General features: G+C 64.2%; 54 protein-coding genes, 7 tRNA genes and 1 pseudogene (1 of these 62 cut by a window edge). 46 read left to right on the top strand and 16 right to left on the bottom strand.

The features are described from left to right. On the bottom strand, positions 1–1,335 hold the 5' portion of the coding sequence (locus FHY09_RS07210; RefSeq protein ID WP_166925653.1) for a type IV secretory system conjugative DNA transfer family protein. The gene continues 324 nt to the left of window position 1, outside the view; only the first 1,335 of its 1,659 coding nucleotides appear in the window; its start codon is at positions 1,333–1,335; its stop codon lies off the left edge, out of view. Between the two features lie 121 nt (positions 1,336–1,456). Beyond that, a complete protein-coding gene (locus FHY09_RS07205; RefSeq protein ID WP_166925651.1) occupies positions 1,457–2,023 on the bottom strand; it encodes a hypothetical protein in 567 nt (188 codons plus the stop codon). A gap of 611 nt (positions 2,024–2,634) precedes the next feature. Between FHY09_RS07205 and FHY09_RS07200 the strand changes: the two genes are divergently transcribed. From FHY09_RS07200 to FHY09_RS07105, 20 genes are all read left to right on the top strand, one after another. Further along, positions 2,635–2,973, top strand: a complete 339-nt coding sequence (locus FHY09_RS07200; RefSeq protein ID WP_456362730.1) for a TcpQ domain-containing protein — start codon at positions 2,635–2,637, stop codon at positions 2,971–2,973. A gap of 15 nt (positions 2,974–2,988) precedes the next feature. Next, positions 2,989–4,011 carry a type IV secretion system protein gene (locus FHY09_RS07195; protein WP_208407660.1) on the top strand — a complete coding sequence of 341 codons (1,023 nt, stop codon included), beginning with the start codon at positions 2,989–2,991 and terminating at the stop codon, positions 4,009–4,011. Beyond that, positions 4,008–4,784, top strand: a complete 777-nt coding sequence (locus tag FHY09_RS07190; RefSeq protein WP_456362729.1) for a TrbG/VirB9 family P-type conjugative transfer protein — start codon at positions 4,008–4,010, stop codon at positions 4,782–4,784. Before FHY09_RS07195 ends, FHY09_RS07190 begins: the two co-directional genes overlap by 4 nt. Continuing rightward, positions 4,781–5,995, top strand: coding sequence for a TrbI/VirB10 family protein (locus FHY09_RS07185; protein WP_456362728.1), 1,215 nt, complete (start codon positions 4,781–4,783; stop codon positions 5,993–5,995). The genes FHY09_RS07190 and FHY09_RS07185 overlap by 4 nt, the downstream gene beginning before the upstream one ends. 14 nt (positions 5,996–6,009) lie before the next feature. After that, positions 6,010–7,047 carry a P-type DNA transfer ATPase VirB11 gene (virB11, locus tag FHY09_RS07180; protein WP_166925647.1) on the top strand — a complete coding sequence of 346 codons (1,038 nt, stop codon included), beginning with the start codon at positions 6,010–6,012 and terminating at the stop codon, positions 7,045–7,047. A 36-nt stretch (positions 7,048–7,083) separates the two neighbouring features. Continuing rightward, positions 7,084–7,992 carry a transglycosylase SLT domain-containing protein gene (locus FHY09_RS07175; RefSeq protein ID WP_166925645.1) on the top strand — a complete coding sequence of 303 codons (909 nt, stop codon included), beginning with the start codon at positions 7,084–7,086 and terminating at the stop codon, positions 7,990–7,992. A 77-nt stretch (positions 7,993–8,069) separates the two neighbouring features. Further along, a complete protein-coding gene (locus tag FHY09_RS07170; RefSeq protein WP_166925643.1) occupies positions 8,070–8,435 on the top strand; it encodes a TrbC/VirB2 family protein in 366 nt (121 codons plus the stop codon). Next, entirely contained in the window at positions 8,428–8,742 is a 315-nt protein-coding gene (locus FHY09_RS07165; RefSeq protein WP_166925641.1) for a VirB3 family type IV secretion system protein, read from the top strand. Before FHY09_RS07170 ends, FHY09_RS07165 begins: the two co-directional genes overlap by 8 nt. Before the next feature lie 4 nt (positions 8,743–8,746). Continuing rightward, a complete protein-coding gene (locus tag FHY09_RS07160; protein WP_166925639.1) occupies positions 8,747–11,200 on the top strand; it encodes a VirB4 family type IV secretion/conjugal transfer ATPase in 2,454 nt (817 codons plus the stop codon). Positions 11,201–11,249: 49 nt separating this feature from the next. Next, positions 11,250–12,002 carry a hypothetical protein gene (locus FHY09_RS07155; RefSeq protein ID WP_166925637.1) on the top strand — a complete coding sequence of 251 codons (753 nt, stop codon included), beginning with the start codon at positions 11,250–11,252 and terminating at the stop codon, positions 12,000–12,002. A gap of 17 nt (positions 12,003–12,019) precedes the next feature. After that, entirely contained in the window at positions 12,020–13,027 is a 1,008-nt protein-coding gene (locus FHY09_RS07150) for a type IV secretion system protein (protein ID WP_166925635.1), read from the top strand. A gap of 32 nt (positions 13,028–13,059) precedes the next feature. Further along, positions 13,060–13,548 carry a DUF4189 domain-containing protein gene (locus FHY09_RS07145; protein ID WP_456362727.1) on the top strand — a complete coding sequence of 163 codons (489 nt, stop codon included), beginning with the start codon at positions 13,060–13,062 and terminating at the stop codon, positions 13,546–13,548. 263 nt (positions 13,549–13,811) lie between these two features. Then, complete coding sequence (locus FHY09_RS07140) at positions 13,812–14,219, top strand: DUF4189 domain-containing protein (protein ID WP_456362759.1); 408 nt, start codon at positions 13,812–13,814, stop codon at positions 14,217–14,219. A 234-nt stretch (positions 14,220–14,453) separates the two neighbouring features. After that, positions 14,454–14,645, top strand: a complete 192-nt coding sequence (locus FHY09_RS07135) for a hypothetical protein (protein WP_166925629.1) — start codon at positions 14,454–14,456, stop codon at positions 14,643–14,645. Between the two features lie 3 nt (positions 14,646–14,648). Beyond that, positions 14,649–15,158, top strand: a complete 510-nt coding sequence (locus FHY09_RS07130) for a DUF4189 domain-containing protein (protein ID WP_166925627.1) — start codon at positions 14,649–14,651, stop codon at positions 15,156–15,158. A gap of 410 nt (positions 15,159–15,568) precedes the next feature. Next, positions 15,569–16,015, top strand: coding sequence for a DUF4189 domain-containing protein (locus FHY09_RS07125; RefSeq protein WP_166925625.1), 447 nt, complete (start codon positions 15,569–15,571; stop codon positions 16,013–16,015). Positions 16,016–16,531: 516 nt separating this feature from the next. After that, positions 16,532–16,822, top strand: a complete 291-nt coding sequence (locus FHY09_RS07120) for a DUF4189 domain-containing protein (protein ID WP_166926550.1) — start codon at positions 16,532–16,534, stop codon at positions 16,820–16,822. Positions 16,823–17,311: 489 nt separating this feature from the next. Continuing rightward, positions 17,312–17,758, top strand: a complete 447-nt coding sequence (locus tag FHY09_RS07115; protein WP_166925622.1) for a DUF4189 domain-containing protein — start codon at positions 17,312–17,314, stop codon at positions 17,756–17,758. 379 nt (positions 17,759–18,137) lie between these two features. Then, a complete protein-coding gene (locus FHY09_RS07110; protein WP_456362726.1) occupies positions 18,138–18,665 on the top strand; it encodes a type IV secretion system protein in 528 nt (175 codons plus the stop codon). A 3-nt stretch (positions 18,666–18,668) separates the two neighbouring features. Further along, the gene (locus tag FHY09_RS07105; protein ID WP_166925618.1) at positions 18,669–19,178 is read left to right on the top strand and encodes a DUF4189 domain-containing protein; all 510 of its coding nucleotides are present in this window, start codon (positions 18,669–18,671) and stop codon (positions 19,176–19,178) included. A gap of 127 nt (positions 19,179–19,305) precedes the next feature. Here FHY09_RS07105 and FHY09_RS07100 read toward each other — a convergent pair whose 3' ends face one another. The 4 genes from FHY09_RS07100 to FHY09_RS07085 form a co-directional block, all read right to left on the bottom strand. Beyond that, positions 19,306–19,467: a hypothetical protein gene (locus FHY09_RS07100; RefSeq protein WP_166925616.1), complete on the bottom strand. Its 162-nt coding sequence runs from the start codon at positions 19,465–19,467 to the stop codon at positions 19,306–19,308. An 882-nt stretch (positions 19,468–20,349) separates the two neighbouring features. Further along, a complete protein-coding gene (locus FHY09_RS07095; RefSeq protein WP_166925614.1) occupies positions 20,350–22,572 on the bottom strand; it encodes a peptidoglycan-binding protein in 2,223 nt (740 codons plus the stop codon). A 46-nt stretch (positions 22,573–22,618) separates the two neighbouring features. Continuing rightward, positions 22,619–23,494 carry a hypothetical protein gene (locus tag FHY09_RS16360; protein WP_208407658.1) on the bottom strand — a complete coding sequence of 292 codons (876 nt, stop codon included), beginning with the start codon at positions 23,492–23,494 and terminating at the stop codon, positions 22,619–22,621. Positions 23,495–23,844: 350 nt separating this feature from the next. After that, complete coding sequence (locus FHY09_RS07085; protein ID WP_166925612.1) at positions 23,845–24,687, bottom strand: hypothetical protein; 843 nt, start codon at positions 24,685–24,687, stop codon at positions 23,845–23,847. Positions 24,688–24,934: 247 nt separating this feature from the next. On the opposite strand from FHY09_RS07085, the gene FHY09_RS07080 reads away from it, so the two are divergent. From FHY09_RS07080 to FHY09_RS07035, 10 genes and pseudogenes are all read left to right on the top strand, one after another. Continuing rightward, the gene (locus tag FHY09_RS07080; protein WP_166925610.1) at positions 24,935–25,504 is read left to right on the top strand and encodes a hypothetical protein; all 570 of its coding nucleotides are present in this window, start codon (positions 24,935–24,937) and stop codon (positions 25,502–25,504) included. After that, positions 25,501–26,715 (top strand): lipase family protein, encoded by a 1,215-nt coding sequence (locus FHY09_RS07075; protein ID WP_166925607.1) that lies wholly within the window; start codon positions 25,501–25,503, stop codon positions 26,713–26,715. The genes FHY09_RS07080 and FHY09_RS07075 overlap by 4 nt, the downstream gene beginning before the upstream one ends. A 110-nt stretch (positions 26,716–26,825) precedes the next feature. Further along, the gene (locus FHY09_RS07070; RefSeq protein ID WP_166925605.1) at positions 26,826–27,566 is read left to right on the top strand and encodes a hypothetical protein; all 741 of its coding nucleotides are present in this window, start codon (positions 26,826–26,828) and stop codon (positions 27,564–27,566) included. Positions 27,567–27,665: 99 nt separating this feature from the next. Then, positions 27,666–28,841: a M23 family metallopeptidase gene (locus FHY09_RS07065; RefSeq protein WP_166925603.1), complete on the top strand. Its 1,176-nt coding sequence runs from the start codon at positions 27,666–27,668 to the stop codon at positions 28,839–28,841. 127 nt (positions 28,842–28,968) lie between these two features. Further along, the gene (locus FHY09_RS07060; protein ID WP_166925601.1) at positions 28,969–29,262 is read left to right on the top strand and encodes a hypothetical protein; all 294 of its coding nucleotides are present in this window, start codon (positions 28,969–28,971) and stop codon (positions 29,260–29,262) included. A 162-nt stretch (positions 29,263–29,424) separates the two neighbouring features. Further along, a complete protein-coding gene (locus tag FHY09_RS07055) occupies positions 29,425–30,525 on the top strand; it encodes a DNA adenine methylase (RefSeq protein ID WP_208407656.1) in 1,101 nt (366 codons plus the stop codon). Between the two features lie 159 nt (positions 30,526–30,684). Then, positions 30,685–31,083: pseudogene (gene mntR, locus FHY09_RS07050) on the top strand (manganese-binding transcriptional regulator MntR); the annotation flags it as partial. Next, positions 31,076–31,597: a tRNA adenosine(34) deaminase TadA gene (gene tadA, locus FHY09_RS07045; RefSeq protein ID WP_166925596.1), complete on the top strand. Its 522-nt coding sequence runs from the start codon at positions 31,076–31,078 to the stop codon at positions 31,595–31,597. The pseudogene mntR and the gene tadA, both read left to right, overlap by 8 nt. A gap of 75 nt (positions 31,598–31,672) precedes the next feature. Beyond that, positions 31,673–32,245, top strand: coding sequence for an oligoribonuclease (gene orn, locus FHY09_RS07040; RefSeq protein ID WP_166926546.1), 573 nt, complete (start codon positions 31,673–31,675; stop codon positions 32,243–32,245). A gap of 68 nt (positions 32,246–32,313) precedes the next feature. Next, complete coding sequence (locus tag FHY09_RS07035) at positions 32,314–33,165, top strand: EcsC family protein (protein ID WP_166925594.1); 852 nt, start codon at positions 32,314–32,316, stop codon at positions 33,163–33,165. Positions 33,166–33,255: 90 nt separating this feature from the next. On the opposite strand, the gene ppsA is transcribed toward FHY09_RS07035, so the two are convergent. Then, a complete protein-coding gene (gene ppsA / locus FHY09_RS07030; protein ID WP_166925593.1) occupies positions 33,256–35,634 on the bottom strand; it encodes a phosphoenolpyruvate synthase in 2,379 nt (792 codons plus the stop codon). A 145-nt stretch (positions 35,635–35,779) separates the two neighbouring features. Here ppsA and ppsR point away from each other — a divergent pair, with 145 nt between their 5' ends. The 13 genes from ppsR to FHY09_RS06965 all read left to right on the top strand — a co-directional run bounded on the left by ppsR (position 35,780) and on the right by FHY09_RS06965 (position 47,592). Further along, the gene (gene ppsR / locus FHY09_RS07025; protein ID WP_166925591.1) at positions 35,780–36,601 is read left to right on the top strand and encodes a posphoenolpyruvate synthetase regulatory kinase/phosphorylase PpsR; all 822 of its coding nucleotides are present in this window, start codon (positions 35,780–35,782) and stop codon (positions 36,599–36,601) included. 101 nt (positions 36,602–36,702) lie between these two features. Further along, the gene (locus tag FHY09_RS07020; protein WP_166925589.1) at positions 36,703–37,218 is read left to right on the top strand and encodes a DUF1249 domain-containing protein; all 516 of its coding nucleotides are present in this window, start codon (positions 36,703–36,705) and stop codon (positions 37,216–37,218) included. 71 nt (positions 37,219–37,289) lie between these two features. Further along, positions 37,290–37,778 carry an 8-oxo-dGTP diphosphatase gene (locus FHY09_RS07015; protein ID WP_166925587.1) on the top strand — a complete coding sequence of 163 codons (489 nt, stop codon included), beginning with the start codon at positions 37,290–37,292 and terminating at the stop codon, positions 37,776–37,778. Between the two features lie 273 nt (positions 37,779–38,051). Then, positions 38,052–38,666 (top strand): CDP-alcohol phosphatidyltransferase family protein, encoded by a 615-nt coding sequence (locus FHY09_RS07010; protein ID WP_166925585.1) that lies wholly within the window; start codon positions 38,052–38,054, stop codon positions 38,664–38,666. 16 nt (positions 38,667–38,682) lie between these two features. Then, positions 38,683–39,714 (top strand): class III poly(R)-hydroxyalkanoic acid synthase subunit PhaE, encoded by a 1,032-nt coding sequence (phaE, locus tag FHY09_RS07005; protein WP_166925583.1) that lies wholly within the window; start codon positions 38,683–38,685, stop codon positions 39,712–39,714. Continuing rightward, entirely contained in the window at positions 39,711–40,778 is a 1,068-nt protein-coding gene (gene phaC, locus FHY09_RS07000) for a class III poly(R)-hydroxyalkanoic acid synthase subunit PhaC (protein WP_166925581.1), read from the top strand. The genes phaE and phaC overlap by 4 nt, the downstream gene beginning before the upstream one ends. Next, a complete protein-coding gene (locus FHY09_RS06995; RefSeq protein ID WP_166925579.1) occupies positions 40,775–41,152 on the top strand; it encodes a YfeK family protein in 378 nt (125 codons plus the stop codon). The genes phaC and FHY09_RS06995 overlap by 4 nt, the downstream gene beginning before the upstream one ends. A 46-nt stretch (positions 41,153–41,198) precedes the next feature. After that, positions 41,199–41,402 (top strand): PspC domain-containing protein, encoded by a 204-nt coding sequence (locus tag FHY09_RS06990; protein ID WP_166925577.1) that lies wholly within the window; start codon positions 41,199–41,201, stop codon positions 41,400–41,402. Next, entirely contained in the window at positions 41,372–41,845 is a 474-nt protein-coding gene (locus tag FHY09_RS06985; RefSeq protein WP_166925575.1) for a hypothetical protein, read from the top strand. The genes FHY09_RS06990 and FHY09_RS06985 overlap by 31 nt, the downstream gene beginning before the upstream one ends. 208 nt (positions 41,846–42,053) lie before the next feature. Continuing rightward, on the top strand, positions 42,054–42,269 hold the full coding sequence (locus FHY09_RS06980) for a hypothetical protein (RefSeq protein WP_166925574.1): 216 nt from the start codon (positions 42,054–42,056) through the stop codon (positions 42,267–42,269). Positions 42,270–42,427: 158 nt separating this feature from the next. Next, positions 42,428–44,818 carry a Tex family protein gene (locus tag FHY09_RS06975; RefSeq protein ID WP_166925572.1) on the top strand — a complete coding sequence of 797 codons (2,391 nt, stop codon included), beginning with the start codon at positions 42,428–42,430 and terminating at the stop codon, positions 44,816–44,818. Between the two features lie 297 nt (positions 44,819–45,115). After that, on the top strand, positions 45,116–47,239 hold the full coding sequence (locus FHY09_RS06970; protein ID WP_456362758.1) for a PAS domain S-box protein: 2,124 nt from the start codon (positions 45,116–45,118) through the stop codon (positions 47,237–47,239). Between the two features lie 122 nt (positions 47,240–47,361). After that, on the top strand, positions 47,362–47,592 hold the full coding sequence (locus FHY09_RS06965; protein WP_166925567.1) for a hypothetical protein: 231 nt from the start codon (positions 47,362–47,364) through the stop codon (positions 47,590–47,592). A 53-nt stretch (positions 47,593–47,645) separates the two neighbouring features. Here FHY09_RS06965 and FHY09_RS06960 read toward each other — a convergent pair. The 8 genes from FHY09_RS06960 to FHY09_RS06925 all read right to left on the bottom strand — a co-directional run bounded on the left by FHY09_RS06960 (position 47,646) and on the right by FHY09_RS06925 (position 49,584). Continuing rightward, a tRNA-Leu gene (locus tag FHY09_RS06960) sits at positions 47,646–47,731 on the bottom strand. 66 nt (positions 47,732–47,797) lie between these two features. Then, on the bottom strand, positions 47,798–48,748 hold the full coding sequence (locus FHY09_RS06955) for an SOS response-associated peptidase family protein (protein WP_166925565.1): 951 nt from the start codon (positions 48,746–48,748) through the stop codon (positions 47,798–47,800). 60 nt (positions 48,749–48,808) lie between these two features. Next, a tRNA-Glu gene (locus FHY09_RS06950) sits at positions 48,809–48,884 on the bottom strand. A 48-nt stretch (positions 48,885–48,932) separates the two neighbouring features. Beyond that, positions 48,933–49,008, bottom strand: a tRNA-Ala gene (locus FHY09_RS06945). A gap of 45 nt (positions 49,009–49,053) precedes the next feature. Beyond that, positions 49,054–49,129 (bottom strand) — tRNA-Glu (locus tag FHY09_RS06940). A gap of 48 nt (positions 49,130–49,177) precedes the next feature. After that, positions 49,178–49,253 (bottom strand) — tRNA-Ala (locus FHY09_RS06935). Positions 49,254–49,380: 127 nt separating this feature from the next. After that, a tRNA-Glu gene (locus FHY09_RS06930) sits at positions 49,381–49,456 on the bottom strand. A gap of 52 nt (positions 49,457–49,508) precedes the next feature. After that, positions 49,509–49,584: transfer RNA gene (locus FHY09_RS06925), tRNA-Ala, on the bottom strand. A 653-nt stretch (positions 49,585–50,237) separates the two neighbouring features. Between FHY09_RS06925 and FHY09_RS06920 the strand changes: the two genes are divergently transcribed. Continuing rightward, positions 50,238–51,290 carry a helix-turn-helix domain-containing protein gene (locus tag FHY09_RS06920; RefSeq protein ID WP_166925563.1) on the top strand — a complete coding sequence of 351 codons (1,053 nt, stop codon included), beginning with the start codon at positions 50,238–50,240 and terminating at the stop codon, positions 51,288–51,290. A 209-nt stretch (positions 51,291–51,499) separates the two neighbouring features. Continuing rightward, positions 51,500–52,321, top strand: a complete 822-nt coding sequence (gene dsbG, locus FHY09_RS06915; RefSeq protein WP_166925561.1) for a thiol:disulfide interchange protein DsbG — start codon at positions 51,500–51,502, stop codon at positions 52,319–52,321. 29 nt (positions 52,322–52,350) lie between these two features. On the opposite strand, the gene FHY09_RS06910 is transcribed toward dsbG, so the two are convergent. Beyond that, positions 52,351–52,848 (bottom strand): hypothetical protein, encoded by a 498-nt coding sequence (locus tag FHY09_RS06910; RefSeq protein ID WP_166925559.1) that lies wholly within the window; start codon positions 52,846–52,848, stop codon positions 52,351–52,353. A gap of 330 nt (positions 52,849–53,178) precedes the next feature. Between FHY09_RS06910 and FHY09_RS06905 the strand changes: the two genes are divergently transcribed. Continuing rightward, entirely contained in the window at positions 53,179–55,968 is a 2,790-nt protein-coding gene (locus tag FHY09_RS06905; RefSeq protein WP_166925557.1) for a glycoside hydrolase family 3 protein, read from the top strand. Positions 55,969–56,083: the final 115 nt, after the last annotated feature.

Below are 56,083 nucleotides of genomic sequence, written 5' to 3'. Positions count from 1 at the left end.
GTTGGTGATGATCGTGCGGGAGAGCTCCTTGCCATAGACCGCATCGAGCTGGGCCATGGACTGGATGATCGGCAGCAGTCGCAGGTTGTAGCCGGCCATGTACGCGACCGCCTTGGAGATGATGTCCACCCGACCGATGGAGGTGAACTCGTCCATCAGAAGCAGGCACTGATGCTTGAGCGTTTTGTCGTTCTGCGGCAGTGTTTTCGTGTTGACATTGATGAGCTGGCTGAAGAACAGATTGACGATCAACCGGCTCTCGGCAAGCTTGTTCGGCTGGATGCCGACGTAGATCGTCATGCGCTTGCGGCGGACATCATCCAGGCGGAAGTCATCGGCGGACGTCGCCGCGTCCAGGACCGGGTTCAGCCAGGGGTTGAGGGGCTCGCGGAAGGAACCCATGATCGAGGCGAAGGTGACATCAGCCTGCGAGAGCAGGCCTGCGAATGCGGTCCGTGCCTGAGGGCTCAGGAAGCTGGCCTGCGAAAGCCCCTGCAGGTAGGGTTTGAGTTCGCCACCGTCGCCTGTCGCCAGGCGCAGCACCTTGCCGAGCGTCGGCGGGCCGCCTACTGGCATCCCGTCATCGGCCTGTTCGAACAGGTACAGCGTGAAGGCCAGGAACGCGTTGCGCGCCTGGCTGGTCCAGAACTTGTCCTTCTCATCGCCGTCCGGATACAGCATGGCGGCGATTGCCTGCAGGTCCGATACGCGGAACGCCGGGTCGGCCGACACGTATGTCAGCGGGTTCCAGCGGTGCGTACGCCGGTCCTCGGCAAAGGGGTTGAAGAGGAAGATCTCATGCCCGATCGACTGCCGCCAGCCCGAGGTGAGGTCGAAGTTCTCCTGCTTGATGTCCAGCACGACCGCTGATTCGCGGTAGTCCAGCAGATTGGGAATGACTACGCCGACACCCTTGCCCGAACGGGTAGGGGCGGCAAGGATCACGAACTGCTGGCCCGTCAGGCGCAGGAGTTTGCCATTCATCTGCCCCAGCACGATGCCGTCGTCCTTCTGCTTGAAGAACCCCTTGTTGGCCAGGTCGATCATGCCGGCGAACCGGGCCTGCCCATGCAGATTTCCGTGGCTGCGCAGCTTGACCAGCATCACCGTCAGAGCTGCCCACACCAGCAGCATGAGCCCGGCGGCAATGATGCCCGCCGCCTTGATGCGCCCTGCGTACGGGAGAACGCGCGGATGGTCGAGATGGCTTATGTACTGGTAATACGTCCCGAACTTGACTGCGCCCATGTCCAGGCCCAGGAACATCAGCGCCAGCATGCCGGCAAGATAGACGGCAGCAAGCGCCAGAAGCAGGCCCAGGGCAGCGGATATCATCAAACGTGTGGTGTTCAAAGCCATTCCTTCGACAGACGTGGACGGAGCCAGCCGGCGTGACGTTGCCCCGCCTGGACGCGGGGGAGGGACGCATGGGCGTGGTGGTCAAGCGGCAAGCAGCTTAAGGGGTCGCGGACGTATCCACCAGAATGTAATCCGCGTTCTTGGACCAGCGCGGCGCGCCATCCTCGAGTTTGATGCAGGGCGCGCCGTCGCACGCGGTAATGGTGACATGCTCCAGCGCCTCCATGACCTCCGCGCGCACCTGTGCACGCTCGGCGCGCTGCACGTTGGTCCAGGCCATGTAGCCCGTTGCACCGAGGATGGCCAAAGACGCCAGCGCAGTAGCGCCCAGAGCCTTCATCGCGAGCGTCTGGATGCGCCTGGCGGTCGCGGCGTGGCTTCGTTCCAACTGGTCGGCGAGCAACTGCAGCCGGTCTCCGCTCTGCGCGATGGCCTCAACAGCGCTGGGGACCTCCGCCGTCAACGCATCGCGTACGGCACCGCGCAGGGTCTGGGCAAGTTCCGCACGTCCCGCAGCAACCCCCTTTCCGACATCGGCCGCCGCCTGCTCGAGCGACGCCGACGCGGCGCGCTGGTCTGCGGCGGCACGTTCGCACTGCTGCGTCAGGTGCCCGGCCAGAAGCGCCGCGTTGGCGACGAACTCTTCCATCTTGGTCTGATCCATTTGTCCACCTCTTCTGGCGCCAAGTGCGCCTGCGCGTCGCATCTTGCCAGATCGGAACGGCGAGGCACACGTTGTGTAAACGTTTTCCGTCGAGGAAAATGGCGGCACTGGGCAGGGCGCGACCACGATCGACGGGTTCGGAGCAATGTGGCGAAAAGTGGGACAACAGTCACATCGTTTTCACACCATTCAGGTGAAGGGTTCGTTATGCTCCGCCCAACTGAAGTAGCGATTTCTGATAGCCGTAATCTTTCTACAGACCTCTTCACAGGACAGCAGGGATAAAAGGACTTTGTTATGGGGCGTTGTTCTAGAGCTGGAAGTTCTGGCTGCCGGTGGCAGTGCGGTGGCAGCAGCCGTCGTACGTCATGCCCGGCACTGCCGGGGACTGCGTTGAATTGATTCCTGGCGTCTTTTGCTTGCTCCCTGTGCGGAGTCTCGGGCAGCGTTCTGCTGCGGTCGTATTACTCGTTGATGGTGACTCTGTGAACTGCAGTAGGTCGAATATGCTGATGAAAAGAATGGCACTGTGTGTGGCCATCGCATGGTTGGCGGGCTGTTCCACACCCGGAGCACCCGAGCCCAAGGGGAAGTGGATGCCGGTCAACCGGATGTCCGAAGTGACGCACGCCATCCCGCTGAACCAGTCCTATGTTTTCCAGGCCGCGCCGGTGGACAGCACCCTCAAGGGTCTGGTCACGCGCTGGGCCAAGGACGCCGGACTGACCCTGGCCTACCTGCACCCGAACGATTACACCCTGTTCGCGCCGGTTGCGCGCATCCGCACCTACAGTGCGGTCGAGGCCGCGGCGGCGCTTTCGGCGGCCTACGCTGATCAGCACGTGGCAGTGGCGGTGGACGGTAACCGCCTGGTCGTCAGCGTCGCGGGCAGCCCGGCGCCTGCGGCAGCCCCGACTGCGGTGGCACCTGCCACCTCTCCTGCTCAGTAACGGAAGGCGCACAGAATGTTCGGCAAGAAGAACACCAATACGCCCGAAGTGGAAAAGGCGGTTGCACAGGGGGTGAGCTTCGAACTCACGCTGGCAGAGCGCGCTCGCCGCAGCGAGAAGCGCGCCTGGATGGTGGCGTGGACAGCGATCGCCATGTCCTTGTTGCTGGCGGGGGGGTACTTCCTTTTCCTTCCGCTCAAGGAAAAGGTGCCCTACCTGGTGGTGGCCGATCCGTACACCGGCACAGCGTCGGTCGCGCGGTTGACGGGCAACTTCGCCGAGCGCGATGTGACCGCCGAGGAGGCCATCAACAAGAGCAACGTGGCGCAGTTCATCCTGGCCCGTGAGTCGTATGACTCGGGTCTGGTCGGCCAGCGCAACTGGCGCACGACCTTGTCCATGGCCGGCCCTGGCGTTGCACCGGGCTACATGGAACTGCACGCGCAGAGCAACCCCGAACGCCCGTTCCTGGTGTATGGCCCCGGCAAGGCGCTGCACGTGCGCATCATGAGCATCGTGCTGATCGGCGGCGGCGAAGGGAAGCGTCCCACCGGGGCGACGGTCCGCTTCCAGCGAAGCATCTACGACAAAGGCACCGGACGGTCCCAGCCACTGGACAGCAAGATCGCCACGCTGGAGTTCGCCTACGATCCGAACCTGCGTCTGAGTGACCAGGATCGTCTGCTGAATCCGCTCGGGTTCCGCGTCAACAACTACCGGGTCGACAACGATTACGCGCCTGCGGTCCAATCCCCGGCAGCATTCGAACCCGCGCCCGCGCCGGTTCCGGCTGCGCCGCAACCGGGTGCAGCCAACGGTTATCCGGGCGCACCGGAAGGCTACCCGGCGTATCCGGACGAAGCTGCAGGCAACTATCCGGCCGCAGCACCGGCCACGGGCGCACCGGCCGCGGCGCCGGCCGGCTACCCGGCAGGCGCCCAGCCCGCCCCGGGTGTCGCACCGGCCACAACAGCCCCGCAGGCGGCTCCGGCCGCGCAGGGCGCCGCAAGGAATCAACAAGGAGGGGTGGCACGATGAGCAGCCTGATGCAGGTTTTCCTGCGCGGCGGCCTTGCGGTACTGGCACTGGTGGCGTTCGCGCTGCCCGCGTCGGCCAAGGTCATTGAAGAGTACGAGTACGGCAGCGACAAGATCTACACCGTGCGCACCGGTCTGGGCATCACCACCCAGATCGAGCTGAGCCCGCATGAGGAGATTCTCGATTACAGCAGCGGTTTTGGTGGGGGCTGGGAGATCAGCCGTCGCGAAAACGTCTTCTATCTGAAACCCAAGAATGTGGACGTGGATACGAACCTGCTGGTGCGTACGGCGGCCCATTCCTACATCTTCGAACTGAAGGTGGTGGCGACCAACTGGCGCGCGCTGGAGGATGCCAAGACATCCGGCGTGCAGTACAAGGTGCGTTTCGTCTACCCGGCCGACACCACGTTCGCCGTCAAGGACGCGACGGCAAAAGAGGTTGCCGCCTCCGAGCTGAGCACCGAGGTCGTGCCTGGGCGTGATTACTACTTCGACTACGACTACACCTACCAGAAGCGCAAGCCGACATGGCTGGTGCCTTCCAGCGTGTATGACGATCGACGCTTCACCTACATCCGGATGGGCGACCGCTTGCGCTTCCCCAGTGGAAACTTCCCGGCGATCTTCGCCCGTGACAGCAAGTCCGGCGAGGAGTTCATCGTCAACTCCACCGTGGAAGGAGACACCATCGTGGTGCATGGCACCTACGCCTACCTCGTCGTGCGGCACGGCGAAAACGCAATCGCGCTGCGCAGGAGACCGGAGCTGTGAACCAGATTCCTCCCAACGAACATGATGAAGAGTCCGCACGCGCGCAGCAGGCGCCGGCGCCCAATCCCTATACCCGGCGCGAACATGCGGTGGATCCGGAGCTTGACGGTGAGTCGCCGTATCTGCGCGCTGATGATGTGCAGCGGTTGAACCGCAAGGCGCTGGTTTTCCTTGGTGCGATCGTCGTGGCGCTCGTCGCACTGGCGATCTGGATCTTCTCCGGCGGCCTGTCCGGCAGGGAAGAACCTGTGCGCAGGGCGCAGACCAGCGAGGTCGTCATCCCGGCCGCGCCGCGCGACTTCCCTGAGCTGCCGCCCGAGCGTCCGACGGTGCAGGCCGCACCGCAGCAGATGGAAGAGCTGCCGCCGTTGCCGGTCATCGAAGACACACGTGCACCTGCCATGCCGATGTCGGGTGGCGGTGGACGCGAGCGCAACGTACTTTCCCTGATGGATCGCCGCATGCAGGACATCGGCGGCAGCCAGGCGCCGGCCGGCTATCCGGGCGAGGAAGAGCAGGGCGGCTATCCCGGCATGGCCGGCGTGCCCGGCATGCCGGGTGCTGCGCAGGCTCCTGCGGCCCCGGCCAGTCCGGCCGACGGCCCGACCAGCGCGCAGCCCCTCTACAAGCCCAATACGCTGCTGCTGCGTGGCACCTACATCCGCTGCGTGCTGCAGGCCCGGGTCATCTCCGACTTCCCTGGATATACCTCCTGCGTGGTCACCGAGCCGGTGTACTCGGTCGATGGCAAGCGTCTGCTGTTGCCACGGGGATCGAAGGTGCAGGGGTCGTATGGCAGCGGCGACATGATCGGTGATCGCGTGGCCATCGTCTGGGACCGCATCACCACGCCCACCGGCATGGATATCAACATGCGCAGCCCGGGCGTGGACATGCTCGGTTCGGCAGGCAATCCGGGTCACTACGACGCCCACTGGGGCCAGCGGATCGCCTCGTCGCTGTTGATCAGTGTGCTCAGCGATGCCTTCAAGTATGCGGCGGCGGAAAATGGCCCGCAGCAGTCGGCGATCGTCAACGGCGCCATCGTGCAGAACCCCTACGAGAGCGCTACGGCCCGCACGATGGAGCGTCTGGCGAACATGGCCATGGAGCGCAACATGTCCCGCCCGGCCACGGTGACCATCAACCAGGGCACGATCGTGAACGTCTATGTCGCGCGCGACGTCGATTTCTCGGCCGTGATCCGGTGAGCGGGGGCCTGGCCATGAATGCCGGAGCGGAGCTCGTCGCGCACGTCGACAATGGGTTCCTCGACTACCAGTACGAGATACTGGGAATCGGGGAGCACATGCGGTCCACGGACGTCACCGAAATCTGCATCAACCGGCCAGGCGAGCTGTACCTGGAAACACGCGCTGGCTGGCAGCGCGTGGACGTGCCGACGCTGACGTTTGAACGCGCAAGGCAGTTCTGCACATCGGTGGTGAACGAGAGCAACACCGGTCAGCGCATCACCGATGCCGACCCGATGGTCTCGCTCACCTTCCCGACCGGCCAGCGTGCCCAGTTCGTGATCCCGCCGGCCTGTGATTCGGGCCGTGTCTCGATCACGATCCGTCTGCCGGCGCGCTTCGGCAAATCCCTGGAGCAGTACGAGAACGATGGCTTCTTCTCGGAAATCCTCGAGCAGGCGCCGAGCATCAGCGACCACGACCGCGAGCTGTGCGAGCTGAGGGCGCAGCGTGACTACGCCGGGTTCTTCCGCAAGGCGGTGCAGTACCACAAGAACATCGTCGTCTCGGGTGCCACTGGCAGTGGCAAGACGACCTTCATGAAGTCGCTGGTGAACCATATCTCCGACCAGGAGCGTCTGGTGACCATCGAAGATGCGCGCGAGCTGTTTCTCACCCAGCCCAACGTGGTGCATCTTCTGTACTCCAAAGGTGGACAGAGCGCGAGCAACATCAGCGCCAAAACGTGCATGGAGGCGTGCCTGCGCATGAAGCCGGACCGCATCATCCTGGCCGAGCTGCGTGGCGATGAGTCGTTCTATTTCATCCGCAACTGCGCCTCCGGCCATCCAGGCTCCATCACCAGCTGTCATGCGGGTAGTACGGCGCAGACCTGGGATCAGCTCGCGCTGATGGTGAAGGCGTCTTCGGAGGGCTCGGGATTGGAGTTCGAGGTCATCAAACGGCTGCTCAAGCTGACCATCGACATCGTGGTCCACATCAAGGCGCATGCGGGACGCCGCTTCATCACGGGCATCGATTTCGATCCGACGCGGGCACTCGCACAATGATCACGCGCATCACTACCAGCGGGGGAGGGCGACGGCATGCTGCCAGGAATTGAAATGATGGCCTGCACCGACCTTGCAGTGCCCAACGAGGTGATGCGCCACGTCGTGCAGGTGGAATCCTCGTTCAACCCCTACGCCATCGGCGTGGTAGGGGGCCGCTTGGCGCGGCAGCCGAAGAACCTTGGTGAGGCGCTGTCGACGACCCGGATGCTTGAGCGTGAGGGCTTCAACTTTTCGCTGGGCATCGCGCAGGTCAACCGGTACAACCTGGCCAAGCAGGGCCTGGACACCTATGAAAAGGCGTTCGGCATCTGCCCCAATGTGCAGGCCGGCTCGCGGATTCTTGCCGAGTGCTACCAGCGCTCGGGGCAGGACTGGGGCAAGGCCTTCAGCTGTTACTACTCGGGCAACTTCACCACGGGCTTCCGGCATGGCTATGTCGACAAGGTGATCGCTTCCTGGCGGGGTGCCACCGTGGCGCAAGGGGTGAGCGCGATTCCGGTCATCCGCACCCAGGCGCCCCGGTCCGCAGGTCCGGTGCGCCAGGTACGTGTGCCCGTGGAGTCCACCTCCGGTCGCGTGCTGCGGCGGATCGAGGAGGCGGCCCTGGCCCGGACGGCGCTGGGGAGCGTGGCAGCGACCCCAGCACCGGTCTATCCCGGTTATCCCGCCAATGGCGCGCCACCGGTGCAGGGCAGTCTTTCGGTCCAGGACGGACAGTCAGGCTCCCCCGCATGGCCCGCTGGACCTGCCCGCGTAGGCGGCATGCAAGCGTCCGATGCGCCCGTGCTGCTGCAGCCGATGGGCGCTCCACCGATTTCACAGCCCGCCGCCGGTGGGGCCAGTAGCCTGCCCGAAAATGGCGCTGCCGCCCCCGCACTCCGGGCTCCGGCTCCCGCGCCCCGCAACGTGCCGCCCGAACGCGATGCCGCTCTTGTTTTCTAGGACCCCGATGTCATCCGGCCCACGGACGGCCATACCCCTGTTTCAACGCAATCCCCCAACCATACGGAGATACACCCATGAAGCATGAAGCAAAGCGTCGCCTGTCTTCCTTCGCCGGCAAGGCCATCGCCACCACCTCCGCCCTGCTGCTGCCGGTGGTTGCCATGGCGCAGGACACTGCGGCAACCGGCAAGGTGACCAGTTTCTTCAACAACATCAACGGCCTGCTCAACGCGGCGTCGCTGGCGGTGGTGACGATTGCGGTGATCTTCGCCGGCTACCAGATCGCTTTCGCACACAAGCGTTTCTCGGATGTCGCACCGGTCCTGATCGGCGGCTTCCTGATCGGCGCTGCGGCGCAGCTGGCCAAGATGCTGGTGCCGGGTGATTCGACCACCGAAACCGGCATGATCATCGTGGAAAGCCTGCTGCGGTATGCATAAGAACGTGTTGTTCCGCGGGTGCACGCGCCCGGCCATGTTCCTGGGAGTGCCGTACATTCCCTTTGCGATCGCGGCCGGCACGTGCATCCTGCTCACGTTCTACATCAACATGTTCTTCCTCGCCCTTCTGCCGATCGTGATCATGGTCATGCGGCAGATGGCGAGGCGGGACGAAATGGTGTTCCGCCTGCTGGGACTGCGCTGGCAGTTCCGCAGCAAGGTCCGCAACATCAAGCACCATAACGGCATGTGGGTGTTCACGCCCAACAGCTACCGAAAGACGCTAGAAGAAACCCTCCCGGACTGACCCCATGCTGTCGCCAGATACCTCGATTGCCGAATTCATCCCGTTGTCTTCGCACGTGTCCCCGCATGTCGTGAAGACGACCGGTGGCGACTTTCTCATTGTCTGGCGGCTCGATGGGCTGCCATTTGTCGGCCGGGAAGAGTGGGACCTGGAGCAGCACCACAAGACTTTCAACCGGATGCTGCAGACACTGCGCGCGCCGGATTTCGTGAACGTTGCCTTCTGGGTTCACGATATCCGGCGCCGTGGCCGGGTCGACATGCGCAGCAGCTTCGGCCAGACCTTCAACCAGGCCCTGTCCGATGATTATTTCGAGCGTTTGTCATCACAGAAAGTGATGCAGAACGAGCTGTACCTGACGATGATCTACCGGCCCATCGTGACCGGAAAGAAGTTCGTCGAGCGCTCCACCGACACCACGCGCCTGCAGTCGGAACAGGACCAGGCCGTTGCCAAGGTGATGGAGCTTGCCGGCAATGTGGAAGCGGTACTCAAGGACTACGCCCCGCGCCAGCTGGGGATGTATGAAGAAGCCAACGGCGTGGTGTTCTCGGAGACTCTTACGTTCTTCGGCTACCTGCTCAACCGTCTCGATGAGCCGGTGCCCGTGCTGCGCGCGCCCGTGTATGACTATCTTCCGGTCGCCCGGCACATGTTTTCGGCCCGGTCGGGCGACTTCGTCATCAATGCGCCTGGCGGCAAGAACCAGTACGGCGCGATCCTCAACATCAAGGAATTCACCGACGCCACCTACCCGGGCATCCTCAACGGCCTGAAGTATCTCGATTTCGAGTATGTGATCACCCACTCCTTCAGCCCCATGGGTCGGCAGGATGCGCTCAAGGTGCTGGAGCGGACCAAGGGCATGATGATTTCTTCCGGTGACAAGGCCGTAAGCCAGATCATCGAGATGGACCATGCGATGGACCAGGTGGCGTCCGGTAATTTCGTGCTCGGTGAGTACCACTTCATCATCGCGCTGTACGCCGACGAGCAGAAGCAGCTTTCGCAGAACATCGCGACCACCCGCGCAGAACTGTCCAATGCCGGCTTCGTGTCGGCCAAGGAAGACCTGGCGGTGTGCTCTTCGTTCTACTCGCAGCTCCCGGGCAACTGGAAGTACCGGACGCGTCTGGCGAACGTGAGCTCACTGAACTTCCTCGGGTTGTCACCGCTGCATAATTTCGCCACTGGCAAGCGCGACAACAATCCCTGGGGTGAAAGCGTAACGGTTCTGCAGACCACGAACGGCCAGCCGTATTACTTCAATTTCCATTACAGCCACCCGGCGGAGAATTCGTTTGGTGAAAAGGCCATCGGCAACACGATGGTGATCGGCAAGTCCGGTACGGGCAAGACCGCGCTCATCAACTTCCTGCTGAGCCAGGTGCAGAAGTACGACCCGTCACCGACCATCTTCTTCTTCGACAAGGACCGCGGCGCGGAAATTTTCGTGCGTGCCTGTGGCGGGAACTACCTCGCGCTGGACAACGGCCAGCCCACCGGCTTCAACCCGTTCCAGTGCCAGCGCACCGACGCGAACGTCCAGTTCCTGGGCAATCTGATCAAGGTGCTGGCGGGCAAGACCAGCTACACCGCACGCGAAGACGAGGACATTTTCCGTGCGGTGGAAAGCATGCTGGACATGCCAAAGCACCTGCGCACCATGACCAATTTCCAGAAAAGCCTGCCGAACATGGGCGACGATGGCCTGTATGCGCGCCTGCGCAAGTGGACCAACGGCAATACGCTCGGCTGGGTGTTCGACAATCCGGTGGACGTCATCGACCTGGAACGGGCCAACATCATCGGCTTCGATTACACCGACGTGCTGGAAAACGCGGAAGTGCGCGTGCCCGTGGTGAACTACCTGCTGCATCGTCTGGAAGAGCTGATCGACGGCCGGCCGCTGATCTACGTGATGGACGAATTCTGGAAGATCCTGGACGGCGGTGGAGCGCTGAAGGATTTCGCCAAGAACAAGCAGAAAACCATCCGTAAGCAGAATGGTCTCGGCATCTTTGCAACGCAGAGCCCGGAGGATGCGCTGGCGAGCGATATTTCGGCGGCGCTGATCGAGCAGACTGCTACCCTCATTCTGCTGCCCAATCCCAATGCCTCCCGTGATGACTACATCGAAGGGCTCAAGCTCACCGATGCGGAGTTCGAGGTCGTGGTGAATCTTGACGAGCGTTCACGCTCGTTCCTGGTCAAGCAGGGGCAGGCGTCGACGGTATGCCAGCTCAACCTGCGCGGCATGGACGACGTCCTGGCAGTCATCTCGGCCAGCACGGACAATATCGAAGTCATGGACAAGGTCCTGGACGAAGAGGCGCAGCGCCATGGCGTGGCGGCCAATGAGCTGACCCCGGAACAATGGCTGGAGGCCTTCTACGCCAACCGCAAGGGCACTGGCCGAAGCAAGCCTGCAGCAGCACGACAGACAGCCCTGCGATGACGTATCACGAGGCTGTTGATAACGAATCTGATCAAGTACGAGGTGGAACATGACAATCAAAGGACACCGTCGCAGCGCTGACCCGTCGAGCTTCCGTCGCGCGTGGACCCGTACCTTCGGCCAGCGCATTCCATTGCCGGCTGCGACCCGATGGATCGTCGCGCCCGTGGCTGTGGTGTCGCTGCTCGTTACCGGCGTCGCCATGGCGGCGTGGCAGGTGAATGATCGCACCACCCAGCGCGAGATCCGCGTTGTCCAGGACCGTCTGGGTTCGGGCAACGTCAACGAGCGTCTGAACGAGTTGAACAAGAAGCTGCGCGTCGCACCCCGGTCCGGCAGTACCACCGCGATGGTGGTCGAGCCCTCGGGCGATGAAAAGCTCGACGCGATGCAGCCCACCACGGTGAGTGTCGCGATCGATAAACAGTGCGCCGCAGGCACGTCGACAACGCTCGGACAGCAGCAGCTGGCATTGTGCCAGGAGCTCGTACGCACGGAACTTGCGCAGTACCGGTTCTCCATGCGCATGTTCGAGCGAGCGAAGGAAAACTATGATCGGCTCAAGCAGATCGAGGACAGGCGACGTGCGTTGGGCGCCAACGATTACGCCGATGTCCAATACAACACGAACGAGCTCATCGCACTGAACACGTTGATGGACAATGATCGTGACCGCTACCAGACGTACATGGCCGCGTACGAGGCCCGCAAGGCCTATATCCAGACCTCGCGCTCAGCGCTGACGCGTAATGCGCTCAAGGGCAACGGCAGCCTCAGCTTGCCGGGCCTGCCGGGCATCTAAGAACCAGGAGCAGTTCGATGGGCGGTTTCGATTTCAGCGGTTTCATTCAGTGGGCGTTCTTCTCCAAGATTTTCGACCTCGTCAACACCGAGGTGGAGAAGTTCCAGGCCGACCTGCTGCTGCGCATGATGCAGTGGGTCGGTGGCATGGCGCTCACGCTCGTCACGCTGTGGGTATTGATACAGGGCTTCATGATCATCACCGGCCGCAGCCGCGAGTCGCTGATGGGTCTGGTCGTGAGCTCGCTTCGTGCGTTCCTGGTTGTGATCGCCGCGACCACCATGTCGTTCGCGGGTACGAATCTCACCAAGCTGCTCACCGATGACCTTCCTGGCGCAATCCATAATGTTGTGACGGGTGACGATGAAGACGTCGAGGACTCGATCGACGATAACCTCAAGGCCATGGGGCTCATTTTCGCTCTGATGGACGCGTTGCCGGTGAGTGGCGACAACCAGAATGCTGACGATCAGCGCCAGATCGTCAATTTGACCGGCATCGGCATCGCGGGGCCCTCAGTCATTGGCGGCGCCATGCTGCTTCTTTACAAGCTCGCCTTGGTACTTTTTGTCGGCTTTGGTCCCCTGTTCATTCTCTGCCTGGTCTTCGACCAGACGAAAGAGCTGTTCAAGAGGTGGTTGCTCTACGGGGTCGGCACAATGTTCTCGATGGCCGTGCTCGCCTTCATGGTGTCACTGGCGACCAAACTTGTCGCGGTGACAGCGGCCGCAATGCTGGTGGCCTACGCGGCCTCCAGTGGGATGTCGGGAGGCCTCGGTTTCGGCGGCGGCCTCAATTCCGCGGCCATTCAGCAGGGCGGAATAGGATTGCTGATGTCGGTGCTGATGGTGATGACGCCGCCGATTGCCGCGATGTTCTTCAACGGGACACTTGGCCAGTTCGCAGCTAATTCGAGCTTCGGTAACCTGGGCAGGAATAGCACGGGTCAGATTTCGGATTACAAGCAGGATTATGTCAGGCCCAATAACGGGAGTGATGCGGGGCAGGAAGGTAGGAAAAAATAATTTCGATCTCATTAGGGTTACACTGCAATCAAATGGTCTGCCTCTGCATAGGTGGGCTGATCAAGGATATCCGAATGAAAAAAGCACTACCGCCGATTATCTTCCTCCTGCTCGTCGCATCCTCGCCGACGACTGCCTATGCGCAGTACCAACCAGGCAGTACGGGGTACAACACCGTCGTCGTGCCAGGTAATTCTCTCGGCAAGGAATCGCGGAGGGAGCCGGACAGCTGGGGCGCTTTTTCCCTCGGCGTTGGGGGCAAGTTTGGCTGGAGTGAAGGTGCGAGGACCGAGCGAGAAGCGCGCAGAATGGCGCAGGCTGACTGCGTTCGTAACGGAGGTACGCAGTGCGAGGTCGAGCAGACGTTCGTGAATGCATGCAGTGCTCTTGCTTGGGGTATAGACAACTGGGCGACCAGAGCCGCTCCGCCAAGGAAGCTGAGTCTTGAAGAAGTGGAAGCTGATGCGCTGGCGAGATGCGGACCTGATTGCACCATCATTCGCAGTAGCTGTCCGTTATAGCCCTGCAGCCGAATCCTTGGAAACTTCGTTGCTTTAGGGGGTTTTTGTTGCCATCTGCGCGTATTGCTGTCTACATTGCGGTCGCTGGCATCTGCGAACGCTATGCTTGCAGGGATCAAACAGTTCTGGGGCAATACGGTAGAGCGGTCTATGATGCAAGCCCGTCCTGGCGGCGAGGAGGTGGGCACAGATCTCCAAGTTTTTCGTGTTTTCAGGTGAGAGGGATTGAAGTGAGATCGTTCCGTGTCTTGGTCGCACTGTTCATGTTCTCATTCCCGCCGCTCGTGAGTGCGAGTCCCGCTGTTGCCGGCTCAGCCCCTACAGCGAGTACCACGGGTGAGCAGCAGGACTGGCTGGACGAGATGCTGGCGAAGCCCGGAGACCGGTGGGGTGCATTTGCCATGGGCATTGCATTCAAATATGGCTGGTCGAATGGACTGCCTAGCGAGCCTGAGGCGCGGCGTGCTGCCGAGGCCGATTGCGCAGAGAGTGGTGGCGAGGATTGCCGTGTCGAAAAGACCTTCCTGAATCAATGCGGTGCACTCGCGTTGGGAACCGAGAACTACGGCATGGAGTTGCGTCCAACAGGTTCGAGACGCCCAGAAGAGTTGCGTCGAGCGGCACTCAAGCTGTGTGGTGCAGGGTGCACGGTCGTGCGTGAAGGGTGTTGATGTCTGATCGCAGGACGTAAGGGGCAAGAAAGGTTTGAAGCCGTCCGGGGCCCTCACTCATTGGCGTCGCCACGCTGGTTTTTTACAAGCTCGCCTTGGTGCTTTTTGTCGGCTTCGGTCCACTGCTCGTTCTCTGCCTAGTCCTCGACTAGATGAAAAAGCTGTTCAAGAAGTGGTTGCTCTACGGGGTCAGCACAATGTTCTCGATGGCCGTAGGGCGGAATGGGATTGCTGATGTCAGTGCTGATGGTGATGACGCCGCCGATTGCCGCGATGTTCTTCAACGGGACACTTGGCCAGTTCGCAGCTAATTCGAGCTTCGGTAACTTGGGTAGGAATAGCACGGGTCAGATTGTGGATTACAAGCAGGATTATGTAAATCCCGAAACTGATCAAAAAATGACCGAAAATGGCAAGCGGAGATAGAGTGTGAAATTGCTTAACATACCCTTTAGTTCTTTTGACATAAGTGCTGAAGCTTCGGTGTTAAGAGCTATCAATGCCAAAATCGCATTGTCAATTTTGTTAGCTGTTGTCTCACCCAGCGCATTCGCGCAATATCAGCCAGGATCGACTGGATACAATACGGTGGTTGTGCCGGGCGCTGGCATCTCGCAGCGAGGGGATCGTCGAACGCCGAACCGCTGGGGTGCTCTGTCTCTTGGCTTGGGAGGAAAGTTTGGGTGGACCATCAACGCCGAGTCTGAGAGGCAAGCTAAAAAGCTGGCAAATCAAGATTGTGCACGTAGTGGCGGCAATGACTGTCGCGTAGAGACAACATTTGTCAATACCTGCGCTGCCTTGGCTTTAGGCGAGGAGGACTGGACGATCTACTACGATTCCCCCGAAAACGGACCACTGGAAACTGTGGAAGCCGAGGCCGTAAAGCGCTGCGGTTCCGGCTGTCAAATTGCCAGAAGCGGGTGCTCGATTTACTAACGCTACCGCCAAGCGCACAGCAAATAGCCTTGCCAGAGGATCCATGTATCCCTGGTGGCGCACATCGCTTCAATGGCGATAATGGAGCGGTGATTCTAGGATAATCCCGCTCGGGCCTTTCGGCGGGGCGCAATAGCATTGCTGATGTCAGCTTTTATACGAATGACGCTGACAGTTGCCCCGACGTTTCTCAACGGAACGTTGAATCCGTTCGCAGCCAATTGGAGCTTCGGTAACTTGGCTGTAAGCAGCACGGGTCAGGTTTCGGATTAAAGGCAGGATTGTGCGCGGCCTGATAATTCGAGCGAATCCAAGGTAAGCGGGCCCAATAATCAGTAGATTTCAAGTGTGAGCCGCGTCCCGAGTAGGGCGTTCAGTTTGGTGCAGGTTGCTTGGTTTGAGAGGTCATCATGAAGCGCATGTCAGCTATGTTTGTGGGATCTCTATTGATCTGTGCGTCATCCTTCGGCGCGTATGCTCAATATCAGCCAGGTAGTACGGGATACAACACGGTCGTCGTGCCCGGCAATTCTCTTGGAAAAAACGGCACTCGCTCAGTTAATCGCTGGGGAGCACTTTCTCGGGGGGCAGGGGGTAAGTTCGGCTGGAGCTCTGGAGCGGAAACGGAGAGTGAGGCTCGGGTTAGGGCGCAGGACGACTGCATCCGCAGCGGCGGTACTGAATGTAAGATCGAAGGGACGTTCGTTAATTCGTGCGGCGCGCTCGCTTGGAGTCCGGAAGCCTGGGCCTTAACTTATGCCCCTCCGGAAAAATCAAGTCAGTCGGAGCGGGAGGCTGATGCGCTCGAACGTTGCGGTGCCGGATGCAAAATTGTTCGTAGCGACTGCTCGCTCTGAGGGCTCACTCAGAAAAATCGTGGCTGGTAGAGGAGCTGTGCGGCCGCGAGATACGTACTTGTCGCATCGGTGTTGCTGTAGCAGGAGGCCTGCCTCTTGTCTGTAAGGCGCCGTACCAACCCGGTACGCCCGGATACAATTCCGTGATAATTCCTACGAGTTGCATCGCGAGCGAACGAAACGCCTGTAGTTGCTGGGGCGCATATTCCCAACCCCCCGGACATAAGTTTGGCTGGGTTCTTGGTGCGCCCTCAGACCGCGAGGCTACGCGGCTGGCGAGCGAGGAGTGTTTCCGAGCTGGCGGCCTCGGCTATGAAATAAAGGCGACCTTTAGGGGGTTGCATTGCTTCGAGGGCCAATCATGAACCGCATATCTGCTCTGTCGTTGGAATTTTTATTGATCTCATTTGGCGCTTTTAACGCGTCTGCCCAGTACCATCCTGGTAGTGCCGGATACAACACGGTTGTAGTTCCCGGGAACTCTCTTGGGAAGTTTGGTACTGGCTCTATGAATAGCTGGGGTGCTTTTTCGCAGGGATCAGGGGGACGGTTGGATGGACCACTGGAGCGAGGTCAGAGCGTGAAGCGCGGCGAGCTGCACTTGCCGATTGTGTCCGCAATGGTGGTGCCGAATGTGAAGTCGAAGGTACGTTTGTCAATTCCTGCGGTGCCGTCGCGTTCGGACCGGAAAACTGGTCTGCAAGTTATGCTCCGCCCCAGAGCATGACACTTCATAAACTAGAGGCCAAGGTGCTTGGAAGGTGTGGCGCCGAATGCAAAATTGTCCGAAGCGGTTGTTCCCTTTGAGTTCGCGGACGGTATTGACCGCGTTCTTGCCACGTACCATCGGACGTCTAATGCCCGTAGGGATCACATGCTTGATCAGGTAAAGAATTGTATCTACGCTCGCAGCGATACGTTTGACCTCTACGCCGTATTTATGTCCTCATAAGAGCTTATGGCGCCGCCAGGCGTCATGAGCTCTCCAGAGGCAGCTGGGTTAGTTCGCACTTGGTCCAGCGTTCGTATTTGGAGTAGGAACAGCGGGCTCCAGCTCTTGGATTCCAAGTGCAGCTACCTTGGCTTACAAAGGCTGCAATTTTTTCTGAGCTAAGCGTCGTGCGTGAATCCAACTTGGGTAGTCCCAATGAGAAAAATCGCGGCTTGTTGTGGGGCTGTGCGACCGTTAGATACATACCTTTCGGATAAGAGGCGTCAGGATTAGTTAGGTGTTTCTAAACGGCTCCGACGTTGGCTGGGTTATTTTTTATTTGGATATCGAATACAGGGATTTGTATGAGAATCGAGCGAGCCTTGGCAGTAGTGTCTATCGCAGTTCTCCTAATGCCACTTACTCTTCATGCTCAGTATCAGCCGGGTAGCACGGGATACAATACCGTGGTCGTACCTGGCAATGCCCTTGGCAAAGACGCGGCCCGTTCGCCGAACAGGTGGGGCGCCCTCTCGTTGGGTACAGGGGGAAAGTTCGGGTGGAGCATGGGAGCTAGGACGGAAGAGGAAGCCAAACGCATGGCACAGGATGATTGTGCGCGGAATGGGAGTCCCGATTGTTTGGTGGAACAGACGTTTGTGAACACATGCGGAGCACTCGCATGGGGTGTAGACAACTGGACTACGAGTTTTGCACCGCCTCGCAAGTCGAGTTTGCGGGAACTTGAACTGGAAGCGCTTTCGAGATGCGGCACTGAGTGCACCATTATTCGTAGTGGTTGTTCACTTTGAAGAGAATTAGCGCCTGGAACAGATGTAATTAGGCTCGACTGCTGCTGGCGGAGAATTCAACGCTACAGGGTCGTAGGAGTGTTAATGTTTCACTTCTTGAGTCAAAAGTTTCCTGGTGAGCGTGATTGGTCAACACTCTAATGTTGTTAATATTTTTACTTAATGACCGTTAGAGGGCGAGCCGTCAAGACGCGCGTCGCGCGCTTTCGGCTACCTCGTTGCCCCAATCACGGCGCACGGCATGGAGTTGCGCCGAGCAGGTTCAAGATGCTCAGAAGAGTTGGCGTCGAGCGGCACGCGAGCTGTGTGGCGCGGGGTGCAGGGTCGTGCATGAGGGCTTTTGATGTCTGATCGCAGGACGTAAAGGGCAAGAAAAGGCTTGAAGCCGTGCGGACCCTCAGTCATTGGCGGCGCCATGCTGCTTCTTTACAAGCTCGCCTTGGTACTTTTTGTCGGCTTTGGTCCACTGTTCATTCTCTGCCTGGTCTTCGACCAGACGAGAGAGCTGTTCAAGAGATGGTTGCTCTACGGGGTCGGTACAATGTTCTCGATGGCCGTGCTCGCCTTCATGGTGTCACTGGCGACCAAACTTGTCGCGGTGACAGCGGCCGCAACGCTGGTGGCCTACGCGGCCTCCAGTGGGATGTCGGGAGGCCTCGGTTTCGGCGGCGACCTCAATTCCGCGGCCATTCAGCAGGGCGGAATAGGGTTGCTGTCGTCAGTACTGATGGTGATGACGCCGCCGATTGCCGCGATGTTCTTCAACGGGACACTTGGCCAGTTCGCAGCTAATTCGAGCTTGGGTAACCTGGGCAGGAATAGCACGGGTCAGATTTTGGATTACAAGCAGGACTATGTAAATCCCGAAACTGATCAAAAAATGACCGAAAATGGCAAGCGGAGATAGAATGTGAAATTGCCTAACATACCCTTTAGTTCTTCTGGCATAAGGGCTGAAGCTTCGGTGTCAAGAGCTATCAATGCCAAAATCGCATTGTCAATTTTGTTAGCTGTTGTCTCACCCAACGCATTCGCGCAATATCAGCCAGGATCGACTGGATACAACACGGTGGTTGTGCCGGGCGCTGGCATCTCGCAGCGAGGGGATCGTCGAACGCCGAACCGCTGGGGTGCTCTGTCTCTTGGCTTGGGAGGAAAGTTTGGGTGGACCATCAACGCCGAGTCTGAGAGGCAAGCAAAAAAGCTGGCAAATCAAGATTGTGCGCGTAATGGCGGCAATGACTGTCGCGTAGAGAAAACATTTGTCAATACCTGCGCTGCCTTGGCTTTCGGCGAGGAGAACTGGACGATCTACTACAATTCGCCCGAAAGCGGTCCTTTGGAAAGTTTAGAAGCAGAGGCTGTCAGGCGCTGCGGTTCCGACTGCCAAGCTATCAGAAGCGGGTGCTCGATTTACTGACGCACCGCCAAGCACATAAGAAAATAGTCTTGCCAGCGGGCGCGCGTATCCCGGGCGGCGTATATTGCTGCAATGGCATAAGCTGCAATGGCATAAAATGGGAGCGTTGATTTCACGGTAATCCCACTCAGGCCTTTCCGCGTGACGTAATGGGATTGCTGATGTCAGTGTTGATGGTGCAGCTCAGTTCGGCCGTGATGATCGAGTGCAGCACGCCTCGGCGGCTTTGGGCGCCGCTGTCATCCATCGGGAGGAGCGGCATGGGCGCGGCCGTGTTGGAGCTGGCCATGATGACCCTCCACACTGCCCATGGCAGGGCAGAATATAGGAGCGGGTAATCAGGATGCCGAAGACGCAGTGCGTGCACTGCCACCGCTCAGAGAGCCAGGTGCATCCCTTCAGCGCGATCGCTGACTGGATTTCGTTCTACAGCCTACGGCGGCGTCACCGAGCGCCGACGATGATGACCAGCTGTGGTCTAGGCCGCTTCATTAACCGCATGGCGCGAGCAAGGAGCGGCGGGCCATCGCATGCATTACTGGGTGTGATGGTGCCCCGCAAACAATCCTTGCGCATGCGCTACGTACGCCAAGTCCTGATTCTTCTTGACCGCAATGGTGTCTCAGAAAGCGTTACGCACAGCAGCTGGATCGTAGGGTCTGCAGATGCCGTGGAACGTGGATGGAGCGCCCAAGGTTTGGATTTCGCCTCGCACCCGGTCAATTTCCAACCGGGGCGAACGCAACGGCGCCAACCTGTACTTTGCCGTAATCTTGTCCGCACTAAAGACAATATCAGTCATGCGAAAGCACTCGTCGGGTGACCTGAGCGCATCGACGGTGTCCGTCGGCACCGCTACCTCGCCCTTGGAGCCCATGATATGCACGTAGAAACAGCCGTTGTACCCGTGCCGCCGTCTATGGAAAGTGCACGGTCCCAAGTAAAAGAGGGGGCTTTTTAAAAAAGCGCTAAAAACCCCCCTTTTACCAACGGTCTGATTGTAATGACGACAGCTGAACGACTCGCGGGGCAAACGCGCCAAGTCACGCACAATATTTTCGCGGCCCCGCAATCACAGCTATCTTCATACCGTCATCAACGTACCACCAGTGACAATGAATCCGGCTCCTTTCAAGCACGATGTTGGGCTGCACGGAAAGCCATTTAGGTCTTAGCGCTCTGCGGCAACGCCAGCGCTGCGATCATTGGCCATGTCCTGCTGTGCAACCTGCGTCTGCGCACCCGCGCTGGCTTCGCTGAATGCCCGCCCCGTCGGTCCATTGGCAAGATCTGACATGGCCGAGCGCATGGCCGCCGAATCGCCGCTGCGCGCTGCCTCCAGCAGCGATGAGAGCAGGGTGCTGCCACCGGCCGGCTGCGTGACGTTTTGCTCGCCACGGCCGGAAGCCGGCGCGCTGCCCGAACGCTCAGCGTCCTGCGCACGATCAAGCGCTGCGCGTGACTTGGGGCCGACCTCACCGTCGACGCTCAGCCCGTTCTCCCGCTGGAAGGCTTTGACGGCCTCTTCAGTACGATGACCGAAGATTCCGTCTGCCGCCAAAGGCTTGCCGGCCTTGTCGGTATATCCCAGCTTGTTCAGATTTTCCTGCAAGGCCTGGACGTTGGTGCCTCGGCTGTTCTCACGCAGCGTCGGTCCAGCGTGTTCGTTTTCAGAGCGGCCCGCTCTGGCGTCCGTTCGCTCAGTGGTTGCTGCGCGCACACCGTCCTTCTCCTGGATCATGTCGCGTGCGGCTGCGAGGGGATCGGTGGCGAAGAGCTTCACACCACGCGCATTCTTCTGGTCCAGATAGCGATCCAGTGGCATGAGGTCGACGCCCTCGCCACCGCGGGACTGGCTGATCTTCAGCTCGCCATCGGTGGGATCACGCACGACCATGGTGATGTGGTCGATGCCTTTGAAGCGGCCAGCGTCCCATCCCTTGGCGCCATTGTCCTCGCCGATGATCATGCCTTCGCGCAGCGCCTCACGGTTCACCTGCGCACCCGAAAGCGCCACGCCCGAGCGCTCGGTCGCCTTCTCGATGATGCGCGCGGCGTGGTCCATGCCCGGGCTGAATTCCTGGCTCTTGGGGAATACGTCACGGCCCGCCTGCTCGTTCACTTCGGCCATGGTCTGATTGGTCAGGCGCACCACCCAGCCCGAGCAGTCGACGCGGCCGTTCTCAGGGCGCTTGTCGCCAAAACCGTACTTCACGTCGTCGAACTGACGTGTCAGTTCATACGCGCGGTTGAGCGTCACGCCCTCGCTGCCTGCAGCGGCGGAGGGCTGAGCCAGCGGGGCTGCGGATTGCGCCTTGGCGTCCTGGGCAGCGCCCGCCTGCTGCAGCGCTGCCGCGCTCGCACCGGCCGCAGCGCCGACAGACGCCGCTGCGCCGGCTGCGGCGAGGCCCGGCGCCACCGCTGCGCCTTGGGCGGGCATCGCCGCCGCATGCGGCTCGGGGGTGCGGAGCGCCTGCAACGTGTCGCGTCCGGCGATGCCGTCGACCTCCAGCCCACGGTCCTGCTGGAAACGCTCCACGGCGTGCCGCGTGTTGGGACCATAGCTGCCGTCGGTGCCCAAGGGCTGCCCATCGCGGCCGGTGTAGCCCAGTGCATTGAGCTGCTGTTGCAGCTGTGACACCGGCGCGCCCCGCTCATCCGGAGCCAGCACGCCGTCGGCCATCGGATCGCGTGGCGCGCGGGTCGGTGCAGCCGTCTGCGCGCCGGCGCTGATGGAGCCACTGGGCAGGCCGCGCGTGGCTTCGTCGGCGTATGCCTGGTACTTGTCCATGTGGTCGCCCATCTTGCCGTAGGCGGCCTGCAGCGTGATGCTCCCGTCGCCGTAAAGGGAAGGGTTGCCGGAGATGACTTTGGCGCTCAGTACGCTGTCGACCCGGGCATTGGGGTTGTCACGCAGCCCGCCGAGAAACTTGACAGCGTCACCCGACCCCAGGTTGTGCATGGCATACACATTGGCGTCCACGTCCTTGCCGCCATATTCCGCTGCTCGTTCGATGTTCTCACGGGTGAATTCGGCAAGCATCGAAGCCTGGAGCCGCGTGTCTTCGCGCAACGCCGGGGCATTGGCCTGTGCATCGGTGAGGTCGGCTGCGTTGCTGACGCCGTATTTCTCACCGTAGGTCCGGATCATCGTCGCCCAGGTCCCGTTGAGGAACTGACCGTAGCCATGCGCCGAAGAGATCGCCTTGGTGCCGTCGTACTGGGTGACGGTATTGAGCTCAGGCTTGGACGTGGAAACCGGGCGCGCATTGGGATTGAACCCCGACTCGAATCCGGCAATCTTCACCATCACGTCTACTTCGATGCCCGCGGCCTTGGCGGCGGCTTCCAGTTGTGGGCGGTTGGCGGCCCAACGAACATCTCTGATTGACATCTGCAGCTCCTTCTATGGATTTTTCAAACGGGCATCGAACGCTGGATCACTGCGCCCACGGATACGTCTTGGACCCAGGATCAAATGCGACTACGGTGCTGCCGACGTCCTTGCCGTCCCGCGTGCGGGTGGCCTTGAGCGGATAGAAGCCGGCAACAGGCGCTCCCTGCGGATCGATCTGCACGCGGACGGTTTCCTGGGGCGCGGACTCGACGGATTGAGGAATCCGCGAAACGTTGCGGAACGTCCCGTCCATCGGCACCTGCAGGTCATTCATCGCGACGGTGACGCCCTGCCAGGTACCGCCAGCAGTGGACTTCCAGCCGTAGAGGGCCGGACCCACCTGCACAAGTTCGGCGTTACGACAGCCGCAGTCTCCCGCCTGCCCTTGATCCATGGCCGGCGTGACCGCCAGAGGCTTCCAGCTGCCGTCGGCTGCGACCGTGGCAGCGAACAGTCCACGCAGGCCGGGATCGACCAGCGAATAGGCATCCGCTTCGGGGTCACTGTAGGTCTGGAAATACACCTGCGTACCCGAGGCGGTCGCTACGACCTTGGGTGCGTCGGGCTTCATGCAGTAGTCGACCTCGCCGTTGGCACCGTCCAGGCTGTGTGACCAGCAACCGTCCGCCGCCTTGAAAGACTGTTCACCGTAGGCTTTGGCCAGCATTTCTTTCACGATCTGCTCGGTCTTGGACGGGTCGAGCTCAGTGGCCGGCGCGGCAGGGTTCTGCGCCGCGTCGGCGACCGCGCCTGCGGCAGGCGGGGCGTCCGTGCTGGTGGGCTCCGGCGACACGGCGCCGGAGGCGGCCGGGGCGGAGTCAGCGCTGCATCCGGCCAAGGCGGCAAGCAGCCCGATGGCCAACAGGGAACGCGTAGCGTAGAGGGACAAGGAGGAACTCGCAGAATCGATCGCAGGCATTTGAAGATTTCTCGATTAGGGTCGGGATGCCGGTGTCCGCACAGATCGCGACGCAGTCAAGGCGGTGGCAAGCCAAGGCGTATCAGTATCGGCCCGCCATGGCGAGCGACCGGTGAAAGGCGTCAGAGCGTGAGGCAGGCGCCAGCCAAGCACGCTGCCGGGCGACGGCTCGCCGACCCGAGCGGAATGGCGCTTACGCCGGAAGGCACCGGAAAATGGCTGTGCGGCAGTTGCGCGGAAAGACAGGGGTAGTTTCGATGATGCATCGCTTTCTCCATGCGTGCAGCGTGGAAGCGCACTGCGCTTCCACGTCGAGGCCGATCCAGACCAAATCCTTTGGTCCGCTACCGTTAGATCGACCGGTAGGTGGTGTTATCCGAATCGTAGCGGTAGTCGTGCGGCTTGTCACCCCCCTCGGTTGAACCACCCTTCACCCGCACCAGTGGCATATCCGAACCTGCGTCGGGAACCAGTTCGAGCGTCTGCCCCGAAAGGGTGCCCAGATGGCGCCACTTGCGGTCTTCGGTACCCTGCAGTTCGCCGGGGTTGAACACGAGGACCTCGAACGCAGGGCTGCTCTGGCCGTCCTTGGTGACCACACTGGGCTGGGCGAGAATGAACTTGCCCGATGGCGAGTTCCACTGGACAGCCTTTCGTGAGCCATCAATGCTGTTGCCGCGCTCGGCGTGACCGAACTCGCCAATCCAGGATTCACTGCCCACCAGCGTCCAGGGATTCTCCGAACCCGATGCGCTTGCCGTATAGGTCGCGTGAGCCAGCGTGGCTTTACCGTTCGGATCCACGGCGCCGCTCTGCCGGGCGGCACCGTATTTGTTGGGAGTGGTCCAGGCAAAGCCGGTGTAGAACGTCTTTCCAGCGGCCTCGAAGGTCAGGCCGTGCCACCAGTTCACGTGGCTGCCGTTGCTGATCTCATAGCTCAGCTTGCCATTACCTTCCACGTCGGTGATCTGATGAAGCACGCGCTCCGGGGTAGGGGCGTTGGCGGTCGCTGCAGCTTCAGTGCTGGTGGAGTTTTCCATGGAATTCTGTTCGCTCGGTGCTGTGACAGTTGCGGGAGATGTGTCGGCGGTGGGCGCGGAGGCGTCGGCCTGCGGCTCCATGCCGCAGCCTGCCACGACCAGCGCAGTGAGCAGGGAAATACCGCTGAAGGGGGCACGGCTGTGCATCATCATGGCTCGTCCGGGTTGGAGTCGCGGAGTCTAACCGAGCCTTTGTAAAGGCGGTGAGGGCGCGGGCACGGAAGGTGGCGCGCGCATGCGGGCGAGGTAAGCTGTTTCCGACAAATCGGCGAAGGAGGTTCCCATGCAGTTGTTTCCGAGCACTCGATTCCCTCGCCGCTGGCCAGCGCGCCTGGCCGCCGTATGTGCGCTCATCCTTCCCATCGCCGCCTGCACTGGCCAGAACCGAGGTACTCGAACGATGAATGACGTCACCCCGCCTGAAACTGCTGGAACACCGCTGCGCAAACTCAATCCGGCCCCCCGCCACCCGCTCCGGGTGCGTATCCGTGTGGACGGGGCACCCGGCGATTTCTCTTCAGTGCGCGGCACGGTTCAGTACGATGTGGTCAATGCTGCGCAATGCGGCAAGCGCGATGCGCTTTCCGGCGCTGTTCCCTCGATCACAAGCAACGAGACGTTTGAACTGACGCGCCTGTCTGATACCGAGTTCACTGGTGTGGTATATGCCGATCGCATCCTGGACGAGGATTATTACGGGCGGGGAGTCTGCCGCTGGGAATTGACCGAAGCCCGCGTGGCACTGCGTGCAGGCGGCACTGAGCAGGACGCACGGTTCGTGGCAGGCATCAAGGGGAGCCAGTTGGCCGCCGGCGCAACGGCCGCCAAGTACTACTGGGGGGGATACTACCCACGCGCGAAACAGGATGGCTTCGCTGATTTCGGGCAGAAAGACCTTGAGCAGGTGCCCGCCGACAAGCGCGCCGAGTTTTTCCGGATCCTCATATCTGCCACGGGTGACGGCGCATGAATATCGGATCGCAGGAGTACGCTGGGCTTGCCAATGACGCCTATCGTGACCTGGCGGTTGGTCGGCGCCCTGCCGAGCAGGACGAGATCCACGTCATCGAGGGCGCGGAATATCGGATTGTCGAGCACGCGGACAATCCGCGGACCGGCTATCAGGGAACGATCTATCAACGCCTGGAAGGAGGCGATGTGGTGGTGGCCCACCGGGGCACCGAGGAGATCTGGAAGGACGCGGTGATTGCCGATGGCGCAATGGTTGTCGCGCGTACCAACCCCCAGGCGGAAGACGCGATTGCGTTGACCGGGCGTGCCATCGCCTTCGCGCATGCGCTCGAAGCCAAGCCGGGCCAGTCGACACCGGAGGTCACGGTCACCGGGCACTCGCTCGGTGGCGCGCTGGCGCAGGTGGCGGCACACCATTACGACCTTCGCGGGGAGACATTCAATGCCTACGGCTCGGCGAGTCTGAACAGGCGTATCCCGGAGGGGCCCAATGGCCGGGTCACCAATCACGTGATGGCCAATGATGCGGTGAGCGCGGCCAGTGGTCATTACGGTGAGACGATGCGCTATGCGACCGAGCGTGAGATCACGGTGCTGCATCAGTCCGGTTACTTCAACAACCGCGTTCTCGATGCGGTCACGCCGGATCTTGCCCTGGTGGCCGCCGGTCGTTCGCTGGGTTCGCACAGCATGCACAATTTCCTGCCCGTGGACGGGGAGGGCCGGCCTGATGTGTCAATCCTCCAGGACCCCTCAGCCCGTGCGCGCGCGGCAGACAACGTGCGGATGATCGATGATTACCGCGGGGACGTGGAATCACTGCGGCGGGCGGTAACCCTGGGCGTGCGGGGACCGGTGGGCTGGATACAGGATGGCGTGTCCGCAGTACGCGGGCCGGTGGAGGCGGGGGAGCCGGGCCGGGGCATGGCGCCGGCCCGTGAGGGCGGGAAAGGGGCAGAGGGGCTGTCCTCGGCAACCGGGCCGGGCCGTCCCTCCAACCATGTCGGCCAGCTGCTGGACGCAGCGCAGACCGGCTCGGGAAACGCCGTCCGCGCCGCGGTGCAGGACCTTCAGCTCTCAGAGGCCGGGCAGACATTCCAGCAGCGGGCGGAGGCGGCGAGCCTGCCCATGCAGCATGGCCCTGTGCCTGCGCTCGCACCGGACCCTGGCGCGCAGCAGCAGGACGCGCCACACACCTCGGGTCGATGAGCGCGGTGGGGCGCCGGGCAGGGCAGGCGTCCGGCCGCAACGCGCCCGCAACCCAGTGACGGCGTATCATGCGCTCCAGCCTGTGACGGATTATCCAAAAGGACCCTGGCATGACCGTTCCCCGGCCGCCGTCTCCAGACGCGGTGCTGTACATCGTTTACCAGCGCGACGGCGATGGGGCCCATTGTTATGAGGTGGACGATGGCGCCCTTGTGAGTTTCTGGATGGGGCACGCCTTCCGCCTCGCTGGCCAGGATTATTTTGTCGCGCTGACGTGCCGTACCGCTGCGCGATCCGGGCTGGAAGGGGACGGGCGGCTGATGCGTCCGGGCTGCGTGGCGATCGGGCAGGCGACCTTCATGGCGGCACGGGCTCCGGGCGCGAACAGCGACCCCGCGGCCGGACGCTGGCTGCAGCTGGAAACCGATGGCTATGTCGGCGAGTTCGGCTGCAATGATCAGCCCGACCCGCTGGACCCCCAGCGCCCGGTGTTGTCGCAGGCAACCACCGATGGCCGTCTTCTGCTGGCCGTACCGACCCGCAGCTTTTTCAACGGATCGGGTTATCTGCGCTACGCCTTGTTCTTGTTCGATCCGCTGAATGCCGATTCCCTGCCATTTCGTCGCTGGGGGTACCTCGGCAGCGTCCTGGCCGGGCTGGAGGAGGATCAGGGCGTTACGGCCGGGGCAGGATCGCTTGCCTTTGGCCCCGCTGGCGGCGAGGGGCTGCCTTCGCTGCTCATTCCCGCCGAACCCTCCCGCACCTGCGCCCCGACGGCGGCAGGTGGCCCACCCCCGCTGGATGGGCTAACCTATACCTTCGACGCGAAAGCCGGGCGGTATCTGCCCTGATCCACTTTTCGAGTTGACCGCCCTGTACATGACTCACGGATAGAGTCCGGTTGACGTTCTGTGGCCCGCCACAGTTTCACTTCATCTGAGGAGCCATCGATGGCTGTGTCCTACCGTGTTGCTGTCACGCAGGCGCTGGAAGCCGCGTCTTCAGAGCATGCGATCTCCACCGACGAACTGCTGCGCTACGCGCGTTTGCAGGAGCAGTCGCTGGCAAACGCATCGGATCTCCCTTCTTCATCCGGCGGGGTTGCCGCAGCTGATGCCGATCCGGTCGCGCTGGCGGCTGGACTGGCCAGCACCTATGCGCGGATCCAGTCGGAACTTGCTTCAAGGGAGGGACGCCTGCTCTTTGGCTCCGATCACCCCACGGCCCTGGATGTCCATGTGGCCCGGCAGCAGGGAATCGAGGGATATGCATCCCTGCAGGAGGCCGCACAGGGAGGTCGGTTTTCCCGCGCTGATACCCGCGCCAATCTACTGGCCAGCATCGCAGCCAACGATTACGCACGCGTCACGGGCGAGCCCTTCACTCTGCTCCACGCCCTGCAGGACGACCGCCTGACGCAGGCTGCCCTCAGCTACTGGGCCGCGGTGGACACGCTATCGGCGCGCGAGTCGCTCGCTGTCACCCAGAGCGTAGCGATCGACGCGCAGGGGGCAGGGCACGGTTCGTCAGGCACACGGGACGAGCCCCTGGTCTGGCCGACTCCGGGCAACTGGAATGCGGCGGCCAACGGACCCGATGGAGGCGTCGTGATCCACGGTGCAGTCGGTGACCCTGTCCTTGCCGTCGCTGCAGGGCGTGCCGCGGTCATGCCCAACAATGGCGCCGCTGGACACAGCGTGCGGGTCCACCACGACGATGGCGTGATCAGTGGCTACCGTCACCTGGATAGTCTGCCGGTGCAGCACGATTCGCGTGTCGCGGCGGGCGACAAGGTGGGCACCCTGGGACGCACTGGACGACTTCCCGCTGATGCCACGCCGCAGCTGCATCTGCAGATGTGGCGCGATGGACGCGCGTTGGATGCGCTCGAGGAGCTCCGTACCCGCGGTGCGGCCGTCGAGCGACCGGTTCCGGGGCTGGACGAGGACCGTTCCGAGTTCGTTGACCGCGTGTTCGCAGCCGCACGGACCGCCGACGACGGGGGCATCCAGCAGGCGATCAGTGCTTTCTCTGCGACGCCTGCTGCTCGACAATGGGAAGGAGCGGCGTCGTTGGAAACCACGCTTGTGGAAAGCACGCGGTCGGCAGCGGAACCACAGCGCTGAGCCCGGGCTCCAGGCGCGTGCCTAATCAATCACCAGCAGCACAGGACCCCGGTGAGCGGGGCTTTGAGGAGCAAGGAACTTCATGAAGACCAGAATCGGGATGGGATTGATCGCACTGGTGTCGAGCATGAGCGCTGCCGCCCAGTCGGATTATTACGAAGGCCTGCGGTACCGGAACAACGATCCGTTCGTTTTCTGCACGCAGGGCCAGCGCAACGCGAGCCGGTGCTGGATGCCCACGCCGCCCTATACCGGGTCGTACATGATCATGCCGTATTGCCATCCCAATCCGAAAGGAAAGCCTTGGAGCCAGGCGGATTACGATTCGCTCGCGCAGTATCTGCGCGTGTGCCCGGCAGGTGAGCAGCCTGGCAACTGGGAAGGCGCGGGGCGTCCGGAGAATTCCGGGGGACAGCACTGAGCCCTGTCTGCGTCCCCGGGTGGGGCTCACGGCACGGCGTCGTGGACAAGGCGTGTGGCGGACGATGCGCGGGGCATCTCTTTCATTGCGTATCGGCCTGACACGATGGTCGATGTCTTGATGCCCGTTGCCGAGGAAGCAAAGCCCGCGCGGATGACATCCGTGGACGACGCAGGCGAGGCGACCTTCCTGCGCAGCCAGCTCATCACCTACCTCGGCAACAAGCGGGCACTGCTGCCCTTCATCGAGGCGGGGCTGCTGCATGCCCGGCAGGCGCTTGGGCGTCCGAAGATCGATTTTCTGGACCTCTTCTCAGGCTCCGGTGTGGTTGCCCGGCTGGCCCGCAGGCACGCACGGCGGCTGCACTGCAACGATCTGGAGCGTTACAGCCAGGTGGTGAACACCTGCCATCAGGCGAATGCGGCGGAGGTGGATCACCGGGCCCTGGCGGCGGAGCTGCAACGGCTGCGCAGGTGCACCGCCGGCGAGCTGTCGCCCGGCTTCATCAGCGAGCTGTACGCCCCGCGCGACGATGCCGATATCCAACCTGGCGAGCGCGCGTTCTACACCCGGCGCAACGCGCTGTTCCTGGATACGTTCTGCACGGCCCTGGCGGATACCGCGCCCGCGTTGCGGCCGTTCCTGTTGTCGCCGGTGCTGGCGCAGGCGTCCATGTACGCCAATACCTCCGGTGTGTTCAAGGGCTTCTACAAGAACCGCGACGGGGTAGGGCAGTTCGGCGGCGACGCACGCAATGCGCTGAGCCGGATCCTGCGGGAGATCGAGGTGCAGGCGCCGGTGTTCAGCCGTCACGCCTGCGAGGTGCAGCTTCACCGCCGCGACGCCAATGAACTGGTCCGCGAGCTTGATCCGGTGGACGTGGCCTATTTCGATCCGCCCTACAACGAGCATCCTTACGGCTCGAACTACTTCATGTTGAACCTGCTGTGTGACTACCGGCGACCGGCCGAGGTGAGCCGGGTGTCGGGCATTCCGAAGGACTGGAACCGTTCGGATTACAACCGCGCGCGGGCGGCGGAAACCGCCCTGTTCGATGCCGTCGCCGCGGTCCGTGCCAGCTTTGTCCTGATCTCCTACAACTCCGAAGGATTCATCGGCCAGGCGCGTTTCCAGCAGGCCCTCGAAGGCATGGGCGCCCTGAGCGTGATGGACACGCGGTACAACGCCTTCCGCGGCAGCCGCAATCTGGCCGGGCGCGAGCGCCATGTCACCGAGTTCCTGTACCTGCTCGACAAGCGATGAACGCGCGGCGCGCCTCGCCTGCCAGTCCCTGCCCAGCAGGGCCGGGCCCGTCGCGCCGGGGTACAATGGGCCTTTGCTGAATCCGCCTGGCCTGGAGCCTGCATGCCGTCCGCGACCCGTTCGAAACCCGCACTGCCTGCACCGCAGCTGCACGTGGATGGGTTTGCCCAGGTGCGCGAGGCCCGCCGCTCCGAGCTGGTTGAAGATTACGTGGAGCTCATCGCGGACCTGATCATCGACGGTCGCGAGGCGCGCCAGGTCGACATCGCCAGCCGCCTGGGCGTGGCCCAGCCTACCGTCGCCAAGGCCCTCAAGCGCCTGGTCAAGGAAGGGTGGGCCGTGCAGCGGCCTTACCGTGGCGTGTTCCTGACGCCGGCCGGCGAGGCGCTCGCGCAGGAAGTCCGGGCGCGCCACCAGACGGTTGAGCGTTTCCTGCTCGCACTGGGGGTGGATGCGGATTCCGCGCGGCGCGATGCCGAGGGGATCGAGCACCACGTCAGCCCGGCCACGCTCGCCGCCTTCGAAGCCTTCCTGCGGACGCACCACGGTCATGGCTGAGGCGCTGCCGGTACACGATGCAGATGAGCGCTGGATGCGCCATGCGCTCGCGCTGGCCGGACGCGCGCAGCGTGAGTTCGACGAGATTCCTGTCGGTGCGGTGCTCGTCAGCGCGCAGGGGGAGGTCTTGGGTGAAGGGTGGAACCTCAACATCGCCGAGCACGATCCCAGTGCGCACGCAGAGATCGTGGCGATGCGCCATGCGGGCCGGGCGCTGGGCAACCATCGCCTGCTCGGCAGCACGCTTTACGTGACGCTCGAGCCGTGTGCGATGTGCGCGATGGCGCTTGTGCATGCACGGATAGCGCGGCTGGTATACGCCGCCACGGATCCGAAAACCGGTGCCTGCGGCAGCGTGTTCGATCTGGTCGGGGATGCGCGCCACAACCATCGCGTCACGGTCCAGGGCGGCGTGCTGGCCCGTGAAGCGAGCCTGGCCCTGACCAACTATTTCCGTGCCAAGCGCGGCCGCCCGCTGCTTGTGCTCGATGGACCGTCTGCACAGGAAGGCTGAGCGTCGCACGGTATGATGCAGGCCTCTTCTTCCACCGGCGCGCTGCCAAGGCGCGCCCTGCAGCGAGGCAATGCGATGGCGGACAGCGGCGTGAGCAACGAGCGGTTGATCTGGATCGATCTGGAAATGACCGGATTGGACACCGATAACGATTCGATCATCGAGATCGCCACGGTGGTGACCGACGCACAGCTCAACGTGCTGGCGGAGGGCCCGGAGCTGGCCATCCATCATCCGCTGCAGACGCTGGAAGCGATGGACGAGTGGAACCGTAACCAGCACCGTCGTTCCGGCCTGTGGCAGCGGGTGCTGGACAGCCAGGTCACGTTGGCGCAGGCGGAGGCACGCACGGTCGCCTTCCTGACCGGGTGGGTCGGTGCCGGCGCTTCGCCCATGTGCGGCAACTCCATCTGCCAGGACCGCCGTTTCCTGCACCGGCAGATGCCACGGCTGGAGAAGTACTTCCACTACCGCAACCTGGACGTCTCCACGATCAAGGAACTGGCCAAGCGCTGGGCACCGGCCGTCGCGGCGGGCGTGGGCAAGACCAGCAGCCATACGGCGTTGAGTGATGTGCACGATTCGATCAACGAGCTCAAGCATTACCGGCAGTACATGGGGCCGCTGGCAGGCCTGACGATGGTCTGAGCAATGCCCCGCACGGCCCGCGCCGCGCGTTGCACACCGTTTACGCAGGCGCCGTTATGATCGGCGCCATGAACGAACTCACCGCGTTGCCCCGTGATATCGCCCACCAGCCACAGGACTGGACCGACCTGCAGCGTGCGGTGGGACTGCTCGAGGCGCCCACTCTGACGGCGCGCATGGCCAACGTGGTGGGCGCGCCGCTCGAATTCGCCGTGAAAAAGCTGCCGTCCGGCCTGTCCCGGCGCATTCATGGCGCCGTCCATGCCGCGCTGACCAAGGCCGTGCAGGGCGCCTTGATGAGCATGGCCAATACGCCGGGAAAATCCGCATCCACGCGCTGGCACAAGCTGGCGGCCGCGACCAGTGGCGCGGTGGGAGGGGCATTCGGATTTTCGGCCCTGCTGGTCGAGTTGCCCCTGTCAACGACGATCATGATGCGTGCGGTGGCCGACGTGGCCCGCAGCGAGGGCTTCGACCTGGCAGATCCGGGCACGCGTAACGCCTGCCTGGAGGTGTTTGCCCTGGGCGGCAACGACGGTGGCGACGATGCCAGCGAAACCGGCTACTACCTGGCCCGCGGGTTCACTGCCGATGTCATGCGGCACCTCTCGGCGGAGCTGGCGGGCCGTGTGGTGACCGGCCGCAATCTCACGCTCGGCGTTGCCCCGAAAGAGGCCGGCAAACTTCTGGCCAAGCTGGTCGAGAAGGTCGCCGCGCGGTTCGGCGTGGTGGTCACTGAAAAATTCGCCGCGCAGGCGGTGCCGATCGTCGGTGCAGCGACCGGTGCGGCGCTCAATACGATGTTCACCGACTACTACCAGGACATGGCGCGCGGGCACTTCATCGTGCGTCGGCTGGAGATGAAGTATGGCGAGGACGTGGTGAAGGACGCCTACGATCGGATTGCCTCGACGCGGTGACGCCCCGTTCCATCGGTGCCTGGAACGAAAACGCCGGGCAGTGCCCGGCGTTTTTCTGCCAACCGCGGCCGGGCAGGGCCCGGCACACCCTCAGCCGGCGGCCTTGAGCTTGGCCAGGCGCAGCCAGGTATCCACCACCGTATCCGGATTCAGCGATACCGATTCGATGCCTTCCTGCATCAGCCATTCGGCCAGGTCCGGATGATCCGACGGGCCCTGTCCGCAGATGCCGACATACTTGCCCTTCGCGCGTGCCGACTTGATCGCCATCGACAGCAGCTTCTTGACCGCCGGGTTCCGCTCGTCGAACAGATGCGCCACGATCGATGAATCGCGATCCAGGCCCAGCGTCAGCTGGGTCAGGTCATTGGAGCCGATCGAGAAGCCATCGAAGATGTCCAGGAACTCATCGGCGAGCAGGGCATTGGACGGCACCTCGCACATCATGATGATCTTCAGGCCGTTCTCGCCCTGCTTGAGCCCATTCTGCTCGAGCACTTCCACGACCTTGCGGCCTTCGTCCAGCGTGCGCACGAACGGGATCATCACCCACAGGTTGTCCAGGCCCATTTCGTTGCGCACGCGCAGTACGGCCTTGCATTCCAGCGCGAAGGCTTCGGAGAAGCTCGGATCGACGTAACGGCTGGCGCCGCGGAAGCCGATCATCGGGTTCTCTTCATGCGGCTCGTACGCGGTACCGCCGATCAGGTTGGCGTACTCGTTGGACTTGAAGTCCGACAGGCGCACGATCACCGGGTTGGGCGCCACCGAGGCGGTCAGCGTCGCGATGCCCTCGGCCAGGCGGTCCACGTAGAAGCTCACGGGGTCCTTGTAGCCGGCGATCTTCTCGTCGATCTTCTTCTTCGTTGCCGCATCCTGGCGGTCGTACTCCAGCAATGCGTTCGGATGGATGCCGATGTGGCTGGCAATGATCATTTCCAGGCGTGCCAGGCCGATGCCGGCATTCGGCAGCTGGCCGAAATCGAAGGCACGCTCGGGATTGGCGACGTTCATCATGATCTTCAACGGCGCCGGGGGCATGTTGCCGAGGTCGGTGGTGGTGCGCTCGAACTCGAGGATGCCCTCGTAGATGAAACCGGTATCGCCCTCGGCACAGCTCACGGTGACCTGCTGGCCGTCCTGGATCAGCTGCGTGGCGTTGCCCGAACCGACCACGGCCGGCACGCCCAGCTCGCGCGCGATGATCGCTGCGTGGCAGGTGCGGCCGCCGCGGTTGGTCACGATGGCCGAGGCGCGCTTCATCACCGGCTCCCAATCGGGATCGGTCATGTCGGCGATCAGCACGTCACCGGGCTGCACGCGGTTCATGTCGTCGAGCGTCTTGACCACGCGCGCGGTACCGGCGCCGATCTTGGCGCCCACGGCGCGGCCCTCGGCCAGCACCTTGCCGTCCTTCTGGGACAGCGCGAAACGTTCGATCTGCGTGGCGTGGCTGCGCGACTTCACCGTCTCCGGACGTGCCTGCACGATGAACAGCTTGCCGCTCACGCCATCCTTCGCCCACTCGATATCCATCGGGCGGCCGTAATGCTTCTCGATGGTCAGCGCCTGGCGGGAGAGTTCCTGCACGTCCTCATCGCTGATGGAGAACGTGGTGCGCAGCGCCTCGGGCGTGTCTTCGATGCGCACGCGCTCGCCGGGCACGTCCGAATAGACCATGCGGATCGCCTTGCTGCCCAGCGAACGACGCAGGATGGCCGGCTTGCCCGCGTTCAACGTGGGCTTGTAGACATAGAACTCGTCCGGATTGACCGCACCCTGCACGACCATCTCGCCGAGGCCGAACGAGGAGGTCACGAAGACCACATCGCGGAAACCGGATTCGGTGTCCAGGGTGAACAGCACGCCCGACGCGCCGACACCCGAACGCACCATCAGCTGCACGCCGGCCGACAGGAACACGTCCTCGTGCTTGAAGCCATGGTGCACGCGGTAGGCGATCGCGCGGTCGTTGTACAGCGAGGCGAACACTTCCTTGACCTTGTGCACGACGTCGTCGGCACCGGTCACGTTGAGGAAGGTTTCCTGCTGGCCGGCGAAGGACGCATCGGGCAGGTCTTCGGCGGTGGCCGACGAACGCACCGCGACCGCCACCTCGCCACCGCCATTGTCTTCGCAGAGCTTGGCATAGGCGGTGCGGATGTCCTGGTCCAGCGCCGGATGCAGCGGGGCCTCGGTCACCCAGCTGCGGATTTCCTTGCCGGCGGCCGTCAGCGCGTTGACATCTTCCACATCCAGCGTGGCGAGCTTGTCGAAGATGCGCTTGGACAGATCGTTATGGGCGATGAAGTCCTTGAAGGCGTCGGATGTGGTCGCGTAACCGCCGGGGACGGAGACGCCCAGCCCGGCCAGGTTGCCGATCATTTCGCCGAGGGACGAATTTTTGCCGCCTACGCGTGCCAGATCGGCCAAGCGCAGTTCGTGCAACCAGAGGATGTTCTCGTTCAAGCGCGATGCTCCGTTTGGCCATCGCCCGGGCGGGCTGAAGATGGCCGCGTCCATGGGAAGAAGCCGCTATGATGCCGGTCGGACCGCTGTGCACACAAGCGTGTGACAGCAGGCGTTTTAAGCTTCGGACTGGGAAATTGCACTCATGACGACCATCCGGCCGGTGTTCTACGTATCCGATGGAACCGGTATCACCGCTGAAACCATTGGGCATAGCCTGCTCACCCAGTTCACCGGATTCAGCTTCATCACCGATCGGCTTTCGTTCATCGACGACCCCGAAAAAGCCGCCGAGGCCTGCGCCCGGATCCAGGCGGCGGGGGAGCGGTACCAGGTCCGGCCGATCGTGGTGAACTCCTGCGTGGACCCGGAACTGAGTGCGATCCTCTCCGGCAGCGGGGCGATGATGCTAGATGTGTTCGCCCCGTTCATCGAGCCGCTGGAGCGCGAACTGTCCAGCCCGCGCCTGTCCAAGGTCGGGCAGGCGCATGGCATGGTGGACTTCGAGACCTACCACCGGCGCATCAACGCAATGAACTTCGCGCTGAGCCACGACGACGGCATCGCGGTGAATTACGACGACGCCGATGTGATCCTGGTGGCGGTCTCGCGGGCAGGCAAGACGCCCACCTGCATCTACCTCGCCCTGCATTACGGCGTGCGCGCGGCCAATTACCCGCTCACCGACGAAGACCTGGAAAGCGAGCGCCTGCCGCCGCGCCTGCGCAACTACCGGAAGAAGCTCTTCGGCCTGACCATCGATCCTGACCGGCTGCACCAGGTCCGCCAGGAACGGCGCCCGAACTCCAGCTACGCCAACCTGGAAACCTGCCGGCGCGAGGTCGCCATCGCCGAGCGCCTGTTCCAGATGGAGCGCGTGCCCACGCTGAGCACCACCCACACCTCCATCGAGGAGATTTCCAGCAAGGTGCTGGCCACGCTGGGGCTCAAGCGCGAGCTTTACTGACGGCCTGCGGCCGCGCCGTCCCGGGAGGGGGGCGTGGGCCTGGGGGATGCCGTTGGCGGGCCGGCACCTGCGGGTCAGGGCCAACCGTGTAGGATCGACGCATGGCCCAAGCATTCCCCCGAACCCAACGTATTCCGCGCCTCAGCCGGCTGAGCTGGCTCATGGGGCTCTATGCGGAGAATCACCGCCACCTGGTCCGCCTGTTCGCGCCCGGCGAGCTGCCGGTCGGCAGCTACGTGTCCTCCGTCGGTGATGGACTGGACGTACGGCTGGATGTGCTGGAATGCCACGCCTACACCGTCGAACTGCGCCTGACCTACGACATCAGCGACCCGCTCACCGGTCAGCCTGATCCTTCTGCGTATGTGCGGCTTTACCTGGACGCGCAACAGGCCGAAACCACGCACTGCTACGTGGGCCGGCGCTGGCAGGACGTCATGGGCATGTATCCGCCGCCGGCGCAGCTGATCAGCCACCGCATGCGGATGAACACGTTCCTCGGCAAATGGCTGGATTACCTGGCCGAGCGCGGGCATGGCGTGGCGACACTGCGCCGCGATCCGGACGGCTCCGCGCGGGTTGCCGCCGGCGAAGTCCGGCTCGCCGCCGTGCGTTGACGCAGCGCACCGGCGCGGCCCGCCGTTCCACGCCATAATCGTGCGTTCCCCGTCGCCGGATCGCGTCCGTCATGCCGTATACCCCCATCGTTGCCACCCTGGGCTATGTGCTGTCGCCCGACCGGCGCCAGGTTCTGATGATCCACCGCAACACGCGGCCGGGAGACCTCCATCTTGGAAAGTACAACGGGCTGGGCGGCAAGGTGGAGCCTGATGAGGACGTGGCCGCGGGCATGCGCCGGGAAATCCAGGAGGAGGCGGGCATCGACTGCACCGCGATGCGCCTGCGCGGCACGATCAGCTGGCCGGGGTTCGGAAAAGGGGGCGAGGACTGGTTCGGGTTCGTTTTCGTGATCGATGCCTTCGACGGGACCCCCCATGGCGGCAACCACGAGGGCACCCTGGAGTGGGTCGAGCTGACACGGTTGGACACGCTGCCGATGTGGGAGGGCGATCGCCACTTCCTGCCGCTGGTGTTCGACGACGACCCGCGCGCGTTCCACGGGGTGATGCCGTATCGGGACGGGCGGCTGCAGCGATGGCAGTTCACCCGGCTTTGAACGTGGCTGGTCATTCCATCGCCAGTGTCGCAGCGGGTGAGACGGGGTTGTCCACAGGGGGTGTGGATTGTTGGTTGACAAGACTGTGGATAACCTTTGGCGGCCGCCACCCACCAAGCGTGTCAAGATGGATGGTCAAAATTTCACCGCACTTCATGAAATCCATTGCCGACGGTCCCATTCGCAACCTGCGCTGATGCGGAGCGCCCGCGTGGCTGTTGCGCTGCGGCGTGGTCGCGTACTCTGTCAGTCACCGTGCCATCGCGAGCTTCCATGAAACGACACTTCTCCATGCTGCGCGAGTTCCAGCTGGCGGACTGGTTCACACTGGCCAACGCGTTCTGTGGAACCGGCGCCGTGTTCGCGGCCATGCGCTTCCTGCAGGACGGGGCGATGGCCTACCTGTTGTTCGGCATGGCGCTGATCCCGTTGGCTTTCATCTTTGATGCGCTGGATGGGCGCATCGCCCGCTGGCGGCGCTCCAGCTCGACCCTGGGCCGTGAGCTGGATTCGCTGTCGGACATCATTTCCTTCGGCGTGGCCCCGGCTGCACTGGCCTATGCCTGTGGCATGCAGGGCGGCTGGGACTGGCTGGTGCTGAGTTATTTCGTGTGCTGCGGCGTGAGCCGCCTGGCCCGTTACAACGTCACCGCCGAAGCGCTTTCCGAAGGCGGGGACAAGGTGCCGTATTTCGAGGGCACGCCGATCCCGACCAGCCTGCTGCTGGTGATCGTGCTGGCCATCGCAGCGGCCACCGGCGCCATCGGTGCGGACCTGTGGCTGGGCCAGTGGCAGCTGGGCCCGTGGCAGCTGCATCCGCTGGTGCTGCTGTTCGCGCTGTCCGGGTCGCTGATGATCAGCAAGACGCTGCACATCCCCAAGCCGTGACCCGGGGGCGCCGGCCATGAACCACATCCCCCCGGGCGCCGGGCCTTCCGCCTTCGATGCGTTCGTGAGGCAGTGCTTCGGTGCCCCCGGTGAGGCCACGGGACAGGGCGCTGGCGGCAACCCGGCCGACTGGAAACAGGTGCTGGACTGGTGGGCGCAGCTGCTGCCCGAACGCGGCCCCGGCGCGGCCGATGATGCCGTGCGGCGCTTCCGCGAACAGGCCGGCGGCTGGTACGGCACGATGCAGGAGGTCGCTTCCCGCTTCGCCGGCCGTGATACCACCAGTGCCGAGGTCGCGCAGGCCTGGCGTGAGGCGGTACTGGGGCAGGGCAAGGGCGAGGGGCTGCTGCACTGGATGCTGCAGGGCGCGCAGGGCAGCACCGGGGTGCAGGGCAGCGAGGCACTGATCGCCCTGCTGGAGCAGTTGCAGCAGCAGGCGGCGCCGTGGTTGCAGAGCCCGGCCTTCGGGCCGGCGCGCGAGCACCAGGCGCGGTGGCAGCACCTGCTGCGCAGCCAGCAGGCCTTCCAGGCGCATTCGAAGGACTACCTCGCGCAGATGCGCGAGGCACTGGAGGCGGCGTTCGATCTGTTCGAGCAGCGCCTGGCCGAGCACGAACAGCCCGGCACCCAGCTCACCAGCGCGCGCGCGATGTTCGATCTGTGGATCGAGGCGGCCGAGGAGGCCTACGCGAAGGTGGCCCTGTCCGAGGCGTTCCAGAAGGTCTTCGCCGATATGGGCAATGCGCAGATGCGCCTGCGCGCAGCGTTGCAGGAGGAAGTGGAACACGTGTCAGGGCGCCTGGGCCTGCCGACCCGCTCGGAGATGGACACGGCCCACCGCCGCATCGCCGACCTGGAGCGCCAACTGCGACGCCTGCAGGCCAGTGTGGCGCAGCTGGTGCACCGGGAACCGGCACCACCGACGCGTCCGGCACGCACGAAGGCGCCGGCGGCGGCACCGGTGAAGACCCGCGTGAAGTCACCCGCCAAGGCACCGGCGAAGACGGCGGCAGCGAAGCGGGCGCCCGCACGGAAGCCGCGTCCATGAAAGGCCCATTGGGATTCAATGCCGATGATCTGATGCAGGAAACCCTCACCATGCAGCGCAAGCTGATGGAGGGCCTGCAGCTGCTGCCCACAGTGGAGGACGTGGACTATGGCGCGACCGCCCGCGAGGAGATCTGGCGCGATGGACGCGTCGCGCTGTACCGCTTCGTCGGCACCGATGCACCCCAGCAGCGTACGCCGCTGCTGATCGTCTATGCCTTGGTCAACCGGCCGTACATGGTCGACCTGCAGGCTGACCGGTCCCTGGTGCAGCGCCTGCTGGCGCAGGGCCATGATGTGTATGTGCTGGACTGGGGCTACCCGGACCGCTCCGAGCGGTACCTGACCCTGGAGGACTACCTGCTGCGCTACATCGCCGGTGCCGTCGACCATCTGGTGAGCGCCTCCGGCGCGCCGATCAACATGCTCGGCATCTGCCAGGGCGGCGTGTTCGCGCTGTGCTATGCCGCGCTGCGGCAGCATACGCTGGCCAACCTGGTCACGATGGTGACGCCGGTTGATTTCCACACGCCGGACAACATGCTTTCGCACTGGGCCCGCCAGGTCGACGTGGACCTGCTGGTGGACACGCTCGGCAACATCCCCGCCGACCTGATGAATGCCAGTTACCTGATGCTCAAGCCCTTTCGGCTCAACGTGCAGAAGTACGTGGGCCTGCTCGACATCCTCGATGACCGGGCCGCGCTGGAGGATTTCCTGCGCATGGAGAAGTGGATCTTCGATTCGCCGGACCTGGCCGGTGAGACATTCCGTGACTTCATCAAGCAGTTCTACCAGGGCAATGGCCTGATGCATGCAGGCGTGCGCATCGGTGAGGCCACCGTGCAGCTTTCGCAGGTGACACTTCCGGTGCTCAACATCTACGCCGAACAGGACCACCTGGTACCGCCGGATGCCTCGCGTGCGATGCGGGCGCGGATCGGCAGCGCGGACTACACCGAAAGCAGCTTCCGCGGTGGGCACATCGGCATCTATGTCTCCGGCCGCGCGCAGCGCGAGGTTCCCGGGACGATCACGCGCTGGTTGAAGGAACGCTCCGCATGAAGCCCGTTTTCCTGGCATGCCTGGCCATGGCGTCGGCCACGGCCGGGCCGCAGAGTGCGCACGCAGCGCCGAGCGATGCGGCCCGCCGCGAGATTGCGTCGCTGGTGGGCGCGCTGGATGGCTCTCCCTGCCGTTTCCAGCGCAATGGCACCTGGCATGGCGCCGCTGAAGCGCGCGCGCACCTGCAGCGCAAGTACGACTACCTGTTGCGGAAGGACAAAGTGGACACGGCCGAGCAGTTCATCGAACGCGCTGCCAGCCAGAGCAGCATGAGCGGCACGCCGTACCGCATTGCATGCCCCGGGCAGCCTGAGCAGACGGCGGCGGTGTGGTTCGCCGCCAAGCTGCGGGCGTTGCGTCAACGCGCGCCGTAGACAGCGTGCGCGCTAGACTCCGGTTTTGCCTGCCTGGGACTGCTCGATGAACACAACGCCACGCCCCCTCTCGCGTTCGGTCAATGACCGGATGATCGCCGGTGTCATGGGCGGCATCGCCCAGCGCTTCGGCTGGAGTTCCAGCCTGGTACGCATCCTGTTCGTGGTGATTTCGCTCGCCTCGGCCGCGTTTCCCGGCATCCTGGTCTACCTGATCCTATGGCTGCTGATCCCCAACCAGGCCGACTGACGGCCCCCCCGCGCTGGCTCCCAGCCCTGCAGCTGCTGGGCGCGGTATGGACCAGTCCGAACACGATGGTCGGACTGCTCGGTGGCCTGGCGGGCCTGGGCGCCGGTGCACGCATGCACTGGCGTCGCCGCGAGTGTGCACTGGTCTTCGAGCGCTGGCCGTGGGGCCCGGGTGGCGCCATCACGCTGGGCAATGTGATCCTGCACACCGGCGACGACCTCGGCGTGCGCTGCACCACCTACGCGCATCGCGCCGGCGCGCACGGTGAGCCGCTGGTCCGCCTGGAGGACCACGAACGTGCCCACGTGTTCCAGTACCTCGTGCTGGGGCCGCTGTTCCTGCCGCTGTATCTGCTGTGCGGAGGCGTGAGTACACGCAACCGGTTCGAGCGCGCCGCAGACCGCTATGCGGCAAGCGGGCAGGGCTGGTGGCCGTGGCGCTGATGGCTCCCCCTGCGCCGCTGACAGGCGTGCAGGCGCTGCAAAGCTGGCGTCACGGGTCTGCAACAGCCCCCTGCCACGCTTCGTGACGCGCCAGTCAGGTGCGCTCGGCTAGCCTGTCCCTGTTCGGTCATGTGGGGAATTCCTACCGCCGGGCAACGCGCAGCACGATACGGCAACACAGCAGCATGCAAGTGGAGGAATTCATCACATGGCAATCGTTCTTTATGTCGGTGGTAGCAAGGATGGCGACAAGGGTGTGATGCCCTGGGGGTTCAGCAAGTCACAGGCCGACACCCTGCAGGGCCCTGAGATCTACACCGAGCGGTTCATGGAACTGCAGGGTGTGGGCAAGGTGCGCCTGATGGCACTGGAAGGACTGCGCGACGACATCGTCATGCAGCACGCCGCACGCCATTACCGCTGAATGCGGTGACATGAAGGCACCGGCGCGGCCGGTGTCGCGCCAGGCGGATGACGATCGCATCCGCCTGGCCGGAAAGGGTACCGGCACAGACATCGACGCGCCCGGCCCACGCGGCGAGAATGGGGGATCTTTCCGCACAGCGGCTTCGGCCGGAAGCAATGTCAGACTCCAAGCTCGCCCAGCAGATCGCCCAGACCATTGCCGATGAGATCGGCGCCCAGACCGCGCAGACGCGTGCCGCCATCGCACTGCTCGATGAAGGTGCCAGCGTTCCGTTCATCGCGCGCTACCGCAAGGAAGTCACCGGCGGCCTGGACGACACCCAGCTGCGCAACCTCGAAACCCGCCTGACCTACCTGCGCGAGCTCGAAGACCGCCGTGCCGCCGTGCTTTCCAGCATTGAGCAGCAGGGCAAGCTCAGCGACGAACTGCGTGGGGACATCCTTGCCGCCGATACCAAGAGCCGGCTGGAAGACCTGTACCTGCCCTACAAGACCAAGCGCCGCACGCGTGCGCAGATCGCCCGCGAGGCCGGCCTGGAACCCCTGGCCGATGGCCTGCTGGCCGATCCGACGCAGGATCCGCAGGACGCCGCTGCAGCGTTCGTGCACGTGGACAAGGGGGTGGCCGACGCCAAGGCTGCGCTGGAGGGCGCGCGCGCGATCCTGATGGAGCGTTGGGGCGAAGATGCCGCGCTGGTCGGCGAGCTGCGGACGTGGCTGTCCGCCACCGGCGTGATCCGGGCCCGGCTGGCCGAGGGCAAGGAGGCCGAGGGCGCGAAGTACCGCGATTACTTCGATCACGCCGAGGCCCTGGCAAAGATTCCCTCGCACCGGCTGCTGGCGCTGTTCCGCGCCCGGCGCGAGGAGATCCTGTTCCTCGAACTGGAACCGGGCCCCGACCCGGAGGCCGGCAACCGCTACGCGGAGGGCCGCGTGGCCCTGCGCGCGGGCATCGCCGACCAGGGCCGTGCCGCCGACCGCTGGCTGCTCGACGCCTGCCGCCTGGCCTGGCGCGCGAAGCTGCACATGCACCTGATGCTGGACCTGTTCAACCAGGCCCGTGAGAAGGCTGAGGCCGAGGCCATCACGGTGTTCGGCGACAATCTGGTGGACCTGCTGCTGGCCGCACCTGCGGGACCGAAGACCGTGCTCGGCCTCGATCCCGGCATCCGCACCGGCTGCAAGGTCGCGGTGGTCGATGCCACGGGCAAGCTGGTGGCCACCGATACCATCTATCCACACGAGCCTCGCCGGCAATGGGAACAGTCGCTGCAGACGCTCAGGCAACTGTGCGTGCGGCACGGCGTGGCGTTGATCGCGATCGGCAATGGCACGGCCAGCCGCGAGACCGACAAGCTGGCCGGTGAAGTGATCGCCGCGCTGGCCTCCGCGGCGGGGGCGGCGGCGCCGCAGAAGATCGTGGTGAGTGAAGCGGGCGCCTCTGTGTATTCGGCGTCCGAACTGGCGGCCAGGGAATTTCCCGAACTGGATGTGTCGATCCGGGGTGCGGTCTCCATCGCGCGCCGCCTGCAGGATCCGCTGGCCGAACTGGTGAAGATCGAGCCCAAGGCCATCGGCGTGGGGCAGTACCAGCATGACGTGGACCAGTACCGGCTGGCCCGTGCCCTCGAAGCCCGCGTGGAGGACTGCGTCAACGCGGTCGGCGTGCAGGTCAACACCGCCTCGGCGGCGCTGCTGGCGCGGGTTTCCGGGCTGTCCTCGACGGTGGCCGAGAACATCGTGCGGCACCGCGACGACAACGGCCCGTTCAAGCGCCGCCGGGATCTGCTGAAGGTGCCGCGGCTGGGCGAGAAGACCTTCGAGCAGTGCGCCGGTTTCCTGCGCATCGCCGACGGTGACCAGCCGCTGGACGCCTCTTCAGTGCATCCAGAGGCTTACCCGGTGGTGGAGCGGATCGTGGCCGCCACCGCGCGCCCGATAAAGGCGCTGATCGGCGATGGCGCGTTCCTGCGCGGGCTCCGGCCCGAGCAGTTCACCGATGACACCTTCGGCGTGCCCACGGTGCGTGACATCCTCAAGGAGCTGGAGAAGCCCGGCCGTGACCCGCGCCCGGAGTTCAAGGCCGCGCGCTTTGCCGAGGGCGTGGAGGACATCAAGGACCTGCGCGAAGGCATGGTGCTGGAAGGGGTGGTCAGCAACGTGGCGGCGTTCGGTGCGTTTGTCGACATCGGCGTGCACCAGGACGGCCTGGTCCACATTTCCGCGCTCTCGGACACGTTCGTCAAGGATCCCCGTGACGTGGTCAAGGCCGGCGACATCGTCAAGGTCAAGGTGCTGGAGGTGGACGTGGCACGCAAGCGCATCGCACTCACCCGGCGGCTTGACGACGTGCCGGGGCAGGCCGCGCGCCGGCCGGGGGCACGTGACGAGCGCGCGGCGGGCGCGCCGGGTCGCGACACCGGCCGTGCCGGGGCCGCTGCCGGGAGGGCGGCAGGCGGCAAAGGCGGCCAGGCACGCGATAAACCGGTGTCGGCGCCGGCCAACAACGCGCTGGCCGACGCGTTTGCCCGCGCCCGTCGCAGCTGACGCCCGGTTCCCCGTCCACGGACGGGGCGCCCGCGGGCTGCCCCATCAACGGTATTTACGGTGCACGCTACTATGATCACATTGGTGATTGAATAGGCGACCTGGGCAGCGTCCCGTGCGTGCGGAGGCGAGGATGAGGGTCATATCAGCGGGCAGGAGCGGGAGCGCTATCGGGCGATGCACGATGGCAGGCCGAAGGATGGCCCCGCAGTGACCACCGAGCCCTGCCTGCCCGGCAACCCGGTGACCGGGTCGAGCGAGGCGCCGGCGTCTGCCGATCCGGCGGCGCGGTCGCTCGTGCGCGCCCGGCGCCTGGAAATGATCGTCGACGGCATCGACGCCGGGACCTGGGAGTGGAACCCTCAGACCGGCGAAATGTGGGTCAACGAGCGCTGGGCACAGATCGTCGGCTACTCGCTGGAGGAGCTGCAGCCGATCACCGCCGAGACCTTCGAGTGGCTGGTGCATCCAGACGACCTGGCGCGTTCGGACGAGGCGCTGCAGGCGCATTTCGACGGCCAGGTCCCGGCCTACGAATGCCTGGTGCGCATGCGCCACCGCCATGGGCACTGGGTCTGGGTCCAGGACCGCGGCAAGGTGCAGCAGCGTGACCGCCAGGGACGTCCGGTGTGGATGGCCGGCGCGCACGCCGACATCAGCGATCTGCAGCAGGCCCGCCAGGACGTGGCCGGTGCGCAGCAGCGGCTGCAGTCGATCCTCGATGCCTCTGACGAGGTGGCGGTGATCGTGATGGACACCTTCGGGGTGATCACCCTGTTCAACACCGGCGCAGAACGCCTGCTGGGCTATGCCGCCGGCGAGGTGCTGGGCAGCATGGAGCCAGCGCGCTTCCACGACCCGGTGGAAGTGGACGTTTTCCTGCGGGCGCAGCCCGCCGAAGAGCGGGTCGGCGGCCTGTTCGGTTACATGGCGCGGCGCGCGCGCGACCAATCCTGGTCGCGGCAGTGGACGTTCGTGCGCAAGGACGGGCAGCGGCGCCAGGTCAGCCTGTCGGTCAGCGCGGTGCGCGACAGCGACGGCCTCGTAAACGGCTTTGTCAGCATGGCCATGGACCTCACCCAGGTGCTGCAGGCGCGGGCCGAAGCCCGCCTTGCCGAAGAGAAGTTCGCAGGTGCCTTCACCTCCGCCGCGCTGGGCATGGCACTGGTCTCGGTGGATGGCCGCTGGCTGGACGTCAACGATTCGCTGTGCCGCATCCTCGGCTATTCGCGCGCTGAGCTGCTGCAGACCGATTTCCAGCGCCTGACCCACCCCGATGACCTGCACACCGACCTGCTCCTGGTGCAGGATCTGCTGGCCGGCCGGCGCGCGCATTACCATCTTGAGAAGCGCTATTTCAGCCGCGATGGCGGGGTGATCTGGGCGCGCCTTTCCGTCTCGCTGGTGCGCAGCGAGCAGGGCGAGCCGTTGCATTTCGTGTCGCAGATCCAGGACATCACCGCCCAGCGGGCCAGCGAGCAGCGGCTGCACGAAACCGAACAGCGCAGCCGGATCACGCTCGATGCGGTGGCCGATCTGGTGCTCAGCGTGAACCTGGACGGACGCATCGAGTACGCCAATGCGGCGGCCCAGCGTGCGCTGGGGGAGGGCGGTGAGGCCTCGCTGGTGGGGCGTCGCGTGGACGATGTCATGCAGCTCACCACCGAGTACGCGCCCCTGTCCCGGCTAGACAACGCCGTGCTTCTGGATCCGGAAAGCAATGCCGTGGATCTGCAGGCGGACCTGTTGCTGATGCAGGGCGGGGAGGGCGTTCCAGTGGACGTCACGCAGGCGTGGCTGCGCGAGGATGACGGTCGCCTGCGGGGCGCGGTATGGGTGCTGCGCAATGTCACCCAGCAGCGTGCACGCCAGCGCGAGGCCCGGCAGCTGGCCGAGATCGATCCGCTGACCGACCTGGCCAACCGCCGCGGCTTCGAGGCGCACCTGCGCCAGGCCATCGTCCATATCGAGCGGACCGGCCAGGCCGCCACGCTGATGTTCATCGACCTGGACCGGTTCAAGCCGGTCAACGACACCTGGGGCCACCTGGCTGGCGATGCCGTGCTGTGGGCGGTGGCTTCGGCGCTGCGCGCGGCCGTACGTGACTCGGACGTCGTCGCGCGGCTGGGTGGCGACGAGTTCGCGGTGATCCTGGCGGGCTGTTCGCTGCTCCGCGCGCGTCGTATCGGCCAGGAGCTGCTGCATGCGATCAGTACCGTGGCCGTGCCGTGGGAGGGCGAAGTGATCCGGATCGGCTGCAGCATCGGCATCGCCGCGATCGCGGCGGGGATGGGCGTGGAAGATGCCGTGGCGGCGGCCGATGCCCAGTGCTATCGCGCCAAGGCGGCGGGCCGGAACACGGTGCGCTCCGAGTCCAGTGGCATGTCGTCGTTGCCGGACGAGCTGCCGGACGCGCCCTGATGATGGGGCGACCGGCGAACCGCCAGTTCGGCATCCGCCCCCAGGCGTGAGCGTCGCAGGATCTGAGAGCGGCGCCGTGGACACTGGGCGTCTCTCGGATACGACGGAAAGGATGGCACAGGATGGTTCTGGATCTGGATCGCAGGGTGCTGCGCGCCTATCTGCCGGCGACCGCTTGCTGGCTCGTGGCCGCCGTCTCACTGGCGGTGCTGGAACGGCTGCCGGGCGAGCCCGCCTCGGACGCACTGGCGCAGGGCCTGCGCCTGTTCGTGGTCGCTGCGCTGATGGCCATGCTGGTACAGGGTGGGTGGGTCAGCTGGCGGCTGTGGCAACGGCGCGCGCCACAGGGCTGAGCGGGGCCGGATACAGGAAAGCCAGGCACGTGGCCTGGCTTTCATTCCATCACTGGTGCCGGTGAAAGGACTCGAACCTTCATGGGGTCACCCCCGGCTGATTTTGAGTCAGCTGCGTATACCATTCCGCCACACCGGCAGGGTGGTCGCGTAGTGTAAACAAAAGCCACGCACAGGTGTAGTGCGCAAGCTTCGCGCCGTGGCCTCAGGCTGCCACGTGCCAGACGTAGCCGATGTCCTCGCGGTCATCGAGGATGCGGTACTGCGCGGCCAGGTCGGCCGGATCGGGGTTCAGCCATGCCTCCAGATGCGCTTCGCGTATCGGGACGATGCCGCGGTCATGTCCGGTCGCCGCGACGTCCGGTGGAGGCACGTCGGTGATTGCGGCGAACGAGAGCAGGCGGCCTTCCGGGCCTTCCCATTCGGCCCACAGGCAGGCGATCAACAGGTCGCGACGCGGCTCCGGGTGGAACTCGAGCACGACATCGGCGCTGTCGTCCCCCGTCGTCGGCAACGGCAGGCCGGCGCGCGGAACGTGTTCGAAGAACGATTGGACCACCATCACGCCGTGGCGGTGGCCGAATGCGCCGGACCAGTAGCCTTCCAGGCTGTCCCTTCGGGCATTGTAGGTCCCCGGGTAAAGCGCGTCGGCGCGTGCGGCCTTGTCTGGAAGGCGGCACTGGTAGCGCATCGGCACCAGCGTGCGCCGGCCCTGCCTGGAAACCATGACTGGCGCGTACATCCCGGGAAAAATCCGGCTGTCGCGTGGCAGCGACTGGCTGCGCTGCAGATCGTCCAGCCGCGCCTGTGCGCGTTGGATGCGGTTGCTGGCGATGCGCAGCTCGTTGTGCGCCTTCCGGGTGGGGCGATGTGCCAACGCGGCCTGTGCATGGGCGCGGCGCTGCTGTTGCTGGTGCAGTTCGGCCTCCAGTTCGGCCTGTTCCAACGCATGCCAGTGCTGGATCATCGCCACGATGTCCTGTCCGGTCGCCGTACGCGCACCGTGGAAGCCGTCGTCCATCGCTTTGGGCGTCTTCGGCCGCTTCTTGCCAGGATCAGCCATGTACAGCTGCGCGAACTCGTCCAGCGACATCGTCGCGCCATAGTGGCGGACCAGCTTGGCGTAGTCGGCGCGGATCTGGGCGGAATAGCACATCCCGGCAGTTTATCGCAGGCAACGCAAAACCCCGGCCGAAGCCGGGGTCCTGGTTGAAACTGGCGTCCCCACGGGGATTCGAACCCCGGTCGCCACCGTGAAAGGGTGATGTCCTAGGCCTCTAGACGATGGGGACGCACGAAAACTTCAAGTTGTGGAACCTTCGACGGCCTAATGTCGAAAGTGGTGGAGCCAAGCGGGATCGAACCGCTGACCTCCTGCATGCCATGCAGGCGCTCTCCCAGCTGAGCTATGGCCCCACGTAACGCTGCGATGACCTGATGGGTCAGGTGACCGTTTGAAACTGGCGTCCCCACGGGGATTCGAACCCCGGTCGCCACCGTGAAAGGGTGATGTCCTAGGCCTCTAGACGATGGGGACGCACGAAAACTTCAGGTTGTAGAACCTTCGACGGCCTAATGTCGAAAGTGGTGGAGCCAAGCGGGATCGAACCGCTGACCTCCTGCATGCCATGCAGGCGCTCTCCCAGCTGAGCTATGGCCCCGTGTTACCGAGCCGCCAATCATACCGTCCGATTCACGTTTGTGGAAGCTTTTTCTGCTTCCCGCTGACCGGCCAGTGGGCGGTGCATCGTGCGCTCCCTTCGAGGGGGAAAACACAGTGCAGATGAGTGGCGTCCCCACGGGGATTCGAACCCCGGTCGCCACCGTGAAAGGGTGATGTCCTAGGCCTCTAGACGATGGGGACGCATGACTCATCAATTGGTTCGCGACCTTCCGACGGCCTAAAGCCGGAAGTTTGGTGGAGCCAAGCGGGATCGAACCGCTGACCTCCTGCATGCCATGCAGGCGCTCTCCCAGCTGAGCTATGGCCCCACGTCGCTGAGGAGCGAGATAATAGCCATGGGGGTCGTACTTGGCAAGCGCTTGTTGCACGCCCGGTGGAGCCATCGCGCGACCGTGCAGCGTGCGCATGCATCTCATCCGGAGTGGACGCGCGGGAGGCATCTGCAGCATCTGGCAGATATCCCCGCCCCGAGGCTGGCGTGGCCGCCGGACGCAAATGACGCGGCCTATGTATTTCCTCGTTGTGCGCACCGACTGGCAATCCCTGGGGGATCCCTGTCCACGCGACGGTGCAAGGTGGCGCGCAATGCGGCACCGAAGGCCAGAAGTCGTCTGCCGGGGACGGGGGCCGCTTTTCCTCTCGCGTGTAGGAAAACCGGAAGGACATCGCCTCTACGTTGAGCGATGGATCACAGTTCTCGTCCTTCGCTGCCAAAAAGCGTGCAGATCAAGTCATAGCGACGCGACGTCGTTGGCGAATGTTCATGCAGGCACTTCCATTTGCGACAACTAGACGGCCGTCACAACTCGCGGGCATCTGCGCCAGATTGACCCAAGACGTTGACGCAGATTGCAGCTTTCTTCATAGCCGCCGCCTGTCCACGGTTCCTACCCTTCAGCCACCGAAGAGTCACGCCGTCAATCGGCCTGGTTCTTTTCGTGGAAGCAACAGGAGGATGCAGATGGACGCACACAAGAACGACCTGACTGAAATCGCGGTGGTTGAATATCCGGGTGCCGATCCATCGGCAGCCTCCATGCTTGCGGAGATGGCCCATGTCGGCAACCGCTTGGCACAGCAGCAGGGCAGGCGCTCGGCGCGGATCCTGGTGTCGCGCTGGGTGATGGGGTCCGATGGCGGCGGTCCGCAGCGCATGGCAGGCGCCGAGCTGCTGGAAGCTACTGTGCCGGCGGTCATCGCATTACCCGGGCAGGTCAGCCAGAGCGCGCCGTTCCGTGACGAAACGGTACTGCTGGACTGGCTGAGTGCCCATTACGACGGCGGCAGTCTGCTTGCCGCGTCGAACGAGGGCGTCGGCGTGCTGGCGCGCGCTGGGCTGCTGGCCGGCCGGACCGTCTCCGGTCCGGAGTTGAGCCGCCACCCGGGGCTGGCCGGGCAGTCGCCGAGCTGGGTGCCGAGCGAGCGTTCGCTGGTGGACGACGGTGACCTGCTGACGGTCTCCGGCGTGCAGGCCTGGCGTTTCCTCGGCCTGCGCCTGGTGTACCGCGTGCATGGGCAGGGCGTCATGACCGCCGTCGCGCAGCAGCAGGGCATCGTGATTCCCGCAGGCATCCAGCAGGATCTGGAGCGCTTCAGCGCCAACTTCGCCCATGGCGACCGCGATGTCCTGAAGGCGCAGCGCTGGTTGCACACCACCGCCGCCCGGGGCGCCACCCTCGGTGCGATCTGCCAGGCCTCCGGCCTGGAGCCGCGCACGTTGCAGCGCCGCTTCCTGAAGGCCACCGGCCTGCGCCCCATCGAATACTGCCAGCGCCTGCGCATTGCCAAGGCGCAACTGCTGCTGCAGCAGGGCGGGGCCATCGATGAGGTCGCATGGGGTGTCGGCTATGCCGACCAGAGCGCATTCCGCCGCCTGTTCCTGCGCATCGTCGGCATGACGCCGGCAACGTATCGCAGGATGGTCTCGGGCAAGCTGCGCGACCGCAGCGGCGCGGCCGCCCCGCAGCCGGCCCCGGTGCCCGGCCTGGGTACGCCGGTACGCCACGCGGCCTGACGGCGTTGACGTCTGCGGTGAGCGGGGACGTCCGTCCTTGCCGGACCTGCACGATGGAGCGTCGACGTTGACACGTCCTGGGCCAGTACCCGCTGTCGTGGGTACTGGCCCTGCCATGTCCGCCCACGCGCGCTCGGCGCCTGGCCCGCGAACGACCACAAATGCCACGGGCTGCGTTAGCCTGCGCTGGCATTCCTCCAGGAGTTCCCATGTCGATTTTCCTGCGCGCTGCTCCGGCGGCGCTGACATTCCCGCTGCTGCTGGCCCTGTCGGCCTGTGGCCAGGCGCAATCCCCGCAAGCGCCTGCCGCTGCCGCGACCACGGCGAGCAAGGGGGCCCGTCCCGATGTCCTCAAAGGCATCGAAAAGCATGGCTTCGAGGTCGTCGGTGAGTTCGACGCGCCCGGCAACCTGCGTGGCTTTGCAGGCATCGTGGGCGGGCAGCAGCCTGCCGCCGCCTACGTCACTGCCGATGGCAAGCATGTGCTGGTCGGCAGCCTGTTCGATGCCGAGGGCAACGACGTAGCGCGCGAGACGCTGGAAAAGACCGTCGCCGGACCGATGACGACCAAGACATGGGCGGCCCTGGAAAACAGTGCATGGGTAGCCGATGGCAAGGCCGACGCGCCGCGCGTCGTCTACACCTTCAGCGACGCCAACTGCCCGTACTGCCACCGTTTCTGGGAAGCGGCGCGGCCGTGGGTCAACGACGGCAAGGTCCAGCTGCGCCACATCATGGTTGGCGTGATCCGTGAGGACAGCCCCGGCAAGGCGGCGGCGATCCTCTCCGCCAAGGATCCGTCGGCGGCGCTGTTGAAGAACGAGACGAGCTTCCAGACCGGTGGCATCAAGCCGGTGGAAATCAGTGCCGAGGTGGCGGGAAAGCTGGAGGCGAACCAGCGGCTGATGGGTGAACTGGGCTTCCAGGGTACGCCGGCGATCCTGTTCAAGGACGCGGCGGGCGTCCTGCAGCGTCGTTCGGGCATGCCGCAGGGCGCGGACATGCTGCAGGTGATGGGCGAGGCGAAGTAGGCCGCCGCACGGTCAGCGCCGCGGTTCACTCAGGGCGCGGCGTTGGCCCCCGGTCGCACGAAGTAGGTGTGCCCGATGTCATCGACGAACATCAGCTCCGGCGCGCCCTGCCAGGAGGTGAGCATCGCACCGGCACGATTTTGGTGCTTGAGCGTTAGCGTGGCGCCACGATCGGGACTTGCGACCACTTTGAACACTTCAGTCGCGCCGTTGGCGTCGTTGAGCATCAACATCGCCTCGCCGCCGACGTCGGCAGTGCCGTAGCCCCCTCGTTCTGCGCCGTCAGGGCCCAACAGCAACAAGCCGGTGAAGCCCTCCGGCCGCTGCGTTCTGCCGGCGCTGTCAGCGGGCAGCGGGGCGCCGAGGACCATGCGCTGCTGGCCGTGCACATCGCGGATGACCAGCCCGCGCGCTTCGATCACCCGCTGCGGCGATTGCTGCGCGTGCTGCTGCCAGGCGTTCCAGCCGGAGGCGAGCAGCGCGAGCGAGGACATCGCGAGGGTCGAGAGAGTGAGTGCGCGCGTCATGCTCAGCTTCCTTCCTTGGAATGAGCGCGGAACGATAGCCGAAGCGCTGCTTGTTGACCATCGGACGATGGCATTGGGCCACGACACGACCGGCCGGAAGCGGCGTTGGTTGACAGCAACGAAGCCGGTGAACGACTCTTTGCAGGCTGACCGCACTGCGGTCGTGCGAATGGGCTGATACGCCGGACGGAGGGGTCCGCGCGCAAACCCGGACGCATCCTGCCCTCCCGCCGCTGCGATGCAGTGCGTGGGTACGGCTGGCGCTGCTCCCTCTGGCGGCACCCCTTTGCAGGACCGATTGCAGATGCATCGGTATGAAGACGCCCGTCGATGAAAACGTTTACAAAGCAGGTTTCGCTGGCCTCCGCCATTGCCCTGGCCCTCGCTGTACCGGCCTGGGCCGCGCCGCAGGTGCCGGCCTTTACGGTGGTTGATTTCGCGCAGGCCCCCCGTGCCGAGGATGTCGGCGTGCTCGCCGCACAGATCCCCGCGCTGGATGCCGATGCCATCCGCGTGCAGGGCGTGGAGCGCGGTGCCGCTGCCATCGATCCGCTGCAGGGCCTGGCCGACACGCTCGGCTATGCCTACCAGTTCGTCGGCGGTACGCCCGACGCGAGCGGGACCACGCGTGGCCAGGTGCTGCTGAGCCGCCTGCCGATCCAGGCGGTGGATGGCCCGCACCGGGGAGCGCAGCGCTATCTGCGTGTGGCCGATGGCCGACACGTGACGGCGGTCTACCTCAACGACGCGCCGGACGACGCAGCGCAGATCGATACGTTGATCGCATCGACGATCCTCGATGCGCCCGCAGTGGTGCTGGGTGCCGGGCCGGGCGCGGCAGCCGGTTTCAGCCCTGCACCGGTCAAGCAGATGAGCATGTCCGGGTTTGCCTCGGCCGAGCAGAAAACGCTGCGTCTCAAGGGCGCCGACGGCAAGCCGCTGAAGGCCACGCAGGTGGTGCTGGACTACCGGCCCGACGTCGGCGGCGAGCGTCCGTGGATGGACACGGCACTCAATGCCGACGAGCGCGCGCGCCTGCTGCTGGGGCAGATGACCCAGGACGAGAAATTCCAGATGCTGCGCAGCTACTTCGGTCTGGGCAAGGATGGCGGCCCGCTGCCGGAAGGTGCGGTGGGGTCGGCCGGCTTCGTGCCCGGCGTGGCGCGCCTGGGAATCCCCGCGCAGCAGTCGGCGGATGCCGGCGTTGGGGTGACCAATCCCGGTGGCATCCGTCCGGGCGATTTCGCCACCGCCATGCCGTCGGGCCCCTCCACGGCCTCTACGTGGAACCGTGAGGTGGCCTACCAGGGCGGCGCGACCATGGGCCGCGAAGCGTGGCAGCAGCGCTTCAACATCCTGCTCGGCGGCAGCGTGAACCTGCAGCGCGATCCGCGCAATGGCCGCAACTTCGAGTATGCCGGCGAAGACCCGCTGCTGGCCGGCGTGCTGGTGGGTGAGTCGATCCGTGGCATCCAGAGCCAGCACGTGATCTCCACCATGAAGCACTACGCGCTCAACGACATGGAGACGCGGCGCAATTTCCACAGCACCGATCTGGAACAGCAGCCGATGCACGAGTCGGACCTGCTGGCGTTCGAGATCTCGATGGAGGTGGGCAAGCCCGGCTCGGCGATGTGCTCGTACAACAAGATCAACGGTATCTACGGCTGCGAACACGATTACCTGATGAACCAGGTGCTCAAGCAGGAATGGAAGTTCCCCGGTTTCGTAATGTCCGACTGGGGCGGCGTGCACAGCGGATCCAAGGCGGCGCTGGCGGGGCTCGACCAGCAGTCGGCTGGCGAGGTGTTCGACGCCACCACGTTCTTCGACGCGCCGCTGCGGCTGGCCGTTGCCGGTGGCGTGGTGCCGCAGGCGCGCCTGGATGACATGGTCACGCGCATCCTGCGGACGATGTTCCTGCACGGCAATTTCGACAATCCGCCGCAGCATCTGAAGATCGACGTGGAGGCCGGCTATGCGGCGGCCCAGCGCACGGTGGAAGAGGGCAGTGTGTTGCTGCGCAACGAGGGCGATCTGCTGCCGCTGGGCACTGCGGCCAAGCGCATCGTGATCATCGGCGGGCACGCGGACAAGGGCGTGATCGGCGGCGGTGGTTCTTCCATGGTGGGCGTGACCGCCAAGGGCACCAGCGCCGTGACCGGCGTGATGCCCACCACGTGGCCGGGCCCGGTGATGTTCCATCCGTCCTCGCCGCTGGACGCGCTTCGCGCGGAACGTCCGGATGCGGACATCCAGTATCTGGATGGGCGCAACCTGGCCGCTGCCGCGCGCGCGGCGGCGCAGGCGGACGTGGCGATCGTGTTCGCCACGCAGTGGTCGGCCGAGTCTGTCGATCTGCCTGACATGAAGCTGCCCGACAACCAGGACGCGCTGATCGCAGCGGTGGCCCGGGCCAACGCGAAGACCGTGGTGGTACTGGAAACCAATGGTCCGGTGCGCATGCCGTGGCTGCAGCGCGTGCCGGCGGTGCTGCAGGCCTGGTATCCGGGCATCCGCGGTGGCGAGGGCATCGCCGCGCTGCTCACCGGCAAGGCAAACCCCTCCGGCCGCCTGCCGGTAACATGGGTGGTGGATGAATCACAGCTGCCGCGCCCCCACGTGCCGGGGCTGGGTTTCAATCCGAAGGAAACGCCCGTGGACACCTTCGATTTCAATATCGAAGGGGCCAATGTCGGCTACAAATGGGCCGCGCTGAAGGGCCTGCCGCCCACCTACGCGTTCGGGCATGGCTTGTCCTACACCTCGTTCACCTACGACAACCTGACGGTGAACGTGGAGGGCCAGCGCCTGGTGGCCAGCGTGCAGGTGCGCAACAGCGGCGCGCGCGCCGGCGCCGACGTCGCTCAGCTGTACCTGAAGCTGCCGGCGGGCAGCACCACGCCGATCCGACTGGTCGGGTTCGAGAAGGTGCAGCTGCAGCCGGGCGAACAGCGCACGCTGCGGATCGAGGCGGAGCCGAAGACGCTGGCCAGTTTCGACGCGCAGGCGCGGCAGTGGAAGATTGCGCCGGGTACGTACCAGATCCAGCTGGGGCGCACAGCGGCCGAACCGCTGCAGAGCGTGGATGTGCAGCTCACCGGGACCGTGCTGCGCTGAGGACGAGGGTCGTGGGGGGGGGGGGGGGGGGCCCCCGGGGGGGGGGGGGGGGGCGCGGGGGGGGGGGGGGGCGGCCCGGGGGGCGCCCCCCCCCCCCCCGGGGGGCCCCCGGACG

The sequence above is a fragment of the Xanthomonas sp. 60 genome (assembly GCF_011761925.1).
This window is presented reverse-complemented; position numbering and strand designations above follow the sequence as displayed.

Bases quoted from the DNA above. Each gene is read 5' to 3' on its own strand.
- FHY09_RS07205 (WP_166925651.1), bottom strand. From the start codon at position 2,023: ATGGATCAGACCAAGATGGAAGAGTTCGTCGCCAACGCGGCGCTTCTG.
- FHY09_RS07200 (WP_456362730.1), top strand. From the start codon at position 2,635: ATGTCCGAAGTGACGCACGCCATCCCGCTGAACCAGTCCTATGTTTTC.
- FHY09_RS07195 (WP_208407660.1), top strand. From the start codon at position 2,989: ATGTTCGGCAAGAAGAACACCAATACGCCCGAAGTGGAAAAGGCGGTT.
- FHY09_RS07190 (WP_456362729.1), top strand. From the start codon at position 4,008: ATGAGCAGCCTGATGCAGGTTTTCCTGCGCGGCGGCCTTGCGGTACTG.
- virB11 (WP_166925647.1), top strand. From the start codon at position 6,010: ATGAATGCCGGAGCGGAGCTCGTCGCGCACGTCGACAATGGGTTCCTC.
- FHY09_RS07175 (WP_166925645.1), top strand. From the start codon at position 7,084: ATGCTGCCAGGAATTGAAATGATGGCCTGCACCGACCTTGCAGTGCCC.
- FHY09_RS07170 (WP_166925643.1), top strand. From the start codon at position 8,070: ATGAAGCATGAAGCAAAGCGTCGCCTGTCTTCCTTCGCCGGCAAGGCC.
- FHY09_RS07165 (WP_166925641.1), top strand. From the start codon at position 8,428: ATGCATAAGAACGTGTTGTTCCGCGGGTGCACGCGCCCGGCCATGTTC.
- FHY09_RS07160 (WP_166925639.1), top strand. From the start codon at position 8,747: ATGCTGTCGCCAGATACCTCGATTGCCGAATTCATCCCGTTGTCTTCG.
- FHY09_RS07155 (WP_166925637.1), top strand. From the start codon at position 11,250: ATGACAATCAAAGGACACCGTCGCAGCGCTGACCCGTCGAGCTTCCGT.
- FHY09_RS07150 (WP_166925635.1), top strand. From the start codon at position 12,020: ATGGGCGGTTTCGATTTCAGCGGTTTCATTCAGTGGGCGTTCTTCTCC.
- FHY09_RS07145 (WP_456362727.1), top strand. From the start codon at position 13,060: ATGGTCTGCCTCTGCATAGGTGGGCTGATCAAGGATATCCGAATGAAA.
- FHY09_RS07140 (WP_456362759.1), top strand. From the start codon at position 13,812: ATGTTCTCATTCCCGCCGCTCGTGAGTGCGAGTCCCGCTGTTGCCGGC.
- FHY09_RS07135 (WP_166925629.1), top strand. From the start codon at position 14,454: ATGTCAGTGCTGATGGTGATGACGCCGCCGATTGCCGCGATGTTCTTC.
- FHY09_RS07125 (WP_166925625.1), top strand. From the start codon at position 15,569: ATGAAGCGCATGTCAGCTATGTTTGTGGGATCTCTATTGATCTGTGCG.
- FHY09_RS07115 (WP_166925622.1), top strand. From the start codon at position 17,312: ATGAGAATCGAGCGAGCCTTGGCAGTAGTGTCTATCGCAGTTCTCCTA.
- FHY09_RS07100 (WP_166925616.1), bottom strand. From the start codon at position 19,467: ATGGCCAGCTCCAACACGGCCGCGCCCATGCCGCTCCTCCCGATGGAT.
- FHY09_RS07095 (WP_166925614.1), bottom strand. From the start codon at position 22,572: ATGTCAATCAGAGATGTTCGTTGGGCCGCCAACCGCCCACAACTGGAA.
- FHY09_RS16360 (WP_208407658.1), bottom strand. From the start codon at position 23,494: ATGCCTGCGATCGATTCTGCGAGTTCCTCCTTGTCCCTCTACGCTACG.
- FHY09_RS07085 (WP_166925612.1), bottom strand. From the start codon at position 24,687: ATGATGATGCACAGCCGTGCCCCCTTCAGCGGTATTTCCCTGCTCACT.
- FHY09_RS07080 (WP_166925610.1), top strand. From the start codon at position 24,935: ATGAATGACGTCACCCCGCCTGAAACTGCTGGAACACCGCTGCGCAAA.
- FHY09_RS07075 (WP_166925607.1), top strand. From the start codon at position 25,501: ATGAATATCGGATCGCAGGAGTACGCTGGGCTTGCCAATGACGCCTAT.
- FHY09_RS07070 (WP_166925605.1), top strand. From the start codon at position 26,826: ATGACCGTTCCCCGGCCGCCGTCTCCAGACGCGGTGCTGTACATCGTT.
- FHY09_RS07065 (WP_166925603.1), top strand. From the start codon at position 27,666: ATGGCTGTGTCCTACCGTGTTGCTGTCACGCAGGCGCTGGAAGCCGCG.
- FHY09_RS07060 (WP_166925601.1), top strand. From the start codon at position 28,969: ATGAGCGCTGCCGCCCAGTCGGATTATTACGAAGGCCTGCGGTACCGG.
- tadA (WP_166925596.1), top strand. From the start codon at position 31,076: ATGGCTGAGGCGCTGCCGGTACACGATGCAGATGAGCGCTGGATGCGC.
- orn (WP_166926546.1), top strand. From the start codon at position 31,673: ATGGCGGACAGCGGCGTGAGCAACGAGCGGTTGATCTGGATCGATCTG.
- FHY09_RS07035 (WP_166925594.1), top strand. From the start codon at position 32,314: ATGAACGAACTCACCGCGTTGCCCCGTGATATCGCCCACCAGCCACAG.
- ppsR (WP_166925591.1), top strand. From the start codon at position 35,780: ATGACGACCATCCGGCCGGTGTTCTACGTATCCGATGGAACCGGTATC.
- FHY09_RS07020 (WP_166925589.1), top strand. From the start codon at position 36,703: ATGGCCCAAGCATTCCCCCGAACCCAACGTATTCCGCGCCTCAGCCGG.
- FHY09_RS07015 (WP_166925587.1), top strand. From the start codon at position 37,290: ATGCCGTATACCCCCATCGTTGCCACCCTGGGCTATGTGCTGTCGCCC.
- FHY09_RS07010 (WP_166925585.1), top strand. From the start codon at position 38,052: ATGAAACGACACTTCTCCATGCTGCGCGAGTTCCAGCTGGCGGACTGG.
- phaE (WP_166925583.1), top strand. From the start codon at position 38,683: ATGAACCACATCCCCCCGGGCGCCGGGCCTTCCGCCTTCGATGCGTTC.
- phaC (WP_166925581.1), top strand. From the start codon at position 39,711: ATGAAAGGCCCATTGGGATTCAATGCCGATGATCTGATGCAGGAAACC.
- FHY09_RS06995 (WP_166925579.1), top strand. From the start codon at position 40,775: ATGAAGCCCGTTTTCCTGGCATGCCTGGCCATGGCGTCGGCCACGGCC.
- FHY09_RS06990 (WP_166925577.1), top strand. From the start codon at position 41,199: ATGAACACAACGCCACGCCCCCTCTCGCGTTCGGTCAATGACCGGATG.
- FHY09_RS06985 (WP_166925575.1), top strand. From the start codon at position 41,372: ATGGCTGCTGATCCCCAACCAGGCCGACTGACGGCCCCCCCGCGCTGG.
- FHY09_RS06980 (WP_166925574.1), top strand. From the start codon at position 42,054: ATGGCAATCGTTCTTTATGTCGGTGGTAGCAAGGATGGCGACAAGGGT.
- FHY09_RS06975 (WP_166925572.1), top strand. From the start codon at position 42,428: ATGTCAGACTCCAAGCTCGCCCAGCAGATCGCCCAGACCATTGCCGAT.
- FHY09_RS06965 (WP_166925567.1), top strand. From the start codon at position 47,362: ATGGTTCTGGATCTGGATCGCAGGGTGCTGCGCGCCTATCTGCCGGCG.
- FHY09_RS06955 (WP_166925565.1), bottom strand. From the start codon at position 48,748: ATGTGCTATTCCGCCCAGATCCGCGCCGACTACGCCAAGCTGGTCCGC.
- FHY09_RS06920 (WP_166925563.1), top strand. From the start codon at position 50,238: ATGGACGCACACAAGAACGACCTGACTGAAATCGCGGTGGTTGAATAT.
- dsbG (WP_166925561.1), top strand. From the start codon at position 51,500: ATGTCGATTTTCCTGCGCGCTGCTCCGGCGGCGCTGACATTCCCGCTG.
- FHY09_RS06910 (WP_166925559.1), bottom strand. From the start codon at position 52,848: ATGACGCGCGCACTCACTCTCTCGACCCTCGCGATGTCCTCGCTCGCG.
- FHY09_RS06905 (WP_166925557.1), top strand. From the start codon at position 53,179: ATGAAAACGTTTACAAAGCAGGTTTCGCTGGCCTCCGCCATTGCCCTG.